Origin of the sequence: Pandoraea anapnoica (genome assembly GCF_902459765.1) — a bacterium.
Lineage (GTDB): Bacteria > Pseudomonadota > Gammaproteobacteria > Burkholderiales > Burkholderiaceae > Pandoraea > Pandoraea anapnoica.
Genome location: NZ_CABPSP010000012.1, coordinates 1 through 57,671, shown reverse-complemented (window position 1 = coordinate 57,671; position 57,671 = coordinate 1). Strand labels below are relative to the sequence as shown.

The 57,671-nt window shown below is 62.4% G+C and carries 47 protein-coding genes and 4 tRNA genes (1 of these 51 running past the window's edge); 26 read left to right on the top strand and 25 right to left on the bottom strand.

Annotated features, from left to right (window positions below):
* Positions 1 to 400, bottom strand: the start of a protein-coding gene (locus tag PAN31117_RS18885; RefSeq protein ID WP_150739562.1) for a LysR family transcriptional regulator. Its footprint begins 521 nt before the window's first position; 400 of the gene's 921 nt are visible here — the first part of the coding sequence; it begins with the start codon at positions 398 to 400; its stop codon lies beyond the left edge, outside the window.
* A gap of 140 nt (positions 401 to 540) precedes the next feature.
* Between PAN31117_RS18885 and PAN31117_RS18880 the strand changes: the two genes are divergently transcribed.
* Entirely contained in the window at positions 541 to 1,557 is a 1,017-nt protein-coding gene (locus PAN31117_RS18880; protein WP_150739561.1) for a zinc-binding alcohol dehydrogenase family protein, read from the top strand.
* Between the two features lie 150 nt (positions 1,558 to 1,707).
* Here the strand turns inward: PAN31117_RS18880 and PAN31117_RS18875 are convergent, their stop codons facing one another.
* From PAN31117_RS18875 to hrpA, 4 genes are all read right to left on the bottom strand, one after another.
* On the bottom strand, positions 1,708 to 2,547 hold the full coding sequence (locus tag PAN31117_RS18875) for a competence/damage-inducible protein A (RefSeq protein WP_150739560.1): 840 nt from the start codon (positions 2,545 to 2,547) through the stop codon (positions 1,708 to 1,710).
* 105 nt (positions 2,548 to 2,652) lie between these two features.
* Positions 2,653 to 3,579: an EI24 domain-containing protein gene (locus tag PAN31117_RS18870; protein WP_150739559.1), complete on the bottom strand. Its 927-nt coding sequence runs from the start codon at positions 3,577 to 3,579 to the stop codon at positions 2,653 to 2,655.
* A 76-nt stretch (positions 3,580 to 3,655) separates the two neighbouring features.
* Complete coding sequence (locus tag PAN31117_RS18865; RefSeq protein WP_150739558.1) at positions 3,656 to 4,651, bottom strand: YVTN family beta-propeller repeat protein; 996 nt, start codon at positions 4,649 to 4,651, stop codon at positions 3,656 to 3,658.
* Between the two features lie 217 nt (positions 4,652 to 4,868).
* A complete protein-coding gene (gene hrpA / locus PAN31117_RS18860; protein WP_150739557.1) occupies positions 4,869 to 8,978 on the bottom strand; it encodes an ATP-dependent RNA helicase HrpA in 4,110 nt (1,369 codons plus the stop codon).
* Between the two features lie 44 nt (positions 8,979 to 9,022).
* Here hrpA and argA point away from each other — a divergent pair, with 44 nt between their 5' ends.
* Positions 9,023 to 10,372, top strand: coding sequence for an amino-acid N-acetyltransferase (gene argA, locus PAN31117_RS18855; RefSeq protein WP_150739556.1), 1,350 nt, complete (start codon positions 9,023 to 9,025; stop codon positions 10,370 to 10,372).
* A gap of 192 nt (positions 10,373 to 10,564) precedes the next feature.
* On the top strand, positions 10,565 to 10,840 hold the full coding sequence (locus tag PAN31117_RS18850; RefSeq protein ID WP_039398907.1) for an oxidative damage protection protein: 276 nt from the start codon (positions 10,565 to 10,567) through the stop codon (positions 10,838 to 10,840).
* A gap of 222 nt (positions 10,841 to 11,062) precedes the next feature.
* Here the strand turns inward: PAN31117_RS18850 and PAN31117_RS18845 are convergent, their stop codons facing one another.
* On the bottom strand, positions 11,063 to 12,136 hold the full coding sequence (locus tag PAN31117_RS18845; RefSeq protein WP_150739555.1) for a serine endopeptidase: 1,074 nt from the start codon (positions 12,134 to 12,136) through the stop codon (positions 11,063 to 11,065).
* Between the two features lie 15 nt (positions 12,137 to 12,151).
* Positions 12,152 to 12,844: a ribose-5-phosphate isomerase RpiA gene (gene rpiA / locus PAN31117_RS18840; RefSeq protein WP_150739554.1), complete on the bottom strand. Its 693-nt coding sequence runs from the start codon at positions 12,842 to 12,844 to the stop codon at positions 12,152 to 12,154.
* A 166-nt stretch (positions 12,845 to 13,010) separates the two neighbouring features.
* Here rpiA and tal point away from each other — a divergent pair, with 166 nt between their 5' ends.
* On the top strand, positions 13,011 to 13,961 hold the full coding sequence (gene tal, locus PAN31117_RS18835) for a transaldolase (RefSeq protein ID WP_150739553.1): 951 nt from the start codon (positions 13,011 to 13,013) through the stop codon (positions 13,959 to 13,961).
* 56 nt (positions 13,962 to 14,017) lie between these two features.
* On the opposite strand, the gene PAN31117_RS18830 is transcribed toward tal, so the two are convergent.
* Positions 14,018 to 16,801, bottom strand: coding sequence for a deaminase domain-containing protein (locus PAN31117_RS18830; RefSeq protein ID WP_150739552.1), 2,784 nt, complete (start codon positions 16,799 to 16,801; stop codon positions 14,018 to 14,020).
* Between the two features lie 934 nt (positions 16,802 to 17,735).
* On the opposite strand from PAN31117_RS18830, the gene PAN31117_RS18825 reads away from it, so the two are divergent.
* The gene (locus tag PAN31117_RS18825) at positions 17,736 to 20,951 is read left to right on the top strand and encodes a coiled-coil domain-containing protein (protein WP_150739551.1); all 3,216 of its coding nucleotides are present in this window, start codon (positions 17,736 to 17,738) and stop codon (positions 20,949 to 20,951) included.
* Positions 20,952 to 21,017: 66 nt separating this feature from the next.
* Here the strand turns inward: PAN31117_RS18825 and rlmB are convergent, their stop codons facing one another.
* On the bottom strand, positions 21,018 to 21,788 hold the full coding sequence (gene rlmB / locus PAN31117_RS18820; RefSeq protein ID WP_039398917.1) for a 23S rRNA (guanosine(2251)-2'-O)-methyltransferase RlmB: 771 nt from the start codon (positions 21,786 to 21,788) through the stop codon (positions 21,018 to 21,020).
* 263 nt (positions 21,789 to 22,051) lie between these two features.
* A complete protein-coding gene (rnr, locus tag PAN31117_RS18815) occupies positions 22,052 to 24,649 on the bottom strand; it encodes a ribonuclease R (RefSeq protein WP_150739550.1) in 2,598 nt (865 codons plus the stop codon).
* 280 nt (positions 24,650 to 24,929) lie between these two features.
* Between rnr and PAN31117_RS18810 the strand changes: the two genes are divergently transcribed.
* A tRNA-Leu gene (locus PAN31117_RS18810) sits at positions 24,930 to 25,014 on the top strand.
* A 226-nt stretch (positions 25,015 to 25,240) separates the two neighbouring features.
* Here the strand turns inward: PAN31117_RS18810 and PAN31117_RS18805 are convergent.
* Positions 25,241 to 26,122, bottom strand: coding sequence for a LysR family transcriptional regulator (locus PAN31117_RS18805; RefSeq protein WP_150739549.1), 882 nt, complete (start codon positions 26,120 to 26,122; stop codon positions 25,241 to 25,243).
* Positions 26,123 to 26,220: 98 nt separating this feature from the next.
* Between PAN31117_RS18805 and PAN31117_RS18800 the strand changes: the two genes are divergently transcribed.
* The 10 genes from PAN31117_RS18800 (at position 26,221) to PAN31117_RS18755 (ending at position 35,441) form a co-directional block, all read left to right on the top strand.
* On the top strand, positions 26,221 to 26,829 hold the full coding sequence (locus PAN31117_RS18800) for a short chain dehydrogenase (protein ID WP_150739548.1): 609 nt from the start codon (positions 26,221 to 26,223) through the stop codon (positions 26,827 to 26,829).
* A gap of 301 nt (positions 26,830 to 27,130) precedes the next feature.
* Positions 27,131 to 28,045: a LysR family transcriptional regulator gene (locus tag PAN31117_RS18795; RefSeq protein ID WP_150577920.1), complete on the top strand. Its 915-nt coding sequence runs from the start codon at positions 27,131 to 27,133 to the stop codon at positions 28,043 to 28,045.
* Positions 28,046 to 28,177: 132 nt separating this feature from the next.
* Positions 28,178 to 28,262, top strand: a tRNA-Leu gene (locus tag PAN31117_RS18790).
* A gap of 452 nt (positions 28,263 to 28,714) precedes the next feature.
* Positions 28,715 to 29,734, top strand: a complete 1,020-nt coding sequence (locus PAN31117_RS18785; protein ID WP_246189168.1) for an AraC family transcriptional regulator — start codon at positions 28,715 to 28,717, stop codon at positions 29,732 to 29,734.
* A 226-nt stretch (positions 29,735 to 29,960) separates the two neighbouring features.
* Positions 29,961 to 30,527 (top strand): carboxymuconolactone decarboxylase family protein, encoded by a 567-nt coding sequence (locus PAN31117_RS18780; protein ID WP_150739547.1) that lies wholly within the window; start codon positions 29,961 to 29,963, stop codon positions 30,525 to 30,527.
* The gene (locus PAN31117_RS18775; protein WP_150739546.1) at positions 30,524 to 31,675 is read left to right on the top strand and encodes an acyl-CoA dehydrogenase family protein; all 1,152 of its coding nucleotides are present in this window, start codon (positions 30,524 to 30,526) and stop codon (positions 31,673 to 31,675) included. Before PAN31117_RS18780 ends, PAN31117_RS18775 begins: the two co-directional genes overlap by 4 nt.
* Positions 31,672 to 32,559: an ABC transporter ATP-binding protein gene (locus PAN31117_RS18770; protein ID WP_150739545.1), complete on the top strand. Its 888-nt coding sequence runs from the start codon at positions 31,672 to 31,674 to the stop codon at positions 32,557 to 32,559. The genes PAN31117_RS18775 and PAN31117_RS18770 overlap by 4 nt, the downstream gene beginning before the upstream one ends.
* A 27-nt stretch (positions 32,560 to 32,586) precedes the next feature.
* Positions 32,587 to 33,771, top strand: coding sequence for an ABC transporter substrate-binding protein (locus PAN31117_RS18765; RefSeq protein ID WP_150577768.1), 1,185 nt, complete (start codon positions 32,587 to 32,589; stop codon positions 33,769 to 33,771).
* Between the two features lie 88 nt (positions 33,772 to 33,859).
* Positions 33,860 to 34,630 (top strand): ABC transporter permease, encoded by a 771-nt coding sequence (locus tag PAN31117_RS18760; protein ID WP_246189174.1) that lies wholly within the window; start codon positions 33,860 to 33,862, stop codon positions 34,628 to 34,630.
* 139 nt (positions 34,631 to 34,769) lie between these two features.
* Positions 34,770 to 35,441 carry a 16S rRNA pseudouridine(516) synthase gene (locus tag PAN31117_RS18755; RefSeq protein WP_150739544.1) on the top strand — a complete coding sequence of 224 codons (672 nt, stop codon included), beginning with the start codon at positions 34,770 to 34,772 and terminating at the stop codon, positions 35,439 to 35,441.
* A 124-nt stretch (positions 35,442 to 35,565) separates the two neighbouring features.
* On the opposite strand, the gene PAN31117_RS18750 is transcribed toward PAN31117_RS18755, so the two are convergent.
* The 6 genes from PAN31117_RS18750 to PAN31117_RS18725 form a co-directional block, all read right to left on the bottom strand.
* Positions 35,566 to 36,438 carry a 23S rRNA (adenine(2030)-N(6))-methyltransferase RlmJ gene (locus tag PAN31117_RS18750; protein ID WP_150577766.1) on the bottom strand — a complete coding sequence of 291 codons (873 nt, stop codon included), beginning with the start codon at positions 36,436 to 36,438 and terminating at the stop codon, positions 35,566 to 35,568.
* Positions 36,438 to 37,100: a DNA-3-methyladenine glycosylase I gene (locus PAN31117_RS18745; RefSeq protein WP_150739543.1), complete on the bottom strand. Its 663-nt coding sequence runs from the start codon at positions 37,098 to 37,100 to the stop codon at positions 36,438 to 36,440. Before PAN31117_RS18745 ends, PAN31117_RS18750 begins: the two co-directional genes overlap by 1 nt.
* 180 nt (positions 37,101 to 37,280) lie before the next feature.
* A complete protein-coding gene (locus PAN31117_RS18740) occupies positions 37,281 to 38,042 on the bottom strand; it encodes an SDR family NAD(P)-dependent oxidoreductase (RefSeq protein WP_150739542.1) in 762 nt (253 codons plus the stop codon).
* A 173-nt stretch (positions 38,043 to 38,215) separates the two neighbouring features.
* A complete protein-coding gene (locus tag PAN31117_RS18735) occupies positions 38,216 to 39,076 on the bottom strand; it encodes a fumarylacetoacetate hydrolase family protein (RefSeq protein ID WP_150739541.1) in 861 nt (286 codons plus the stop codon).
* 19 nt (positions 39,077 to 39,095) lie between these two features.
* Positions 39,096 to 39,851: an SDR family oxidoreductase gene (locus PAN31117_RS18730; protein ID WP_150739540.1), complete on the bottom strand. Its 756-nt coding sequence runs from the start codon at positions 39,849 to 39,851 to the stop codon at positions 39,096 to 39,098.
* Between the two features lie 61 nt (positions 39,852 to 39,912).
* Positions 39,913 to 40,668 carry a FadR/GntR family transcriptional regulator gene (locus PAN31117_RS18725; protein WP_150739539.1) on the bottom strand — a complete coding sequence of 252 codons (756 nt, stop codon included), beginning with the start codon at positions 40,666 to 40,668 and terminating at the stop codon, positions 39,913 to 39,915.
* Positions 40,669 to 41,046: 378 nt separating this feature from the next.
* On the opposite strand from PAN31117_RS18725, the gene PAN31117_RS18720 reads away from it, so the two are divergent.
* Positions 41,047 to 42,129: a calcium:cation antiporter gene (locus PAN31117_RS18720; RefSeq protein ID WP_150739538.1), complete on the top strand. Its 1,083-nt coding sequence runs from the start codon at positions 41,047 to 41,049 to the stop codon at positions 42,127 to 42,129.
* Positions 42,130 to 42,196: 67 nt separating this feature from the next.
* On the opposite strand, the gene PAN31117_RS18715 is transcribed toward PAN31117_RS18720, so the two are convergent.
* Both PAN31117_RS18715 and PAN31117_RS18710 read right to left on the bottom strand, forming a co-directional pair.
* Entirely contained in the window at positions 42,197 to 42,430 is a 234-nt protein-coding gene (locus tag PAN31117_RS18715; protein WP_150739537.1) for a hypothetical protein, read from the bottom strand.
* A 27-nt stretch (positions 42,431 to 42,457) separates the two neighbouring features.
* Complete coding sequence (locus tag PAN31117_RS18710) at positions 42,458 to 42,712, bottom strand: hypothetical protein (protein ID WP_150739536.1); 255 nt, start codon at positions 42,710 to 42,712, stop codon at positions 42,458 to 42,460.
* 124 nt (positions 42,713 to 42,836) lie between these two features.
* Here PAN31117_RS18710 and PAN31117_RS18705 point away from each other — a divergent pair, with 124 nt between their 5' ends.
* Together PAN31117_RS18705 and xth are read left to right on the top strand one after the other, a co-directional pair.
* Complete coding sequence (locus PAN31117_RS18705) at positions 42,837 to 43,550, top strand: riboflavin synthase subunit alpha (protein WP_150659162.1); 714 nt, start codon at positions 42,837 to 42,839, stop codon at positions 43,548 to 43,550.
* A gap of 52 nt (positions 43,551 to 43,602) precedes the next feature.
* Positions 43,603 to 44,382 (top strand): exodeoxyribonuclease III, encoded by a 780-nt coding sequence (gene xth, locus PAN31117_RS18700; RefSeq protein ID WP_150739535.1) that lies wholly within the window; start codon positions 43,603 to 43,605, stop codon positions 44,380 to 44,382.
* Positions 44,383 to 44,487: 105 nt separating this feature from the next.
* Here xth and PAN31117_RS18695 read toward each other — a convergent pair whose 3' ends face one another.
* The 6 genes from PAN31117_RS18695 to glnA form a co-directional block, all read right to left on the bottom strand.
* Positions 44,488 to 45,471: a flagellar brake protein gene (locus tag PAN31117_RS18695; RefSeq protein WP_150739534.1), complete on the bottom strand. Its 984-nt coding sequence runs from the start codon at positions 45,469 to 45,471 to the stop codon at positions 44,488 to 44,490.
* Positions 45,472 to 45,671: 200 nt separating this feature from the next.
* Complete coding sequence (locus PAN31117_RS18690) at positions 45,672 to 48,539, bottom strand: pentapeptide repeat-containing protein (protein WP_174991027.1); 2,868 nt, start codon at positions 48,537 to 48,539, stop codon at positions 45,672 to 45,674.
* Between the two features lie 129 nt (positions 48,540 to 48,668).
* Positions 48,669 to 49,559 (bottom strand): dTDP-4-dehydrorhamnose reductase, encoded by an 891-nt coding sequence (gene rfbD, locus PAN31117_RS18685; protein WP_150739532.1) that lies wholly within the window; start codon positions 49,557 to 49,559, stop codon positions 48,669 to 48,671.
* A 55-nt stretch (positions 49,560 to 49,614) separates the two neighbouring features.
* Complete coding sequence (gene ntrC / locus PAN31117_RS18680; RefSeq protein ID WP_150739531.1) at positions 49,615 to 51,183, bottom strand: nitrogen regulation protein NR(I); 1,569 nt, start codon at positions 51,181 to 51,183, stop codon at positions 49,615 to 49,617.
* A gap of 62 nt (positions 51,184 to 51,245) precedes the next feature.
* Positions 51,246 to 52,343: a nitrogen regulation protein NR(II) gene (glnL, locus tag PAN31117_RS18675; RefSeq protein ID WP_370855775.1), complete on the bottom strand. Its 1,098-nt coding sequence runs from the start codon at positions 52,341 to 52,343 to the stop codon at positions 51,246 to 51,248.
* A 301-nt stretch (positions 52,344 to 52,644) separates the two neighbouring features.
* Positions 52,645 to 54,060 carry a type I glutamate--ammonia ligase gene (glnA, locus tag PAN31117_RS18670; RefSeq protein WP_150739530.1) on the bottom strand — a complete coding sequence of 472 codons (1,416 nt, stop codon included), beginning with the start codon at positions 54,058 to 54,060 and terminating at the stop codon, positions 52,645 to 52,647.
* Positions 54,061 to 54,531: 471 nt separating this feature from the next.
* Here glnA and PAN31117_RS18665 point away from each other — a divergent pair, with 471 nt between their 5' ends.
* The 7 genes from PAN31117_RS18665 (at position 54,532) to PAN31117_RS18635 (ending at position 57,671) form a co-directional block, all read left to right on the top strand.
* Complete coding sequence (locus PAN31117_RS18665) at positions 54,532 to 54,999, top strand: rhodanese-like domain-containing protein (protein WP_150739529.1); 468 nt, start codon at positions 54,532 to 54,534, stop codon at positions 54,997 to 54,999.
* Positions 55,000 to 55,105: 106 nt separating this feature from the next.
* Positions 55,106 to 55,723: a LysE family translocator gene (locus PAN31117_RS18660; protein WP_150739528.1), complete on the top strand. Its 618-nt coding sequence runs from the start codon at positions 55,106 to 55,108 to the stop codon at positions 55,721 to 55,723.
* Positions 55,724 to 56,005: 282 nt separating this feature from the next.
* Positions 56,006 to 56,350, top strand: a complete 345-nt coding sequence (locus PAN31117_RS18655) for a DUF4148 domain-containing protein (RefSeq protein WP_174991026.1) — start codon at positions 56,006 to 56,008, stop codon at positions 56,348 to 56,350.
* 397 nt (positions 56,351 to 56,747) lie between these two features.
* On the top strand, positions 56,748 to 56,987 hold the full coding sequence (locus PAN31117_RS18650; RefSeq protein ID WP_039398969.1) for a hypothetical protein: 240 nt from the start codon (positions 56,748 to 56,750) through the stop codon (positions 56,985 to 56,987).
* A 216-nt stretch (positions 56,988 to 57,203) separates the two neighbouring features.
* Positions 57,204 to 57,389 carry a hypothetical protein gene (locus tag PAN31117_RS18645; protein WP_039398971.1) on the top strand — a complete coding sequence of 62 codons (186 nt, stop codon included), beginning with the start codon at positions 57,204 to 57,206 and terminating at the stop codon, positions 57,387 to 57,389.
* A 72-nt stretch (positions 57,390 to 57,461) separates the two neighbouring features.
* Positions 57,462 to 57,537: transfer RNA gene (locus tag PAN31117_RS18640), tRNA-Lys, on the top strand.
* A 58-nt stretch (positions 57,538 to 57,595) separates the two neighbouring features.
* Positions 57,596 to 57,671: transfer RNA gene (locus PAN31117_RS18635), tRNA-Lys, on the top strand.

Genomic DNA, 57,671 nt, shown 5'->3' with positions numbered 1-57,671 from the left:
CGACGACACGGTCCGTCAATCGAAAATCCAGCGAAATGCCGGGATAGCGGGCAAGAAACTCGGGCAACGCGGGCGAAATATGCTGACGCGCAAACGACGAAGAACACGACACCCGTAACAGGCCCTGCGGCGCGGCGAATCCCTGCCCGACGCTCGCCAGCGCCTGCGCCTCCGCCGCGAGCAACGTCTGCGCCTGCGCGAGGAATACCTCCCCCTCCTGCGTCAACGCCACGCGCCGTGTCGTACGGTGCAACAGCCGGGCACCCAGCACGCCTTCGAGTTGCACAAGCCGTGTGCTGGCCGTCGCCGGTGACAGCCCCCGCTCGCGCCCCGCCGCCGACACATTCCCTAGCGCGGCGACCCGAACGAACAACGCTACGGTATCGAGGTCCAATGCCATTTGATGGATTTTCCAAAAAATCTTTTCCGCATTATCCGAATTATCAAAGCAATCGACTAGCCGTAGTCTCTCGCTATCGCATCCGGTGCGTCGCCAAATCACCCCACGCAGGCGTCGCATCCCACTTTCAGGAGAAAACGATGAAAGCCATTGCACTGACCCGATATCTGCCGATCGACGACCCGAAGTCGCTTGAAGACGTTGAACTGCCCACGCCGACCCCGTCCGGGCGCGATCTGCTGATCAAGGTCGAAGCCATTTCCGTGAATCCGGTCGACACCAAGGTGCGCGCCCCAAAGGACAAGGTCGAAGCGAGTCCACGCGTGCTGGGCTGGGACGCCGCAGGCACGGTCGCGGCCGTCGGCCCCGACGTCACGCTCTTCAAGGTCGGCGATCCCGTGTACTACGCTGGCAGCATCACGCGCCCCGGTGCGAACAGCGAGTTTCATCTGGTGGACGAACGGATCACAGGCCATATGCCCGCCTCGCTCGACTTCGCGAACGCCGCTGCCCTGCCGCTCACGACGATCACCGCTTGGGAAGCCCTGTTCGACCGCCTCGGTGTCGCACCCGACGGCAGCGACGAAGGTAAGTCGATCCTGATCGTTGGTGGCGCCGGTGGCGTGGGTTCCATCGCGATTCAGCTCGCGCGACGTCTGGCCAAGCTCAACGTCGTCGCCACGGCCTCGCGCCCGGAGTCGGACGACTGGTGCCGTCAGCTCGGCGCGCAACACGTCATCGACCACTATCAGGACATGCCGACTCAGCTCAAAGCGATCGGCCTGACGCAAGTCGACTTCGTACTGTGCCTGAACGACACCGATACGCACTTCCCGGCGATGGCCGAAGCCGTCGCACCGCAAGGCAAGATCTGCTCGATCGTGGAGAACGCCGGGCCGCTGGAAATCGGCCTGCTCAAGAGCAAGAGCGCCACGTTCGTCTGGGAGTTCATGTTCACGCGCGCCATGTACGAGACGCCGGACATGATTGCGCAGCACAAGCTGCTGACCGAAGTCGCCCGTCTGGTGGACTCGGGCACGCTGCGCACAACGGTCGGCCAGGTCATCGGTCCGATCAACGCCACGAACCTGCGGCGCGCCCACGCGCAACTCGAAGGCGGACGCACCATCGGCAAGCTGGTACTAGCCGGGTTCTGACGCGAGCGCCGGGCGTCATGCCACGCGGCGGACCACTCCCGTCAGGACACCGCGCAAACGAAAACGGCGCTTGCCCGCGAAGGCAAGCGCCGTTTTGGCGTTTATCGGGCGTTTGTCAGACGTCCATCAGACACCCTCAGCGCACCGCCATCACTTGGCGGACGGCACCGTGCCCTCCGGCAACGCCACCGCCTCGGCGGGGTGGATGAACTCGCCACCGAGCGCCTTCACACCGGCGATCAGACGCTCGAAAGCTGCGCCGACCAGCGACGGGTCGCCCTTCACGCCGAGATCGATGTGGCGACGCGCATAGATCGCGCCGCGCTCGGCGTCGCCCACGCTCGGCAGGCTGAACACCTTGATGCCGTCGTACTCGGCCTCAATGGCTTCCATGAGCGGCGTGAGCGTCGATTCGGCCAGTCCGAAGACCAGCACCGAGCGTTCGGTGTGTTTCGTCAGGTGATGCAGATCAGCGTAATACGTGTCGAGCGCCCATGCCATCATCGGCCACGCCATCACCGGGAAACCGGGCATGAAGTGGTGTTGCTCGACGGAGAACCCCGGAATCTTGTTGTACGGATTGGGCAGTATGCGCGCGCCAACCGGAAATTCGCCCATCTTCAGACGATGACGATTGTCGGCCTGCGTCATGTCGGCGCGGCCGTCCGGGCTCGTGTCGGCGATGCGCTCCATGATCAACGCCTCGGCTTCCGGCGTGAGCACCAGCGGCACGTTGAGCGCCGCCGCCGCGCATTGGCGCGTGTGATCGTCCGGCGTGGCGCCGATGCCGCCCGTCACGAAGACGATATCGTCGCTCGCGAACGTACGGCGCAGCGTGGCGGTAATACGCGCCGGATCGTCGCCCACATACTCTGCCCAGCCGAGCTGCATGCCGCGCTCGGCGAGCAATTCGATGAACTTGGGCAGATGCTTGTCGTGACGGCGTCCCGAGAGAATCTCGTCGCCGATGATGATGATGCCGACCGCCATGATGCTTCCTTTTCTCTTGTCGTCAGACCGTGGGGGCCCCGGGTGCCCCGGGTGATAGTGCGGCGCTGCCCGGCGGCAGCGCGCAGTGTGACGATTGTGCCACTTTCAGGGAGAACCGTTCGGCGAGCCCGACGACTCGGACGGCCCCTGCGGCAGCGGCGGCAGATCCTCGCTCTCCGGCTGCGGTGAACCCGCCTCGGGCAGCACGGTCGCGGCGAAGGTCGGTTCCCGATGCGCGTCCTCAGCGCGCATGCGCGACAGTGCGCGCAGGCAATAGTGGGCAAACCACAGCGCGGAGAACACGAAGATCACTACATAGAGCCAGATCGCGAGCAGCGCAATGACCGGGAACAGCACGATCATGACGACGGACGACACCCACAGCAGGGTCGGCAGCGAGCCGAGCAGCCCTGTCGCCACGCCGATCACGAGCAACGGCAGACGCTTCTCGCGCACCAGCCGACGGCGCTCCTCCGGACTCGCGTGATACGCCAGCGCGTCGTACGTCATCACGCGGTACGTCAGCCAGCCCCACAGCAATGGCGGCACGATGGCGAAGAATGGCGGTACGAGCCACAGCGGCAGCGTAACGAGGGCCGCAATCAGGAAGACGAGCGTCGCGCCGAGCGATTGCCCGAGGCTGCCCCAGAACGAGCCGCCCTGACGCGCCTCAAGATGAATGAAATGCCGCCGCGAGAGATGACGCAGCACCGCGGGCATCGACCATCCGGCAATGAGCAGCAGTGCGGTGACGACAATCAGCGGGACGAGCAGCGCAACGAGAATGAACGGCGCGAGCGCCATGCGCACGCTGTCGACGCCGAAATAGCCAAAGAAGCGGTAAATCCACTGCGTGAATTCCCACTGTTCGAGCCAGACGCGAAGGAAATCGGTGAACGGTTCCCATCCGAACCAGATCACGGCGCCCCAGAGAAGACCGGAGACGATGAAGGGCATTGCGGTGAGCCACAGCATGCGGGGATGCAGCAGGCTCACGAGCGCGCGGCCAAGCGCGCGAAGTATATCGTTCATGCAGTTGCGGTACGAACCGGTCCGGGTGTCTGAGCGACGCCCGGACGGTCAGGCCTTGGAAAGTAAGGTCTTGATGTTACAGCACCGGCGCGCGGTCGTAGAAATAGATCCCGTGGGGCGAGCGTCCGACCGGAATGGTGTTGATCAGCTTGCGCGACGCCAGATCGATGATGCCGACCTTGCGCGCCCAGCGGAACGTCACCCAAAGCTGCTTCTTGTCGGCGGTCAGTTCCATATCGTCCGGCCCCGGCAGCAGCCCGGTGATGTTGCCGACGTTGGTCAGCGAGTCCTGATCGATGATGCTGATCGTGCTCGACACGCGGTTCGAGATCAGCACGTGCTTTCCGTCGGCGAGCGACCGGAAGTTGTGCGCGCCCTTGCCCGTCGGAATCGTCTTCACGACCTTCTGGTTGCGCCAGTCAACCACCGCAGCGTAGTCCGCACCGGTCATGCCCACGAGCAGGTACTTGTCGTTCGGCGTGAGCCACACACCGGCCGGGCTATCGCCGACCTTCATCTTCCAGATCACCTTCTGGGTCGCCAGATCGATGGCGGCGACTTCGTTCGATTCCTGCAACGAGATGAAGACGAGCTTGCTGTCCTGCGTGAACACCAGGTGGCTCGGCATCTTCTTGATGGGAATACGCTGCGCCACGCTCAGGTTCTTGCCGTCGAAGCGATAGACGTCCACCCGGTCCAGACGCAGCGCGTTCGCCACGAACCACTTCTTGTCCGGCGAAAAGCCGATCTGGTACGGATCTTCGATGTTCTCGATCTTGCGCTGAATCTGCCCCGTCTTCGGGTCGAGGAAGACGAGATTGTTGCCGACCGAGTTGGCAACGATGAGCGACTGGTTGTCCGGCGTGGCCATCAGGTGATGCGGCTCTTTGCCGACCGGGAACGTCTGAATGACCTTCTGCGTGGCCTTGTCGATCAGGCTGACGCTTGCGTCGGCCGAATTGAGCACAACCACGACGTTGTCGGGCGTCGGCGTTGCAGCCCGCACGGGACCGGCCAGCGCCGCCAGACCGAAGGAAGCCGCCAGACTGGCAGCGATCAGAAGTTTGCGCATTACGGAGTCTCTCGAAAATCGCTCGGAAAAGTCCCGCTATTGTAGGCCGGGAACGCCCTGCCGACCCGCATCCTGCGGACTTTTTTGATCAGGCGAAACACAATTCCAACACTTCATGACACAACGCAAACTACCGCAAACTGTCGCGAAGATTGGATACAAAAATGGCGTCCGGCAAAACTGCCGGACGCCATCGAATGCCCTCGTCACACAGCCCTCAGCGCTGCAACGCTTCCCAGACCTTGTGCAGACGTTTGACCGACACCGGCATGGGCGTGCGCAACTCCTGCGCGAAGAGCGACACCCGCAGCTCTTCGAGCAGCCAGCGAAACTCATCGAGCCGCGCGTCGTGCGAGTCCCGGCGTTGCGAGGTCGCCCGCTGCCAGTTCTGAAGCAGCGGCCCGAGTTCGCTCATGGCACGGGCGTCGCGCGTCGGATCGGCCTTGAGCTTGTCGATGCGCCCGGCCATCGCCTTCAGATAACGCGGGAAGTGCGCCAACTGCGCATATGGCGTGTCGATGAGAAAACGCTTCCCGATCAGACGTTGCAACTGCGCCGTCATATCGGCGTGCGCCTGCGCGAACGGCTTGGCCTGCGTCAGCTTCTTCTGGAGCGCGGCGTACTCCGTGAGGATCTGTCCAGCGAGCCGGGCAATTTCCTGCGCGAGCAACGTCAGACGGCCCCGCCCTTCGTCCTTACGCGCGACGAACGACGCGTTATCTCCCGGCCACGGCAGTTGCAGGCAGGCCCGCTCCAGCGACAGATCAACGATCTGGTCGCGCAGTTCTTCCTGCGTCCCCAGCCCCATGTACTGCATCGCCATCTGCTGCAAGCCGGGGATGTTCTTCTCGAGATACTTCACCTGCTCACGCAACTGAATGGCGAAGAGACGTCGCAGCCCGGCGCGATGCTGGCGTTGCGCCTCGTCCGGATCGTCGAACACTTCGAGATCGCAATGGTCGCCACGGTCGACCAGCGCCGGGTAGCCGAACAGCGTCTGCCCGCCCCGACGAATTTCCAGCATCTCCGGCAACTCGCCGAAGCTCCAGGTCGTGAGATTGTCGTAGCGGCCGGGTTCGACGGCGGCGGCCGGGGCAGCGCCTTGCACCGGCGACTTGCCACCCGACTTGCCTGCCTTGCCCGCTTCGGACGCCTGTCCGCCCTTCGACGACCCGCCCGCTTGCGGCTCGGCGGCAACGTTGCCCGTGGGCGTCGCGCCACTATTGGCTGCGATTTGCTGGAACGTGCGTTGGGCCTGCTGGCCGAGTTCGGCCCGCAGTTGCGCCAGATTGCGTCCCATGCCGAGCTGACGGCCGTGCTCGTCGATCACCTTGAAGTTCATCGACAAGTGTGCCGGAAGCATTTCGAGCTTGAAGTCGCTCGACTTGAGCATGACGCCGGTCAGCTCACGCGCGTCGGCCATCAGAGCATCGAGCAACGCGCCCTGACCGAACGTCGCCCGGTCGAGGAAGCCCGTCGCGTACTCCGGCAGCGGCACGAAGTGGCGACGCAACTTCTGCGGCAGCGACTTCATCAGCAGATGCGCCTTCTCCTTGAGCATGCCGGGCACGAGCCACTCGCAGCGGCGCGCGTCGACCTGATTGAGCGCATAGAGCGGTACGGCGAGCGTCACGCCGTCGCGCGGCGAGCCTGGCTCGAAGTGGTACGTCAGCGCCATCTCGACGCCCGCGATGACCGTCTTCTTCGGGAACAGGTCGGTGGTAACCCCCGCCGCCTCGTGACGCATGAGATCGTCGCGAATGAGGTAGAGCAGCTTGGGGGAGCCCTTGGCCGTCTCCCGATACCAATGCTCGAAACTCGCGCCGTCGTACAAATCGGCGGGCACGTGAGCGTCGTAGAACGCGTAGATCAGTTCGTCGTCGACGAGCACGTCCTGACGGCGCGATTTATGTTCGAGCTGTTCGATGTCCGCAATGAGCTTGCGGTTGTGAGCGAAGAACGGGAGTTTCGTCTCCCATTCGCCTTCCACCAACGCGCTTCGCAGGAAGATTTCCCGCGCGCGACGCGGATCGCGCGGACCGAAGTTCATGCGTCGACGTGCGTAGATCGTCAGGCCATACAACGTGCCACGCTCATAAGCGGTGACTTGCGCGGGCTTCTTCTCCCAGTGCGCGTCGGACAGCGACGTCTTCACCAGATGCTTGCCCACGCGTTCGATCCACTCGGGCTCGATGCGGGCAATGCAACGCGCGTAAAGACGACTGGTCTCCACCAGTTCGCCTGCCATCACCCAGCGCCCGGCCTTCTTCACGAGCGACGAGCCCGGCCAGATGTGAAACTTGATGCCGTGCGCGCCGAGGAAATGCGGATCGTCGTCGGCCTTGCAGCCGATGTTGCCGAGCAGACCCGCAAGCAACGCCAGATGCACCTGCTCATAGGTCGCTTCCGATTCATTCAGACGCCAGCCCTGCTCGCGCACCACGGTGAGCAACTGGCTATGCACGTCGCGCCATTCGCGCAGACGCAACTGCGACAGGAAGTTCTCCCGGCAGGCTTGCGCCAGCAGCCGGTTAGACTTCTTGTGCGCAATCGCCTCTTCGAACCACTTCCAGATCTTGATCCACGACAGGAACTCGGACTTTTCGTCGGCGAACTTCTTGTGCGCGTTGTCGGCGGCGTCCTGCGCTTCGATGGGGCGCTCGCGTGGGTCCTGTACCGCCAGACCGCTGGCGATGATCAGCACCTCGCGCAGCGACTGCTGGTCGCGCGCGGCAAGAATCATGCGCCCCACGCGCGGGTCGAGCGGCAGACGCGCCAGTTCGCGCCCAAGCGGCGTCAACTGGTTGGTGTCGTCGACGGCGCCCAGTTCGTTCAGCAGTTGGTAGCCGTCGGCGACGGCGCGTCCCGGCGGCGGTTCGATGAACGGGAATTCCTCGACCTTGGCCAGGCGCAGCGACTGCATGCGCAGAATGACTGCAGCCAGCGACGAGCGCAGGATTTCCGGGTCGGTAAAGCGCGCGCGCGACTGGAAGTCGGCTTCGTCGTAGAGACGGATGCAAATGCCGTCGGCGACACGACCGCATCGCCCTGCCCGCTGGTTGGCCGCCGCCTGCGAGATCGACTCGATCTGCAGTTGCTCGACCTTGTTGCGGTACGAGTAGCGCTTCACGCGCGCCGTACCGGCATCGACCACGTAGCGGATACCGGGCACGGTCAGCGACGTTTCCGCAACGTTGGTCGCAAGCACGATGCGTCGCGCATTGGACGGCTTGAACACGCGCTCCTGATCGGTCGCGGACAGACGCGCGAACAGCGGCAGAATCTCGGTGTGCGGCGGATGGTGCTTGCGCAGCGACTCGGCCGCTTCGCGAATTTCGCGCTCACCGGGCAGGAAGACGAGCACGTCGCCCGATCCCTCGCGGCAAAGCTCGTCGACCGCGTCGACGATGCCGTCCATCAGATCGCGCTCCCGGTCCCGCGCGCTCGCGCGGCTGCCCTCGCGGCCTTCGGCATTAGCGATGCGCGCATCGTCCTGAATCGGGCGGTAGCGCACTTCCACCGGATACAGACGTCCACTCACTTCGATGACCGGCGCGGGGCGCAGCGTCTCGCCCTCGCCTGTCCCGAAGTGCCGGGCGAAGCGGTCGGCGTCGATGGTCGCCGAGGTAATGATGACCTTCAGATCCGGGCGACGCGGCAGCAGTTGCTTGAGGTAGCCGAGCAGAAAGTCGATGTTCAGACTGCGCTCGTGCGCCTCGTCGATGATGAGGGTGTCGTACGCACGCAACAGCGGGTCGGTCTGCGTCTCGGCAAGCAGAATACCGTCCGTCATCAATTTGACGGACGCGCCGTTGGAGAGCGTGTCGTTGAACCGGACCTTGAAGCCGACGATTTCGCCCAGCGGCGTGTTCAATTCGTCGGCGATGCGGCGCGCGGTGGCCGATGCGGCAATCCGTCGCGGCTGGGTGTGGCCGATGAGACCGGTGCCGCCTGCCCCCAGACCGCGCCCGAGTTCGAGGCAGATCTTGGGCAGCTGAGTCGTTTTCCCCGAGCCGGTTTCCCCGCTGACGATCACGACCTGATGGTCAGCAATGGCGCGCGCGATCTCCTCGCGTCGGCCGGAGACCGGCAGCGCTTCGGGGAACTGGATCTCAGGCACGCGGTTGGCGGCGGCCTGTCGGGCAGCAAGCCGCTCTGCGTCACGCGCGGCGCGATCTGCGGGCGACAGGCGTGGCCCGGCCGGTTTGCCCGGATTTTTGAGGTTATGGGTTTGCGCGGTGCCCGTTGTTTGGGCACGCGTCTGCCCCGGCGCCGTCACTTTCGGCTTCGGGGGCTTAGATTGTCGATTTCGTTCATCACTTGCCATGGGCGCGCATTATATAATCTGCGCATGTTTGCGCACGTACACCCATGCTGACCGAACCCGACCCCGCCCTGCAAGACGAAGAGACCGCCCATCAAGCCCAGTTCGTGGACTGGTTGCGCTCGGTCGCTCCTTACATCCACGCGTTCCGTGACAAGACCTTTGTGGTCGCCTTTGGCGGCGAACTGGTCGCTGCCGGCGGACTCGACTCCCTGATTCAGGACGTCGCGCTGCTGTGCGCCATGGGCATGCACATCGTGCTGGTGCACGGCTCACGACCCCAGGTCGAAGAGCAGATGCGCCTGCGACATATCGAATCGCACTTCGCTCAGCAGTTGCGCATTACGGATGCCGCCGCGCTCGAAGCGGTGAAGGAAGCTGCTGGCGAACTGCGTCTGGATATCGAGGCATCGATCAGCCAGGGGCTGCCGAACACACCGATGGGCAACGCGCGCATCAGCGTTGTGTCGGGCAACTTCGTGACCGGGCGCCCTGTCGGCATCGTCGACGGTGTGGACTTCCAGCACACGGGCGTGGTCCGCAAGGTTGACGCCGAGTCGATCCGCCTGTCGCTCGCGAACGGCAAGATCGTGCTGCTCTCGCCGCTCGGCTTCTCGCCGACCGGCCAGTCATTCAATCTGACGATGGAAGACGTGGCATCGTCTGCCGCCATCGCATTGCGCGCGGACAAGCTGATCTTCATCACCGAGACGCATGGCGTTCTCAATGAATACAACGAGTTGCAGCGCGAACTGACGTTGGAAGACGCCCAGCGCATGCAGTCTCAGGGCACCATCGACCGCGACTCGGCCTTCTATCTGAAGTACGCCACGCGCGCCTGCCGCGCCGGCGTAGGCCGCGCCCATATCGTGCCGTTCTCGCTCGACGGCAGCATGCTGCTCGAACTCTTCTCGCACGATGGCGTGGGCACGATGATCTCGTATGAGAATCTGGAAAGCCTGCGCGAAGCGACCATCGACGACGTCGGCGGTATTCTGCAACTCATCGAACCGCTGGAATCGGACGGCACGCTGGTCCGCCGCGGTCGCCATCAGCTCGAACGCGACATCGATCACTTCTCGGTCATCGAGCACGATGGACGCCTCTTCGGTTGCGCCGCGCTCTATACGTACCCCTCCGAGCGCATCGGCGAGATGGCCTGCCTGACGGTCGATCCGGAAGCGCAAGGCTCAGGCGACGGCGAACGTCTGCTCAAACATATCGAGCAACGCGCCCGTGCCCGAGGTCTGGAACGCTTGTTCGTGCTCACGACCCGCACGGAACACTGGTTCCTCAAGCGCGGTTTCGTCAAAGCAGGTGTCGACGATCTGCCCGCCGACCGCCGCCGCCTCTACAACTGGCAGCGCCGCTCGCTGGTGCTCATCAAGAAACTGTAATCAGGGCGGGCAGGTCTCGCGTGACGCTCGGTCTCATCCCTTGCATCCCGCGCCCCTGCCCCCATATCCGGTTTTCGGCCGCCGCCGTTGGCCCTCGGGACGTGACTTTTGCGAGTTTGCCCTCGCCCCCTCCCGCCACCAACGCGCTACCCCCATTCACACTACACTCGACGATCACGAAGGAGTTCCCTCATGGCCCGCATGGTTCAATGCATCAAACTCGGCACCGAAGCCGAAGGTCTCGATTTCCCCCCCATGCCCGGTGAACTCGGCAAACGCCTCTGGGAAAGCGTCTCGAAAGAGGCCTGGGCCGGATGGCTCAAGCAACAAACCATGCTCATCAACGAGAACCGACTGAACATGGCCGATCCCCGTGCGCGTCAGTACCTCGTGAAGCAAACCGAGAAGTACTTCTTCGGCGACGGCGCCGATGTCGCACAAGGCTACGTGCCGCCGCCTTCCGAGTGAGCTAAAACCTCCCTCCGGGCAGATCGGCACCCTATTCCGGCGCTCAGACATAGACCCAACTCGCTCCAGAACAGGGCACCGATCCGCCCCTCATACGCCCTCAGTGCTTCTCCTCAGGACGCATGCCGCAACGACAAAGGGCACATGCCGTCACCCAGCATGTGCCCTTTGTTTATTCCGCTGACCACCTCGATGTACGGGTGTCGGCAGCCCACCTCTCGATTACACGGGACTCGCTTGCGACTGCGGATCGGCATTCACACCCGTCGACCGCGCACCACATTGATGGCAGAAATGCGCAAACGCATTTTTCCGCGTCTTGCACGTGCCGCAATGGTCGAACAGACAGATGCCGCAGTGCACGCAATAGTCCCGCGTCGGATCGTCCAGCTTCACCGCCCGCTCACACCCCGGACACACCGACTTCGCCAGTCTTGCCTGCGCCAGATCGTATGACAGCGTTTTGCGACGCTGCTCGTCCGGTAACTGCTCTTCCGCTTTTTGTCGCGCCAGATATCGCTGCAACGACACAATGGCGTACCGGCCAATCAGCACCGTCAGCACAATCCCCACGAGATACCGCACGTAGCCGCCGTAATCGGGCAGGTACGGCACCAACTCGACGAAGAACGCGAACAGCGCAAAGAAGATGAAGCCCCAGACGAACGGCCACCACGTACTCTTGCGCTGACGCACGAACAACCAGCCACCAATCGCCAGCAATGGCAGCGTGAGCGCCAAGCGGATGCCGAAGACCTTGAGTTCCTGCGAGCGCTGGATCGCCGCCAGTTGCTCACCCGCCGTCACGTCGAGTGCAACGCGAGCCGTACGCGCCGTCTGCACGGCACGCTGGGCATCCAACTGCTTCGATTCGAGCGCGTCGACCTGCGTTTGCGCATCGCGCTCCGCCGTCTTGAGTGTGTCGAGGGCACGCGTGCGGGAAACGAGTTCGGCGTCCTGACTGGCCTGCGCCGTCGCAGTTCGCGTCGCCACCCAGTCGTTGAATGACTCACGCGCATTGCGGTACGCAGTGCTGCGCGCCTTGAGCTGCAAACGCGCGGTCTCCAACTGGGCGCCGACGTCTTCCTGTTGCGTCTGCGCCTGCTTGATCGCGGCGTCGGCACGTTCGGCCTGCACCCGATCAACGAAGGAATCGAGTGTCGGCGCGGGTGCTACGCCCGGCAATTTGTCGACGACAAGACCGCCAAGCCCGATGAGGAATGCCGCGAACAACACGGCAATCAGCCACAGGCCACGACGGAACCAGGTTTCAGGGAGACGACGCGATCCAGCCATCCTGCCCTCCCGGGATCAGTTCTTATAGTCGATGGTGCGTACGCCCTCGGACGTACCCATGAGCGTGATATCCGCGCCGCGTTGCGCAAACAGACCGACCGTGACCACGCCGGGAATCTGGTTGATCCTGGTCTCGAACGCCACCGGGTCGAGAATCTGCAACCCATGCACGTCCAGAATAGCGCAACCGTTGTCGGTCATGTACGGACTGCCATCGGCACGCACGCGCGCCTGCGGCTTGCCGCCGAGCGCTTCGAGCGCGCGAGCGACGCTTGCCTGTGCCATCGGGATCACTTCGACCGGCAGCGGGAAGACGCCCAGTACAGCCACTTCCTTCGAGGCATCGACCACGCAGACGAATTCCTTCGCCACCGAGGCGACGATCTTCTCGCGCGTGAGCGCGCCGCCACCGCCCTTGACCATATGGCCGAGCGCATTGATTTCATCCGCACCGTCGACGTACACGGGCAGGCTGTCGATCTGGTTCAGATCGAACACTTCGATGCCGTGCTTGCGCAGACGCTCGGTGCTCGCTTCGGAACTGGAGACCGCGCCGCGATACCGGCCCTTGTGGGCGGCAAGCGCATCGATAAAGCAGTTGGCGGTGGACCCGGTGCCCACGCCGATCACGCTGCCCTCGGGCACGTGTTGGTTCACATAGTCGGCAGCAGCCTGGCCGACCAGGCGTTTGAGTTCGTCCTGGGTCATGGGGAATTCCGGCAAAGTTTGGTAAAGTCGGAAGTTTACCGGAGTCGGACGTGACGCGCCGTTTTTCGCTGTTTTTGATGTGATTCGTCATCCCGGCCCCGTCTTGCTGTTCCGGCCCCGCGCCGGATGTCATGTCACGCAGTGCTTCTCTCGCAAGGCCGCTCTCATGAATCTGCTCGATCAACTCAAGCGTCACACCATCGTCGTTGCCGACACCGGCGACTTTCAGGCGATGGATGCCTACAAGCCGCAAGACGCCACCACCAATCCCTCGCTGATCCTCGGTGCGGTCCAGAAAGACGCCTACCGTCCGATCCTCGCGCGTGTGGTCGGCGAGCATCGTGCCGCATCGACGGACGAGATCATCGACCGTCTGCTGATCGCCTTCGGTAAAGAGATTCTGGATATCGTGCCGGGCCGCGTCTCAACGGAAGTGGACGCCCGCCTGTCGTTCGATACGGCAGGCACCGTGGCTCGCGCCCGCAAGCTCATCGCGATGTACGAAGCCGAAGGCATCGAGCGCGATCGCGTGCTGATCAAGATCGCCTCGACGTGGGAAGGCATTCGCGCCGCCGAAATTCTGGAGCGCGACAAAATTCGCTGCAACATGACGCTGCTGTTCTCGCTGGTGCAGGCCGCCGCGTGCGCTGAGGCCGGGGCCCGGCTGATTTCGCCATTCGTCGGACGCATTTACGACTGGTACAAGAAGTCGGCCGGTGCGAACTGGGACGAAGCGGCGAACGCCGGTGTCAACGATCCGGGTGTTCGTTCGGTATCGGCCATCTATCGCTACTACAAGCACTTTGGCCACGACACGGAAGTGATGGGCGCGAGCTTCCGCTCCACCGGCCAGATTCTGGCGCTCTCCGGCTGCGATCTGCTGACGATCAGCCCTGCCCTGCTGGAACAACTGCGCACGACCGAAGGCGAGGTCAAACGTCAACTCGATGTGAAGGACGCGCGCTCGGCCGACATCGCACGCGTCAAAACGGACGAACCGTCGTTCCGCTTCGCCCTCAACGACGATGCGATGGCCACCGAAAAACTCGCGGAAGGCATTCGCGCGTTTGCGGCCGATGCAATCAAGCTCGAAGGGCTGATCGACGCAGCACGCTAAGGTCCGGCGGGCCACGGCCGACAAACGACCGCGGCCCGCCATCGCGACAGTGCGCGTTATTGAGCAGGCATGGCAGGACGTCCCGATGACTTGTCTTTGCTGCCGGGTTGTGGGTTGCGCAAATTCGCAAATCTTTGCTCAATTTCGCTGGTCGTTGGTGCCCCTCTTAGCGCATCCAGCCTTTCCTGAAACGCCAAGTCTGCCGGAGTTGCCCTCAAGGCTGCCAACCGGACATTCATACTCCAGACGTCTCTTTCGAGATTAGCGGTGGCCTCGTTTTTGAAATAGTTCCTCGTAAACTCCTCGGCAGCTCGCTTCGTTTGTTGCTTCGCCGAATGTCGGGCGTAGGCTACGGCGTCGCTTCGAACCTGCGCCGCTACTTGCTGCTTCGCCGCTTTGCTTGCTTCGGTATAAGCCTGAAGCGACGCCGCTCTCACAGCGTCCAACGCCATTTGCTTTGCCTCACGTTGGGCGGCGTATTTCGCCGCGCTGCTCGACGCTTGTTCGGCCTGAGATTTGGCGGCTGTGGCCGCTTCGCTTCGGGCCGCTTGCGCCGCATCCTCGACTTGTTGCCGAACCTGCTGTTTAGCCAGGGAGGTTTTCACGCTTTGCACCGCCTGACTTGCCGATGTCGTTAAGTTTTCCGACGCGGTGGCGCTTGCTCCGGAAAGCACCGTCCGATACTCCTTGCGTGCCTCCCGGACCTGCGCATCGAACACGTCCTGAAGCGCTTTCTGAGTTGCGGAAGGATTACGCTGTTGGAACTCGGCGTAGGCTGCGGTTCGCCGCGCGATGATCTCGTCAACGGCGGCTTTACGACTGCCGATAATCGCTCTGCCGTACGATGGCCCCAGATCTTCGATCAGGGTTGTCGCGATGTGTGACGGTGGCGCAGTGTCGGGCATAACCTTGTGCCACTCCTCGTTCAAGGTGTCGTGAATCATCTCGCGGAACTCTCGCTGCTCCGCGATCGTTATCGTGGGCATGGCCTCTCGCAGTCGATTAGCCAGTCGCTGGTTGTCTGCAGCGTCGAGTGCGGACAAGGAAAGCACTTCGCGTGCCTGGACGAGGACCTCCTTGAGCGTGACATGGTTGAACTCAAGACATTCCGCGGGCTGAATCTGAATGAACAGACGCGCTGCCAATGTCAGCGTCCGGCGCAAGCTGACATAGTGCGGTAACTCCCTGATGCCCGGAACCAGTGCTTCGTCTTTGAGCCACGCGACCAGCGAGTCTCGCCCATCGCGCGGAGCATGTGGGGCGCGCAGCAGCTCTACGTAGAAGCAGCGTGCCGAGCCGCTCGGCTTGCTTAGCATGACTTCCAGCAGCGTGTCGCGAGACACCCCGGCTTCCTTGAGTTCATGCAAGAGACTCGCCCATGCTCGGGCAAGCATGGGATGGGTGGCCACACGTCTTCCGAGCATTGACACGTAAGCGCGACCTTCCGGGGATAGCAGCGCATCGGTGACGTTGTCAGAGCGCACCACTTCCGTACGCGTCAAAACCCCTAACAAGCGCAGGTAGTAACCGTTGCCGAAGATCCCCAATTGCGCAGTGTTCGTGTAGCTGCCATTGGCCTCAAGAAGACAATCCGTCAATGCACCCAGCATTTCCGGTGTCGGCAGGCGACGGCCGATCTTGTACATCTGCGCAAAATTCCCCGTAATGAGATGCCCGTGAAGTTCGTTGACCGAGGCACTGAATTCCTGCAGGGCGCGTACTGCCGGATTCCGGCTGTTTGCGGTCGTGACGCCATAATCACGGTGATAGACGACGCTGACCGGCTGCTTCGTTTGCGTTTGCAGTCTCCCCAGCGCACCGGCGCACGAATCGCAGGTATCGAGCATCGTGTTGACATGGATGCTCCCCGTAACGGGATGCTCGCGCGCCTCGTAAGCAATGACCGCCGCGAGAATCTGCTCAGCGTCGAATCGGCGGTCGATGTTCGTGTTGCACTCGGGGTCCAGCACCGGCAAGTTCATCTGCACACCGGATCGACGCGATGCGTTTGGGGCCTCACGGGTGTACTTTGCCAGACGGCGCTTGGCATCGATAAATGTGAGATGGTCGACGCTGATCTCGTCGTCGTTGCCCATCGAATCGTGTATCGCGAGCTTCAGACCCTCTACTCGAGCGCCGCCGGACAACGAGAAATAGACTTTGCGGCCAGCGGCAGTATCGGCGGCGGCAAATGCAAAGTTGCTTTCGCGCAAACTCGCTTTCAGATCCGCAACCCCCGCCGGGTTCCCGATATTCCACTCGCCATCGGTTTCAAACACCAGGTCCGATCCGAGCACCGTTCGATAAACGGCCAGATCGAATTCGTCGCGCTCGGCGTTGAATACCTCACGGCGCGACATACTAGCCTTGTTGCCTTCGACGAATTTTCGCTGCGCGTGCTCCGAGGTGAAAATCCGGTAGGCATCGTCGGTAACAGCAGATGACGGCCGCGTTTGGCCTGAACGAATTTGTTCGGCCTCAAGCTGGTGAACCACGTTGCAAAAGCTGGTCGTGCGATGGAGTTCGGTGGTATCGGTTTTTACTTGATGCTTGATCTCCCGAAACTGCTCGATCAGACGTTCGTCTTCCGGGACTTGGGGATCCAGCCATTCGAAGGTCACCTGCCCGGAATGGTCGTGCCGCATGCGCGAGGCATGGAAGCGATTCGGCTCCACCTGGACAACCACTGTCGACGTCGTGCCCGGGATCCGGGCCCCAAAAATTTCTTTTTCGAATGGCACGCCTTGCACGATGTCGGAAAGCACGAGCGGCACCAACGAGGGCGCAGGACGCGGCGCGCCCTCTTCTCCCATCGGCCCGGAACTGACGAAACTCGGCATTGGGAGTTCGTTTGAAATCCTTCCTTTGATCGAATCATTGAAAGCCGGTATTGGCGGAAGGCCCCTCGCTTTGGCGTCCTCCGAAGAGAGTGCGGTAACACGAGAGCCAGCGGGATTGACTCTGACGTATTGCTGATTGTGGACAAACAGCCCTATCCGACTCACATGCTTGTCGCCGCTGCCAGTAGCACCCCGCGATGGACCCGGCACTGGCTCCGATGCGGGCGGCGGTGGGGACGCCGGGCTGACGCGAAAACTCGATAACGCCGAAGCGATGTGCGTCTCGGCAGGCGGCTGAAGGAGCTGACGCTCCGCTTTGGGCGGGAGGCCAAAATCGCTGATCTTTCGCGGAGACTTGCAAGTGACCAGCTTCGGCCACTCGGAGGCGCGGGCAGGCGAGACGGCGTCGGTCGGTGGCCGCACGAACTCCCTCGATTCCCGAGGCCCGGGAGATACCCGTGGCGTGTCGCCTTGCGGGGAATTATCGAGCGTGTCGGCTGCCGCCTGATGCGACGAGGGGCCGGCCACTGCGGAAGTTTGATGGATTGTAGGCAAAGTGTCAGCGCCGCTTTTCGGCTCTTTGGTGGAGGTACTTGTGACACTAGAGTCGCGCTGGGCCGAGGCCTTCCATAAATCGCTGTGCGCCTTGGCGTGAGCGGTTCGCAGCCCGGCATCCAATCAATTTTTGAAAGTCACCGGTCGGGGCGAGGCGGACATTTGCGTTGTTCTCAACTCATCAGGCGCCATGGAACTGCCCAGTGCACGGCAGGCGGCTCTCGAACGAAGCTCGAAGCCAATCTGCCGCGGGATGCTAAGCGCCAAGCCATTCATGTGCCCAGGTCCAATCGGAAACACACCTCCAGCGCCCTTGCGCGGACCGGCTTCAGATGAAGTCGAGCAAGCCCCGCCCCGGACTCGCCCGAGCAGCGACTTCATGGCCTCCGGCCACGTGTTGGGCCGCGTGCCCGACTCGACGCGGACCTGGCCGCGTCTTAAGGCAAGCAACTCGCACCCTCGACTCACCGACCTTATGCACACGTGGGAAACACCCACCGCCCCCGATATAGCCACCAGTAACGACGACCTTCCCGAGCGACTGTTCCGTACGCCCTCGTCGATCTCGGTGGTCAGTCTTGTTCCGGCCCCTTTACCCGGGCGCAAGCGTCATGTCTCGGAGAGCGCAGTACCGACCGACAAAAGGCATGCAGCGCGCGCCTTCTTTGCCATCGAGGGACGGTTCGCCACGGTGTCGGAGGAGGACTTACAGCCGAGCGCATTATCCGCAAGCAGTGCGCGACGTTTTGGATTGCCCCCCAAGCCCCATTACCGCCCCCACATCACAGGCGCGGTATCGGCGAGAAATGCCCCCTTGCACAACGGGCAAGGCGAGGCAGCACTCGTTCGCATGGAACTGTCGGATATCGTCGACGGCGTGCCGTATGAGAAATCGGTGGTCGGGGTACAGCTCCCGGACATCGGGCAAATCGTTGTCTGTGCCGATGCAGACGCCTTTTACGTCACGAGTACCATTCCCCCCGACGCCACTCAGGTGCGCCTTCGGCGATTGGACTCGCACGACCGGGACGACCAGCAAAAAATCGACGAATACCTGGCGCATAAGCGTCAGCTCAAGACTGACGCCATGATGAAGAACCCGCCGCTCACGGCACTGAACGTGGCGCGCACGTTCACGCGACGCCCGGGGTCCCCCGACGCCGATGCAGTCCGCAACGCGTTAAACACACTCACATCTCCTGTCGAACTGACGAGCTATGTGGAGAACTGCCGCGCGCAGTTGCGTAGCCGTCAACGCTTTGACGCCTATTTCCACAAACGCGATCTGGATATCTACAGGACCCTGTTGGGGGACGATCTGGTATTCCAGGAGAACGGCCAATGGAACATTTCTCACGATGCGGGCATTGCCGACGTACGCATGCATTTAATGAACGGCAACCTCGCGTTTGCGGTGCTCGGCGCTGAGTCCGGCGTCAATGTTTACTTCGCCACTTCGGACAGCGAACGCCTCGAAGGTTTGCGGCTGCACATTCATGAGGCCATGGGCAACGTCAAGGATGCCGTCGATATTGGCGACATAACTTACATCGATGCGAAACGGCGACTCGCACGGATCGCGACAATCGCCAACGCGCCGGGCCCCTCGCGGGCACGTGTCAATCTGCCCGCCCTAACCCCGCCCGGCGCCCGGCAACCCGAACGATTTCGCGACGCCGAGCAGATTCTCGCGGCGGTCATCGAACACGATATGCGCAAGGACCCGATCATCACCGTCATTCACGTGAATAGTTTTCTCGATACTTGCGACTCTTGCTCAGTGGCCCTGCCCTTACTCTCAGCGATCACCGGCCAAGACATCAGCTTTGTCTATCACCGCGACTACGGTGTCACGAGTCCGATCAGCGAAGATCGTCGAATTCGTATGCTCAAGATGCTGGCCACATCCGCCAACCGCCTGCGCGATGCGCTCATCAACGACGATCACGCGACGCTGAACGAAGTGTCGAAGACACTACTAAAACCGGAGATGCTCGGCGTGATTGCGAGCACACTTCGTATCTCGTCAGTGTCTCCGGCACATCCGAAAATCTACCCCATCGCCAACGCGCTGTACTTGCACTTGCTCGCGTCGCTCATCCGTGAGCAAGCCACATTCGGCAACGATACCGTTGCCATGCTTCGTTCCAACGAAGGCAAGATCTACGTCGCCCTGGTCGGCTATCGGATACGTAACGACTCATACCTGGCGCGCGCCTGGTGCACTTTGATGCGAGAGCTAACGCTTTCGGGCGTCTCGGCCGAAGCGTTGCGAGCGATTCTGCTCGCCAGAGCGAACCGATTCCTTAGCAGCTTCTGGCTGGAGCTGTTGAGCGCACGCTCGACCACGCGTGAGAATCATTTGGATCAGGTGTATCACCTTTTAAAACAAGACGACCTGAACCCGTCGCTCACGCACGCACGCCGCGAGCGTGGCCTTATGGAAGCAATGCGCATTCGGGTGCTGCGTTATCTGAAAATCTCACCTCGGGCTCCCGCCACAGTGGATCGATTCGTTAGCGCCGGGAAATCGATGCCCGAAGTTCTCGAAGCGATCCGAACGGTGATCTCCGAACGTAGCGTGATCGAGTTGGAGCAGGAGCGTCTGCGAAGCGAGCTGCGCGAGGCGATGCCGACGATGACCGTGGGTGAACAGCGCGAATTGAGGAACACGATCACAGCGATGGTTGACGAGGCCTGGCGCGCGGAGATTCCCGGAGAGTCGCCGCCGTCCGATATTGTGCAAAGTGTGCTCGCGAGCGTTGGGCCGGGACTCGGCCGACATCTGGCCGAACTCAGAGGGCCCGCCATTCGCGAAATCATCGATGCGACGATCGAGCGCTACGGAAAGCATTTGTACCGATACCCCGACGCGAATGAGGAACAGATGGCTGCGGCATTCCGTGAGCACCTGAAATCAGCTAGCACCCGATACGCGGCTTTGCTCGCCGACGACGCGACTTGCGACACATCCACTCCCAGTGGTGTACAGCCTGAGATTCAAGCTCAGGTGGGCGTCGAGGCTCGTACCCTCAAAGCGAGGCTGGCCCGCAAAGCCGCGCGAACCGCCGAACTCCAGGCCGCCAAAGCGCGTGCTGAGGCGCAGCGGGCAATGTCTTCCACATCGAATTACGTCAAAGAACAGGCGCTGGCTCGCGTCAAAGAGCAAGCCCGCAACACCGCATTCCAGGCGACGGCAGACGCAACTCGCAGGGTGATGGAGAACGCCAAAAAGGAGGCGCTCATCAAGAGTCAGCGCGACGCCCGGGAGGCTACAGCAAGAATTGCGGCAAACAAAATCCGGGCGGCAACAGCCCGAGTCAAACGAGAGGCCCGCATGCGCGCAGTGGAGGCTGTCAAACAGCTAATCGCCGAAAGGCGGCGGACTAATACCCAAGCCGGGGAGAACCGGAATCGGCCTCTGGATGACAAGTCCTCCGAGACAAATTTTCAGTTCAGGCTTGACGCGTTGCGATACGGCACACTGGGCGCGATCGCACGACTTCCTGTCGAATCCGGTCCCATCGGTGACGCGAAAAAGGCCGATGAGGTCTCTGGGTCGCGCTCAAGAGTGCCGCTGAAGTCGACACAATGACCGCCGTCCCCCGAGGCAAAATCGCCCCCCGGCAGCCTCAATGCCTGCTCAAGGGCGGTGCAACATTTACTTGCCCTTGACCGCGACCTTGCGCTGACGCACGGCCTCATAAAGGCACACGGCGCTTGCCACCGACACGTTCAGGCTTTCGCAGCCGCCAGCCATCGGGATGCTCATGAGTTCGTCGCACGTCTCGCCCACGAGGCGGCGCATGCCCTCGCCTTCCGCGCCCATGACGATCGCCATCGGGCCGGTGAGCTTCGTGCCGTAGATATCGGCCGGCGCGTCGTCGGAGGTGCCGACCACCCAGATGCCGCGCTCCTTGAGGTCGCGCAACGTGCGGGCGAGGTTCGTCACCATGATGTACGGGACCGTCTCAGCCGCACCGCTCGCGACCTTGGCCACGGTGGCGTTCAGACCGACTGCGCGGTCCTTCGGGGCGATCACGGCGTGCGCGCCCGCACCGTCGGCCACCCGCAGGCAAGCGCCGAGGTTGTGCGGATCGGTCACGCCGTCGAGGATCAGCAGCAGCGGATCGCCCGAGATGCCGTCGAGCAGTTCGTCGAGATTGAGGGCCAGCGAGATTTCCTCAGCTTGCGCCACAACGCCCTGGTGCCGCGACGTGCCGGTCATGCCGTCGAGACGTTTGCCGTCCGCCTGAACCAGTTTGATCTTGACGCCCGGGGCGTTCTTGTACGACTCCACGGCCTTGAGGAAATCCGTCATACGACGGTCGCGACGGGTCGGGTCGTAGTAGATCTCTTTGACGCTGGTGGCGTCGTGACGCAGGCGTGCGGTCACGGCATGGAAGCCGAACAGCATTTTCAATTTACTCATTTCATTTCCTCAAAATAGCGTGTGCCGTGGCGTCTGTTGCCGTGACGAGGGATGCTGCCGCTTGCTTCACGCACAACTGTCGTCGCCTAAAGCACGACGGCGGCGGGAGCCACATGGGCCGCCGCCGCCGCAATCCATCGCGGGTACCGGATGCCGGTGATTTCCGGCAAAGGCGCCCATCTTACTGCAAACCGCTCACCGCGCCGTCGTTCGATGCATAGTGCCGTGCGCAGCGCAGGGGCTGTGCACGGCACGCGAATCGATTAACGACGCGGCTTCTTCGTCTGACCACCGGGGCCGCCCTGACCGCCCTGACCGCCCTGCCCACCTTGTCCGCCCTGACCACCTTGTCGCTTTGCCGGTGCCTTGCCGCTACCGCTGTGCTTCGAGGGGGCTCCGCCGCGCTCTGCACGCGCGGCTTTCACCTTCGCGGACTTGGGTTTGGCGGGCCGTTTGCCGGCCGGTGCAGGTTGCACGCCGTTGAGCAGTGCGCCGCCCTTGGGCAGTTGACGGATGGTTGGGCCGGCGCTGGCGGAGCCAGCGATACCGGGCGTGCCGGCGGCGGGCGTCGGCACCGGGGCACCGCCGCGTTCGCTACGGCCGGACGTCTTCGCGAGCGAGCGGGCGTTCGGTTCGCGTACGAGGCGGAAGTCGATCTTGCGGGCGTCCAGATCCACACGGCTCACTTGCACGCGCACGCGGTCGGTGAGTCGATAGCGGATACCGGTGCGTTCGCCGCGCAGTTCGTGGCGGACTTCGTCGAACTGGAAATAATCGCTGCCCAGTTCCGTAACGTGCACGAGGCCTTCGATGAAGAGATCGTCGAGTTGCACGAAGATGCCGAACGACGTGACGGCACTGACCGTTCCGCCGTACTCCTCGCCGAGCTTGTCGCGCATGAAGTAGCACTTGAGCCAAGCTTCGACGTCGCGGGACGCTTCGTCCGCGCGGCGTTCGTTGGCGGAGCAATGCAGGCCGAGTTCGTCCCAGATCGCGTCGCGCTTCTTCGCGCTCGGCGACTTCTTGTTTTTGTCGTCGTCCTTTTGCAGCTTGCGTGCGTGGGGCGAGAGGCCCGTCGTCAGCTCGACACCGGCGGGAATTTCCGGCTCGTACTTCTTGCCCGCGAGAATGGCTTTGATGGCGCGGTGCGTGAGCAGGTCCGGATAGCGACGAATCGGGCTGGTGAAGTGGGTATAGGCCGGATAAGCGAGGCCGAAGTGACCGATGTTGTCCGGGCTGTAGACTGCCTGCTGCATCGAGCGCAGGAGCATCGTCTGGAGCATGGGCGCATCGGGCCGGGACTCGATTTGCGTCATCAGTTCCGAGTAATCGGACGTGGCCGGTTCGTCCCCGCCGCCGAGCGAGAGCCCGAGGGTCTTGAGGAAGGTACGCAGCACCTGAAGGCGTTCGCCCGAAGGTCCGGCGTGAATACGATACAGACCGGGTTGTTTGTGACGCTTGAGGAAGTCGGCTGCACAGACGTTGGCTGTGAGCATGCATTCCTCGATGAGGCGGTGGGCGTCGTTGCGCGTACGCGGGAGGATCTGTTCGATCTTGCCTTGTGCGTTGCAGACGATGTACGTCTCCGTCGAATCGAACTCGATGGCGCCGCGCGACTTACGTGCCTTGGCGAGGACCTTGTAGAGGTCGTACAGGTTCTGCAGGTGGGGCAGTAGCGTTGCGCGGCGTTGCGCTTCGGCGCCCTTCGTATTGCCGAGGACGGCGGCGACTTCCGTGTAGGTCAGGCGCGCGGCGGAGTGGATGACGGCCGGATAGAACTGATAGGCCTTCACTTCGCCGTTCGGTGCGACGAGTGCGTCGCAGACGAGTACGCAGCGGTCGACGTCCGGGTTAAGGGAGCACAGGCCGTTTGAGAGCTTTTCCGGGAGCATCGGGATGACGCGTCGCGGGAAGTAAACGGAGGTGCTGCGCGTGAGGGCATCGGCGTCGAGCGGTCCGCCAGCGGCGACGTAATGCGAGACGTCGGCGATGGCGACGATCAGGCGGTAGCCGTTCGTGCGGCCGACCTTGGCGGGTTCGCAGTACACGGCGTCATCGAAATCGCGGGCGTCTTCGCCGTCGATGGTGACGAGGGGGACGTCGCGCAGGTCGATGCGGTGGCGCAGATCGGGGGCACGGACTTCGTCGGGGAGCGCACCGGCGGCGGCGAGGGCTTCGGCGGAGAACTGGTGGGGCACGCCGTACTTGCGCACGGCGATTTCGATTTCCATGCCGGGGTCGTCGATATCGCCGAGGACTTCCGAGACGCGGCCGATGGGCTGGCTATAACGGCTGGGGTAATCGGTGAGTTCGACGGAGACGACCTGTCCGACCTTCGCTTTGCCTTGGGCGCGGGGAGGGATCAGGATGTCATGGCTGATGCGTTTGTCTTCGGGCGCGACGACCATGACGCCGTTCTCGTTGAGGAGGCGGCCGATGACATGGGTGTTGGCGCGGCTGACGACTTCGACGATATGGCCTTCGGGGCGACCGCGGCGGTCATAGCCGGCGATGCGCAGGAGGACGCGATCGTTATGCATGACCTTCTTCATTTCCTCGGTGGGGAGGAAGAGGTCGTCGCCGTCATCGTCGCGTACGGCGAAGCCGTAGCCATCGCGGTGGCCGATGACACGGCCTGCGATGAAGTTGGACGGGTGGGTCAACTGATAGTAACCGCGGCGGTCGAGACGAATTTGATCGTCGCGTTCCATGGCGGCGAGGCGCTTGAAGAAGCCTTCGCGCTCCTGCTTTTTGATGGCGAGGGCTTCGGCGATATCGTTGGCGGACAGCGCGGAGTCTGCGGTGCGCAGGACACCGAGGATCTCTTCGCGACTCGGGATCGGATAGGGATATTTGCTCAAAGGTCGGTAGCGTTACTGTGCCGGTTGAGTCCGGCCGAGTGGCGCACCATGCGCCCGACGGTCCGTGGGGTTGTAAGGACGCGCGGATAGCGGCGTCTTACAGTCAGGGACAATCATACGGCAAACCTCACGAAAACTGCCACCTGTGCGGAATTTGAGCGTGGGGGTCGAGGTGGGTGAGAGAAAGTAAATTTTTTTACGCGTAAGTGTTGACACTCCCGCGTCGCATCCGCATAATCTCACTTCTTCGCAGCGAGCAAGCAGTAAGCGAGCTGACGGGGCCCAGATGGCGGAATTGGTAGACGCACTAGTTTCAGGTACTAGCGGGTAACACCGTGGAGGTTCGAGTCCTCTTCTGGGCACCAAAAAAAATACAAAAAAGCCGATGATCGAAAGATCATCGGCTTTTTTCATGCTTGCCCAGAAAGCAATGTGCCAGTGCACATTGCGTGGGGACTCGAAAGGCATCGCTTGCAAGCGATGCCGGGGTCGCGGAACGTGACCGAGTCCTCTCGGCGCCGGGGGCGCCGTATGGGAATACAGCGACACTACCGAAGCAAGGCATTATCGACGGTTTTCCTCTCCAGCCCCCTACCCCACCACAACCTCTTTCAGCACATCCCGCAGCCAGATCCCCAGCGGATTCCCTGAGCGTTTGCGGTGCCATCCCAGGGCGGTGGCAAACGTCTCCGGCATCGAATCCAACTGCAGCCGAGTCAACTGAAACGCATCGGCGATGGCTGAAGGCACAAACGCGACCACGTCATTAAATTCAAGAAACGGCTTAAGTGAGGTGTAGCAAGCGAGCGTTGCGACGGGAGGGATCAGTGCGTGATGCGCGGCAAGAAACTGCGAGACTGCATCCTGCGAATAACTTGCACTGTCAGCGAAATCCACCCGAGGAAACATTGCGACATCGGCAACATTACGAAGCCCGCCCACAATCCCGGACCTTTCCCCGACCACGCAACAGTACCGTTCCTCCGCGAGAGCATTCCGCGCTAGCGAATCATCAAAAAACTTAGCAAACCCAACGGCAATATCCGCATCCCCGCGCTCAAGTTGTTCCGCGTGGGTCTCCCGACAAAAATCCATCACACGCACTGAAACCCTCGGCGCCCCCTCCCGGATCTTCGCGATAAACCTCGGCAGTACTGAAAGTTGCGCGTATTCATTCGCAACAATCCCAACACTTCTCTCCAGCGCTGCCGGATCGAAATCCGCCAGCACCACGTCGTCCACATCCGAAAGAATCCGCTCAAACTTCCGCGCAATATCCAACGCGAAGTCCGTAGGCTCAATCCCAGTACTATGCCGAACGAAGATCTCATGCGGCAGCGCCTCTCGAAGCCTTTTCAAATACCCGCTAATCGCCTGCTGCGACAATCCCATTTCTGCGGCAACTCTGGAAGCACTTCTTTCGCGCACCAGCCGCAAGAAAACGCGCATATGTTTGAGATCGATACTGTGCACAACGAGTCCTTGTAACGGATACAACCCGCACTTGATTTACGTGGGTGTCTGCCATTTCTAACATGCCACCTCATCTTCAAAAAACGAGGTAAGCAGAAATGAAAACTGTCATCGTCATAGGCGCCAGCGGCAAAATCGGTCAGGCGGCGATGAAGGGGCTCGCGAATCATCGGGTGATCACGGCCAGCCGTTCTGGCGAGGGTTGCGATTATCGCGTCGACGCGACGGACAAGGCATCGTTGCGTGCTCTGTTCGAATCGGTGGGCAAATTCGATGCGGTGGTGAGTGCCGCGGGGCATTGCGAATATGCGCCGTTCGTGTCGATGACCGATGAGCAATGGGAGGCCACCATTCAAGGCAAGCTAATCGGCCAGATGAACATCGTAAAAGTCGGTCTCGACCATATCGAAGACGGCGGTTCGTTCACCTTGATTTCGGGCATTTTGAACGTCAAGCCGATGCCTCAGGGTATTGCGGACGCCACGACGAGCGGCGCGATCGATACGTTCGTGAAATGTGTCGCGTACGAATTACCGCGTGGCATTCGCATTAACGCCGTCAATCCGACGGTCATCGAAGAAGCCTGGTCGGTTTATGGCGAGATGATGCCGGGTTATCAGCCGGTGCCCGGTGCTCTGGTTGGCAAGGCGTTCGAGCGATGCGTCGACAGCTTCATCACGGGACAGGTCATTTTCGTGGACGCTTAATCCGTCGTCCATTCCGCGTTAAAAAACAAGGGCGATTCCCAGCGGATCGCCCTTTCTGCGTGCCTGAATCCCACTGATCGACGACATACACATCCGCGGTGCTGCAGACCGAAACACCCGAGCCAATGCGTAGTGAGAATGTGTAGCGTTTCCGTCACGACGGCTATGGCGTCGTTCCAGAGCATAGGGAAATCTGTAGAATTTACCTCATAAAAAATTGAATATTGTTCAACGGACACTTAATTCGTTGAGCTTGTCGGGTGTTTTTGGTTTTTGTTGCTTGATACTTGTTGGGAAATACATGCCTGCCTTCACTCGCGGCGAGCTTGCCGATTTGAACGTGTTTGTCACCATCTGCCGCCGGCAGAGTTTCCGGGAGGCCGCCACTGAGTTAGGCGTGACGACCTCTGCCTTGAGTCATGCGATGCGCAATCTTGAGGCGCGTCTGGGCGTGAAGTTATTGAACCGCACGAGTCGTTCCGTGTCGCCGACGGCGGCGGGATCCGCATTGGCGAAGGAATTGGAGCAGGGCCTTGAGCAGATCGCATCGGCGATTGGTGCGTTGGACCGATATCGTGCGTCGCCGGCGGGGCGGTTGCGGCTGAACGTGCCACGCGATGCGGCCCGATTGTTGCTGGACCCTATCCTGCCCCGCTTTGTCGCGTCTTATCCGGACATCGAGCTGGATGTCACGGTGGATGACCGGATGCTGGACATTGTGGCGGAGGGGTTCGATGCGGGGATGCGCTACGGCGACACGGTGCCTGGCGACATGATTGCGACACCGTTGACGCCGGCGCTGAAGTGGATCGTGGTGGGTTCACCGGCGTACATTGCGCGTCATGGCCGACCGAAGGTGCCGCAGGACTTGATGTCACACAATTGCATCCGGATGCGACTGGGTGATAACACGTTGTACAAGTGGGAGTTGGGCAATGGGTCGACGGCGGTGGAATTGGACGTGCCGGGGGCATTGAGCATCAACGAGAGTGACGGCGTAATTGCAGCGGCCGTGGGTGGCTTGGGTTTGGGATATGTGTTGGAGCGCAACGTGGCGGCCGAGTTGGCGAATGGCACGTTGGAGGCGGTGTTAACGGAATGGGCGGTAGATGGACCGCCGTTGTCGATGTATTACCCGAGTCGGCGTCAGACATTGCCGGGGTTACGGCATCTGATCGACATGATTCGTGCGGAGCATATGGGGCGTGCGGCTTGAGGTTTCTGGGGGTGTTGTGGGGGGTGCGTGAAAGTTTTTTGAATTTTTTGGCCCCCAGATATTGACAGTATGTAACGCCCTCGGCATAATCTCATTTCTTCGCAGCGAGCAAGCAGTAAGCGAGCTGACGGGGCCCAGATGGCGGAATTGGTAGACGCACTAGTTTCAGGTACTAGCGGGTAACACCGTGGAGGTTCGAGTCCTCTTCTGGGCACCAAAAAAATACAAAAAAAGCCGATGATCGAAAGATCATCGGCTTTTTTCATGCTTGCCCAGAAAGCAATGTGCCAGTGCACATTGCGTGGGGACTCGAAAGGCATCGCTTGCGAGCGATGCCGGGGTCGCGGAACGTGACCGAGTCCTCTCGGCGCCGGGGGCGCCGTATGGGAATACAGCGACACTACCGAAGCAAGGCCTTATCGAAGGTTTTAGGCAAGGCTTCCGCTCAGCTGGAAGCAAAGCCCTACTGCCGGTTTGCGTTTTCTCTGGCGCATCCAATCCCCAGCCTTCCGCCCGCCCCACCGCCCCAGCCCACCATCCCCATTCCCACCTCAGTAATAAGCATCCAACGAAAAAATAGTTGTCTGCGGGAATGTCGGTGGGGACGATGATTGTTTTGCCGGGGAAGGCATAACGGCGTGGAAGGGCTTGAGGGGGGTGGAGCAAGTTATGTTGCGAGATGCGATGGGGGCGAACGATTCCGACCGGGTCGCTGATTGGTTGTTGGCGGGGTTGGAGTTGAAGAGCACGCTATTCCACGTGGGCGAATACTGTGGTGTTTATCAGGCGTCGACGGGAGGGCATCAGCGGGCGAGCTTCCATGTGGTGTTGGATGGAGGGTGTTATTTGCACGTAGGTGCCGACGGGGGTCGCGAGGCAAGCACGACCGAATTGAGCGCTGGGGATGCTGTGTTCCTGCTTTCGGACGTCCCGCACGCGCTGACGCCATCTCCGATGCCCCCGGCGGACCTGACCGCCAGATTGGGCAAGATGACACCGCTGCCGGCCGAGCCTCACGCAAGCGCGGCGACCACTCAAGCCGCAAAACCCTCCGTCGCCCTCGCCTGCGGCTTTTTCGAGTTCCGCACCGATCTCGACTCGCTGGTACTTGGCTTACTACCGAACCCGATCATTGCGCGTCACGCGAGCGGTCGGCTCGACGGTATGACGCAGGTTTTCGCTTTACTCCAGGCTGAAGCGCGCCGCCCCGGCGAGACGCCCTCTCCACTACTCGCCCGCCTCACCGACCTGCTTTTCTACTACGCATTACGCGAAGCCGTACATGCGCAAGATGTCGCCCCGGGGATGTGGCGTCTGATGCGCCGCGACGCCTTCGGTCGACTGGCGGCGGCGATCATCGAGTCTCCGGGCGAGCGTTGGACGACGGATAGCATGGCGGACTTCGTGAATATGTCGCGCGCGCGGTTCTGCAAGCAATTTGCGGAGGTTGGCGGACAACCACCGGCACACTTCGTGACACTAGTCCGAATGAAGACGGCGGCTGCGTTGCTGCGCGCGGGCGTCTCTCTGCCGGAGGCGGCCGAGCAAGTCGGCTACCAGTCGGAGTCGGCCTTTGCGCAGGCTTTCAAACGCGTGACTGGAATCCAGCCGGGGGCGTGGCGTCGTCAGGTGGCCAGCGCAGGCGCTCAGCCTGTTGCACCCGCCTTGGCCACGTACCCGGTGCACTAACGCCAGCGAAGGGCATCACCGGCAAACACTCGCCCCCATGGCTTTGCGTGCAATGGCTTACCCACCATCTCATCCGGGACAAGCGTATTCTTCGAGACCGCTTCCCCTCCTACCTCGGAATTTTCCGTCCCCCGATGAGACGAATCCGCAGAATTTCCAGACGGGCGCGCATTGAGCAAGCGCCCGGCCTTGCGCACAATGGAGGCTCGACTGTAAGGAGCCCGATATGAGCCGACTGCCATTGCACACTGTTGAGACCGCCCCGGAGGCGAGCCGTCCGTTTTTGGAGAAGTCACTGGCGGCGAATGGTTTCCTGCCGAACCTGGTGGCGTCGCTGGCGAACGCACCGACGGCGCTCGAAACGTATCTGACGGTGGGCGCGATCAACGGCCGCGCGAGCCTGACACTGGCCGAGCGCGAGGTCGTACAGATCACGGCGGCCGGGATTCACGGCTGCGGCTTTTGCGTAGCCGGTCATACGGCTGTGGCGCTGAAGAAGGCGCAACTTCCCGAAGCCCTCGTGAATGAAATCCGCGATCAGGCCAAACTCTCCGATGCCCGCCTCGACGCTGTTGCTAATTTCACGCGCGCCGTGATCGCCACCCGCGGCGCGGTGTCGGATCCCGAATTCACCGCTTTCAAATCAGCGGGATTCGACGATGCCGCAGCCCTCGAAGTGGTGCTTGGCGTCTCGCTCGCCACGCTATGCAACTTCGCGAACAACCTTTCGCAAAACGAACTGAACCCGCAACTGGCGGCTTATCGCTGGGAACCGAAGGTGCAGGCGGCATGAGCACCGTCGCCAGCCAGCGGGGTCTCGCCGCGCGCGCACCAGCACTCGCAACATGGCTCGACGCTCACGCGGAGACGCTCGACACGGACGCCACGCTTTGCGGTGAAGTGGTGCCGCAGCTCGCCAGCGCCGGATTACTGCGCGTTGGCGTGCCGGTTGAGCTGGGCGGCACCGGAGGCACGATCGGCGATGCGATCGACAGCGTTGCCGACGTTGCCGCGCATTCGTTCGCGGCGGCCTTCGTCCTTTGGGGACAACGCACGTTCATCGAGTATTTGCTGCAAAGCCCGAATCAGGCGTTGCGCGATCGTCTGCTGCCTGCCTTGCTCAGCGGCGAACTGGCTGGCGCGACCGGCCTGTCGAATGCGATGAAATACCTGTCGGCTATCGAGCCATTGCAAATCCGGGCGACCGACGTGCCTACCGCATCCTCGTCTGGCGTAGGTGGCGGCGACATATCGTCGTGGCGAGTGAACGGCGGCTTGCCGTGGGTCACGAACCTCCGCAAGCAGGGCTTCGTTGCCGCTGCGGCCGTCGACCACGAGGCGGGCGGTCCGCCGTCGATCTTCGCCATCGCGCACAACGCGCCGGGCGTGCATCGCAGCGACGATCTCGATCTGATCGGTCTGCGCGGCACCAACACCGCCGCACTTCAGATGACCGACACGCCGCTGAGCGATGACGACCGTATCACCGACAACGCGCCGGCGTGGCTCGTGCGCGTGCGCCCGGCCTTCTTGGGGCTGCAATGCGGCATGTCGCTGGGCCTTGCGCAGCGTAGCCTCGACGCCACAAACGAAGGCGGCCCGGCAGCCCGTGCTGCGGTGGCGGACGACGTGGCCGCGCTGACCGATCAGCTCGCGTCCCTCACGACGCGCCTGAAATCGGGCGTCCTGCAAGGCGAATTTGTCGACACGCCAGCGAGCCTGTTCAAACTGCGCATCTCGCTCGCGGAACTTGTTCACGACGCCGCCACGCTGGAAGTGCAGACTGGGGGCGGACGCGGTTATCTGCGCGGACTCTCGGGCGTCGCCCGACGTCAGCGCGAGGCCGCTTTCGTGCCTATCGTGACGCCGAGTCTCGTGCAACTGAAGAACCAACTGGCGGCGCAACGCGCACAGCAACTCAAGACCGGAACGGTTACATGACCCAACCCACGGCGACGCAACGCGCGCGCGCATCCGCACCCGAGCACGCACATTTCGCCGCAGCGCGCGAGGACACCTCGCGCGCATCGCCATTCCTGACGCTTCGCAACATCGGCGTGTCCTACGGCGAACGGGCAATCCTTCGCGGCGTCGACCTCTCGGTCGCGCCGGGCGAACTCGTCTCCGTTCTTGGCCCGAGCGGCTCAGGCAAATCCACGCTCTTGCGCATTGCCGCCGGGCTGCTTGCACCGAGCGACGGCACCGTCGATGTGGATGGCACACCGCTCACGGGCCCGCGCCCCGATGTGGCCCTCGCCTTTCAGGACCCCTGTCTGCTGCCCTGGCTGTCGGTGGAGCGCAACGTGGCGTTTGGCCTGACGTTCGCGCGCCAGCCCGCACTCTCGCGTGAGGCGCGGCGCACGCGCATCGACGCCGCGCTGACCGAAGTCGGCTTGTCCCATGCGCATCATCTGCATCCTCGCCAGCTTTCCGGCGGCATGGCGCAGCGGGTGGCACTCGCGCGCTGTCTCGCGCGTCAGCCGCGCGCGCTGCTCCTCGACGAGCCGTTTGGCGCACTTGACGAAGTCACACGTGCCGACATGCAGCGCCTGCTGGTGACCGTGGTGCGCGACACCGGGGCGGCGACGGTCCTTGTCACGCACGATATCGACGAGGCCTTGCTCGTCTCCGACCGGATCGTGTTGCTCAGCAATCAGGGGCGCACGCTCGCGCAATGGCAAATCGACGTGCCCTCGCCGCGCGAAGCCCAGGTGCAGGCGCTCGGTGCGTTGCGCATCGAAATTCTGCAAGCGCTGCAACTTGCGATGTCCCGCGATACGACATCCGCTCACGCAGCACTTCACACCACACCTCACACACGTTAAGCACCCACCTTCGGGGATTCTCAAACCATGTGCCAAATTTCCCGCCGCGAATGGCTCAAGCTCGCTTCGATGATGACCGTCGCAGGGGCGGCCCCGTTGCTCGCCTCGGCCGCCGCGCGTGCCGCCGCCGAGCCGGACGCACCGTTGCGTATCGGCTATCTGCCGATTACCGACGCCACGCCGCTGCTCGTCGCGCATAACAACGGCTACTTCGAACAAGCTGGCATCAAGGCGGAAAAGCCGACGTTGTTGCGCAGTTGGGCACAACTGATCGAAGCGTTTCTATCGGGACAGGTCAACGTCGTTCACCTGCTCTCGCCAATGACGGTCTGGGCGCGGTACGGCAGTCAGGCGCAGGCCAAGGTCGTGGCATGGAATCACGTCAACGGCAGCGCAATTACTGTGGCCAACGACATCAACAAGATTGGCGATCTGGGCGGCAAAACTTTTGCTGTGCCGTTCTGGTACTCGATTCATAACGTGGTGCTGCAAGGATTACTTGCCGCGAACGGCTTGACGCCCGTGCTCAAGAAGAGCGGAGCACCCGCCGCCAACGAGGTCAATCTGATCGTGATGGCGCCGTCGGACATGCCGCCCGCCCTCGCCGCAAAACAGATCGCGGGCTATATCGTCGCCGAGCCGTTCAATGCGGCGGCTGAGAACCTCAAGGTCGGCAAAGTGCTGCGATTTACCGGAGACGTCTGGAAGAACCACGCGTGCTGTGTCGTGACGATGCACGAGCGTGACCTGACCTCGCGCCCGGAATGGTCGCAGAAGGTCGTCGACGCTATCGTCAAAGCGCAGGCCTGGACGCGCGAGCACCCCGCAGATGCGGCTCGCCTGCTGTCCAAGGAAGGTCAGAACCGCTACACGCCGCACCCGTTCCAGGTGTTGCAGCGCGTGCTGGCGCCGGACGCTTCCGAGCAGGGCCGCTATCTCGCCGACAAGGCCATCGTGCATGCCGACTGGCACGAGAAGCGTATCGACTTCCAGCCTTACCCCTATCCGAGCTACACGGAGGCGCTTGTGCGTCACATGCAGAAGACGCAGGTCGAAGGGAATGCTCAGTTCCTCGCAAAGCTCGACCCGTCGTTTGTCGCACGCGATCTCGTCGACGACCGCTTCGTGAAAAAGAGCATTGCCGCCGCCGGTGGCATGAAGGCCTTCGGTCTGCCGGACGGTTTCACCCGTCAGGAGGTGATCGTTGTCTGATCTCGCGTCCAGCCGCGTGCAGCAGCCGGTCGGGGCGGTGGACGCTGCCTCCGGCACCGCAAACCCCTCCCCATCGAACTTAGGCACGGTGACGCCCCGCCCTGCGCGCCGCGCGTGGCTCGGCCTGGCGGGGCTCGCAGGCATCGTGCTGATCTGGTGGCTGGGAATTTCGCTATTCACGACGCCCGGCTCTCTCGCGTCGCAGTTCTCACCTGCGGCCGCCCTGAACGCGCTGCCCGACCTGATCCGAGACGAGCAGCTTGGCCTGCACATCCTCGCCAGCTTGCGACGTATTGCGGTCGGGCTAGCGTGGGCCGTTGTGCTGGGCGTACCGCTGGGCTTTCTGATCGGGCGCGTGCGCTGGCTGGACAAGGCACTCACGCCATCGTTGCAGTTCCTGCGTATGGTGTCGCCGCTGTCGTGGATGCCGATTGCCGTCATGTCGCTCGGCGTGGGCGACCCTGCCGTGTATTTTCTGCTGGCCTTCGCCGCCCTGTGGCCACTGGTGATGAGCACGGCCGCAGGCGTGACACATATCGATCGGCGCTGGGTACAACTCGGCGAAAGTCTGGCGGCGACCCGCTGGGAAATGCTCTGGCACGTCTATGTGCCCGGCATCGCAGCGCATGTTCTCACGGGCGTGCGGCTGGCCATCGGCATCTTGTGGATCGTACTGGTGCCCGCAGAAATGTTGGGCGTGAATGCAGGTCTGGGGTATCTCATTCTCGATACGCGCGACCGCCTGGCCTACTCGGAACTGACGGCGGTGATTCTGGTGATCGGTGTGCTTGGCTTCGTGCTCGATTGGGCGGCACGCTTCATCTACCGGCGCTTCAGCGGCGCGATGCAAGACGAGTAAGCACGGTAAGCACGAACGGGCCCAACGGGCATATACGCGGACAGGCCGTTACAATAGCTGCCTGAATCCAGATGCCTGACGGAGACGCATCATCGAGCTAGATCGTTTACTGCAATCGCAGGGCTTCGGCAGTCGCAAGATGTGCCGCAAGCTCATTCAATCCGGTGCTTTCGCCATCGACGGCGTTGTGCACGACAATTTCCGTGAGTCGGTGGACCCGAAAGGCCTTCAGTTCACGCTGGACGGCGAGTTCTGGGACTACCGCGAGCATGTCTACATTCTGCTCAATAAGCCTGAAGGTTTCGAGTGCTCCACGAGCCCGACGCATCACGAGGGCGTGCATTCGCTGTTGCCGCTCCCGCTCGCCGTGCGTGGCGTGCAACCGGCCGGCCGTCTCGATCAGGACACCACCGGCATGCTGCTGCTCTCCGACGACGGCCCCTTCCTGCACGCCATGATGTCGCCACGCCGCCACGTACCCAAACGGTATGTCGCGACGACAAAGCACCCCGTAACGGAAGAAATGTTGCAGGCGCTGCGCGACGGCGTGCTGTTGCGCGACGAGACCGAGCCGCTCGCTGCAACGGATGTCATGAGCCCTTCCTCCCACGAAATCGCACTCACGATCACGCAAGGGAAATACCATCAGGTCAAGCGGATGGTGGCTGCCGCAGGCAATCGCGTGGAAGGTTTGGTGAGAACAGCCATTGGCGGCTTGCCGATGGGCACTCTGGAACTCGGTGAATGGCGTTATCTGTCGCCGGACGAATTGCTGTCGTTACCGTACGAGATTCCGCTGTCCGCCAAGTGATCGGATTCGGGGATGCGAAACATCCCCTCATCACGCCCAATCATAAAAACGAAACGCCCAACGCCAGTATTCATACCAGCGTTGGGCGTTTCCGTTCGGGTTCGCCGATATTCGCGCGATCGCCTCAGCTCTGCTTACCTTCCAACAGGAACTGCGCGCCCTTGTCCTGACCGAGCGCCTTGACGAGATACGGCATCGTCGTCTTGAGCGTGTCTTGCAGCATGTACGGCGGGTTCACGATAAACATGCCGCTGCCGTGCAGGCCCATCCCCCCCGGCACTGGATTGCAGACCGTCAGTGCAACGTGCAACCAGTTCTTGATCGGCTTCTCGTCGATCGTCAGCCGCTTCATACGCTCCGGCAATTGCGCAGCTTCGCGACGTTGCACGAGCGGATACCACACGGCGTACATGCCGGTCGGGAAGCGGTCGAGCCCTTCCTGCACCGTCTGCGTGGTGCGCGTGTAATCGCGCTTGTCCTCATAGGACGGGTCGATGAGCGTGAACCCCCGGCGCGGTGCCGGCGGCAGAATCGTCTTGAGGCCAGCGAAACCGTCGGCACCGAAAATCATCGTGCGACGTGCGACCGCACGCCCCTGCGCTTCGAAGTTCTCGCGCAGCACTTCCTGTTCGGTCGGATGCGCCTCGAACAACCGCAGACGGTCGCGATCCCCCAGCAGTTGCAGCGCAAAATACGGCGAGCCGGGGTAGTAGCTCAGCTTGCCATCTGGATTGAACTCACGGACCAGCGCAACGTAATCCGCCAGTGCGGGCGGCAGATCGTTACGCGTCCACAGACGGCCGATACCCGTCTCGTACTCGCCCGTCTTGTCGGCCCACTTGCCGTCGAGCGCATAGCCGCCCGCGCCGGCGTGCGTGTCGATATACCAGAACGCCGTGTCTTTCTGGCGCATGTAATCGATGCATTCAACGGCGATGAAGTGTTTCAGTACGTCGGCATGGTTGCCGGCGTGGAAGGCGTGGCGATAGCTAAACATTAGGCAGATCCTGATTCGTCAGGCGCGATTGTAGCCGACGACGCCCCTGCCCGGCGTTTCCGGGCCGATGCGCCGCTGTTTTTGGCCTCGTTGACCGCAAGCGTCTTCACCGCTTTATGACGCGGGCACGCAACCAGATGGTCGTTCACCATCCCGGCGGCCTGCATGAACGAATAGCAGATGGTGGATCCCACGAACGTGAATCCTGCCTTCTTCAGCGCACGACTCATGGCGTCAGACACGGCGGACGTTGCCGGGACTTCGCTAAGAGACGTCCAGCGGTTTTGCAACGTCTCACCGCCCACGAACTGCCAGACGAAGTCGGCGAAACGCGTCCCCGATGCCTCCATCGCCAGATACGCCCTGGCCCCTTTGATAACACCATTGACCTTCAGGCGATTGCGCACGATGCCGGGATCGGCCATCAGCCGTGCTTCGTCCTCCGGTCCGTACTTCGCAATACGCGCCGGGTCGAAATTGTCAAAAGCCTTGCGATAGGTATCGCGCTTCTTGAGGATCGTGGACCACGACAACCCGGCCTGCGCCCCTTCGAGCATCAGCAATTCGAACAACTCGCGGGAGTCGCGCAGCGGCACACCCCATTCCTGATCGTGATACTGACGATATTGCTCGAAGCCTTCACTCCACGGACAGCGTTCCATTTGCCCCTCGATAGTTGTTCTCGCGCCTCCGTGTGACCGAGGCATGCGGACGAATGGGGCAAGTGTGCCAGCAATTACCGAAGAAGCGAACCCGCAACCGCTTATTCCGCGCGAAATTGGGCCACGAGGCAATGCCGATGCGGAACTTTCCGAGTCTCCGACATCGGCCACCCCTGCGTGTTACAGCATCAGCTGCCCCCCATTGACCTCGATGATCTGGCCGGTCACATAGCTCGCCAGCGTCTCCGAAGCGAGATACAGGAACGCCCCCGAACACTCGTCGGGCTCGCCAAGGCGTCCCATGGGAATGCTCTGACGAAAGGCGTCGATCTGCGCCTGCGTGCTGAACTGTTCGTGGAACGGCGTCATGATCACGCCCGGCGAGACGGCATTCACACGAATACGGTCGGGCATCAACTCTTTGGCCATACCTCGCGTGAGCGTGCTCACGAAGCCTTTCGCCGCTGCGTAAATCAGCGCGCCGGGGCCACCGCCGTGACGCGCCGCAATCGACGTCACGTTGATGATCGCACCGCCGCCCTGCTTGCGCATTGCGGGCACCACAGCGCGCGAGAATGCGACGACGGAGCGTGCATTGACGTTGAGGACGTCGTCGAAATAGGCGTCCGTCACTTCCGTGAACGGCGTACGTTTGACGAGACTGCCCGCGTTATTGATCAGTACGTCGATACGGCCAAAGCCGTCGAGCACGTGTGCGACTGCAGCATCGATGGCACCGGTGTCCTGCACGTCGGCCGCGACCGTCATGGCTTTCACGCCATGCGCGCGCACCGCTCCCGCCACTGCCTCCGCCTTGTCGGCCGAGCGGTTGTAGTGCACCGCCACGTGTGCGCCCTGCGCGGCGAACGCCGTCGCCGCTGCCGCACCGATGCCGGTACTCGCGCCCGTGATCAGCACGAACTTGCCTTTCAAATCTTGCATGATGAATCGCTCCGAAGAATGTCGTCGATGGGCTGCGCCTGACGTGGCAAAGCCGCGCGCGGCAGCACGATCGGTGCGCCCGGCGTCGTTCGCGATGTCAGCGGGAGGCAACTCGCGCCGCCGTCCGTGCCTATCAACTTACTGGATGGATGTGAAAAGCATCGGACACGCGCTCAGTCGAGCAAGCGTGCGTCGTACGCGTGCACTTGCTGCGTCTGCTCGCCCAGCCCGTCGATGCCCAGTCGCATGACGTCGCCCGGCTTCAGGAAGACCGGCGGCTTCTGACCGAGGCCCACGCCCGGGGGCGTGCCCGTCGTCACGAGATCGCCCGGCTTGAGCGTAGTGAACTGGCTGAGGTAATGCACCAGATAGGCCACGCTGAAAATCATGGTCGACGTATTACCCGTCTGGCGGCGAACACCGTTGAGATCGAGCCACAGGCCGAGTTGCTGCGGGTCGCGGATTTCGTCGGTCGTCACCAGCCACGGGCCCACCGGACCGAAGGTGTCGAAACCCTTGCCCTTGTCCCATGTGCCGCCGCGCTCGATCTGGTATTCGCGCTCGGAGACATCGTTGACCACGCAATACCCGGCGACATAATCGAGCGCACGCTCCAGCGGCACGTAACGCGCTGTCGTGCCGATCACGAAACCCAGCTCGACTTCCCAGTCGCCCTTGACCGAGTCCTTGGGCAGCACCACGGGGTCGTTCGGTCCCGTCAGGCAGTTGTCCCACTTGGTGAAGAGCACCGGCTCCGACGGCACGGCCAGCCCCGACTCCGCCGCGTGATCGCTGTAGTTCAGGCCGACGGCGAGAAACTTACCCAGCCCTGAGAACGGCACGCCCAACCGGCCCGGCGACGCCACCACTGGCAACGCCTTCACATCGAGCGCCCGCAGCGCCGCTAGCCCCTGCGGGCTCAGCGTTTGCGGCGTAATGTCGGCCATCGCGCCGGAGAGATCACGCACCTGGCCGTCCGTATCTAGCAGGCCCGGCTTTTCCTGGCCCTTCGGGCCGTAACGCAGCAGTTTCAAAGCAAATCTCCTTGCGAAATCAGTTGGACCAGCCGCCGTCGATCACGTGGATGGCGCCGGTGGTGAACGAGGATTCGTCGGAACCCAGATAGACGGCGAGCGCCGCAATTTCGTCGGGCGTTCCCACACGCCCCATCGGCTGACGCGCCACGAACTGCTCGCGCACCGCCGTCAGACTCATGCCCGCAGTGTCTGCCTGCGTGGCGATGCGCTGACGCAGCGACGGCGACTCGACCGTGCCCGGGCAGATCGCGTTGCAGCGGATGCCGCGCGCGACGAAATCGGCCGCGACCGACTTCGTCAGCCCGATCACGGCCGCCTTGCTCGTGCCGTAGACACAACGATTGGCCACCCCCTTTACGCTGGACGCCGCCGACGACATGTTGATGATTGCCCCGCCGCCTGCGGCCAGCATCGCGGGCAGGAACGCCCGCGTGGTGCGGTACATGCTCTTCACGTTCAGGTCAAACGAGAAGTCCCACGCAGCTTCGTCGCACTCGAGAATCGAGCCGTGATGCACGAAGCCGGCGCAGTTGAAAAGCACGTCGATCGCGCCGAGTTCATTCGCAAGCGTGGTCACGGCCGCGCCATCGGTCACGTCGAGTGCTCGCCGCGTGAGGTTCGGGTGATCGTTGAGTTGCGCCAGCCCGTCTGCGTTCAGATCGGTGGCAATCACGCGCGCGCCTTCACGCAAATAGGCTTCGACGCACGCGCGTCCAATGCCTTGTGCCGCAGCAGTAATGACGGCGGTTTTGCCCGTCAGTCGGCCAGTCATGAGTGTCTCCTCGTGAGCCTGTGGGTCGTTGGGGATTTACGGAAGTGCCGGGTGAGCCGACTTAGAGGTTCGTGGCAGCGTGCGCGGCTACAGCGGCGTCTTCGTCATTTGCAGTCACGGCGGACGTGGCGGACGCAGCATAGGCGTCGCGCACGCGGCACAGATGCTGGCGCATCGCCTGCGCGGCCCGCTCAGGGTCTCGCGCCTCCAGCGCGTCGAGAATGTGGCGATGATCCTGCAAACTGCGTTCGAGCACGCCATCGACTTGCGACGTCACACGGCGGCTCTTTTTGCCCAGCAGGTAGAGACTGTTCGCGATGCTTTGCAGGAACGGGTTCTCACAGGCGTCGATGATGGTCTCGTGGAAGGCCATATCGGCCGCCGAGAACGTTTCGGGATTGCCCAGCAGCGCCTGTTCGTCATCGACGAGCGCATGCAGACGTGCGATGTCCTCGTCGCTGATGTGCGTGGCCGCCAGCGCGGCGACGCCGGGCTCGATAACCAGACGCGCGTCGAACAGGGATTCCAGCGTGCCAGCGTTAAGCTCGATGACCATCTCCAGCGGTTCGAGCAACTCCCGCATTTCGAGCGAACCGACGAACGTCCCCTCGCCTTGCCGGACGCGCAGCAACCCAAGCAGCGCCAGCCCGCGAATCGCCTCTCTCACGGCCGGGCGTCCGACGCCCAGCATGCTGGCGAGGTCGCGCTCGGGCGGCAGTTGCTGACCGGGCTTGAGCAGCCCGGTGCGAATCATCGTGAGCAAGCGCTGCGCGACCTGCTCCGAGACGGAAACCTGCACGATGGGATCGAATGACATAATGCCGTTCAGTGGTAAGACCAATGAACGGCATGTTGCGCCTGTCACCTATCGCGTGTCAACGCAAAATTTCGCATACCCCATCGACGACATCGCAGGCTTTCGATTTTTGACCAAGTCATCGGAATTTATCGAGAGTTTCCGACTCGGAGTCAAACAGGCGATCGCGCAAGATCGTTTGTTCATGCGGATCTCCGTAAATTTTCATCGCGAGATTGCACTGCGTCGCAAGTCAACGCCTTCTTGTTGTCTGGGTGTCACTTTTCTGCGACCATGATCTGTCGCCCCGAGGTTCTCATCGGGGCAATGTTCCCGCCGTCGCTTGATCTGCCGTACCCCTGGCTGCACCCGTTCCCCGAAATTCTGGAGTCTCCGACGATGTCCTCCTCAAAGACCGCCAAGCTGGGCCACTGGACGATGTACATGCCAATCGTGGCCCTCATTGCCCTCGGCGTTGCCGCGTTTTTGCCGAACGCTGCGGCGCTCACCCTATGTGCAGCCGCGCTCGCCGGGGCCGTGTTCTCGGCCGTGCACCATGCCGAGACCGTCGCCCACAAGGTCGGCGAGCCGTTCGGTACGCTGGTTCTTGCCGTGGCCGTGACCATCATCGAAGTAGCGCTGATCGTCTCCGTCATGCTCTCCAGCGGACCTGACAAAGCGGGGCTGGCACGCGACACCGTGTTTGCCGCCATCATGATCGTCTCGACGGGGATCGTCGGCTTATGCCTGCTGTTCGGCGGGGTGCGTCACCACACGCAGGGCTTTCATGTGGAGGGCGCGAGCGCCGCGCTCGCCGTGCTGTGCGCGCTGTCGGTGCTCACGCTGGTCCTGCCGAACTACACGAATTCCGTGATCGGTCCGGGCCTCACGGCGTCGCAACTGGCGTTCGAAGGCGTGATTTCGCTGGTGCTTTATATGGTGTTTGTGTTCGTGCAGACGGTGAGCCATCGCGATTACTTCCTCGCGAAAGCGCCGAGCGAAGAAGTCCACGTGCCGCCGCCCTCGCGTCGTACGGCAGTGTTGAGTCTCGGCTTGCTGGTCGTGGCGCTGGTGGCCGTGGTGGGACTGGCGAAAAAGCTCTCGCCCGCCGTGGAACAAGCGGTGGCGACGGCAGGGGCGCCGAAGGCAGTGGTGGGGATTGTGATTGCTGCGCTGGTGCTGCTGCCCGAAGGGCTGGCCGCGCTGCGCGCCGCTCGCGCCAACAAGCTCCAGACGAGTCTGAATCTGGCACTCGGTTCAGCACTGGCCAGTATCGGCCTGACAATTCCGACGGTGGCTGCGGTGTCGCTGTTGCTCGATCAGCAGATCGAACTTGGCCTCGCGCCGAAAGAGACGGTGCTGCTCGCCGTCACGCTGTTGGTCAGCGTGCTCACGCTTGGCACCGGACGCACGACCGTGCTGCAAGGTGCCGTCCACCTGGTGCTGTTCGCGGCGTTCCTGTTCCTGGCGATCGTGCCGTGATGCGTTGATGCGTTCGTGCCTGAAGCGTTGGCGCGTTAGCCCACCAGCGCTTCAGTACTCCAGCCCTTCAAGCCTTGGACGCCTTCTTATCCGCCGTAACGGCGTCATCCTTGACGTCATTGGCGTCAGCCGACTCCATCGCATCCGACGGCGCGCCGAGCAACGCGCCCAGCAACTTGCTGCCCCCGCCACCGCGCTTGCCCTGTGCGCCCACGCCCTTGCCCGTCGGCGGGCCGCGACGCACACCGGCGTCGATCTTCAGGCCGCGACGCTTCTGAATCTCAAATTTAGTCTGTGTCATGGTGTTGTCCGCGTGATGTCCGTTACTTCAAGGATCGATGCCCAGGTCGCCCTCGGCCGCCAGTGTCTTGGCCAGCGCATGCGCGGCTTCCAGCGCGTCGCTTGCCCAGCGGTAGGCGTCGGGCGTGGCGTGGGTGAGCGGCGGATCGAGCGATTCGATGACGTCGTCCACGTCTCGCCATCCTGTAAAGTGCACCACCCCGTAGAACTGTCCTTCCGGCGCGGGCGACGTCTCCGCCCAGTAATAAAAGTCTTCCGCCAGCAGGCAGCCTTCGAAACCCATAGCGATCTGTCGAGATCCCGTGAAAAGGCGGCATCGTAGCACGACGCATGACGAGCGGCATACCGTCGCTACGCAGTAGAATACTGCGGCATAGCAACCCACGACTCTTTATACCGACATCACGATGTTCACCGGAATTGTTCAAGGCACGGCCACACTGTCGTCCATCGAAGATCGCGACGGCATGCGCACGCTCGAACTGGCGTTTCCCGAAGGCTTCTGCGAAGACCTGACCCTCGGCGCCAGCGTCTCGGTCGACGGCTGCTGTCTGACGGTCACGCAACTGCTCTCCCCCACCGCCGCATCGTTCGACGTCATTCTCCAAAGTCTGAACGTGACGACCCTCGGCAGCTTCGGCGCGGGCGCACAAGTCAATGTGGAGCGCGCGGCCAAGGATGGTGCGGAAATCGGCGGCCATCCGCTCTCGGGCCACATCGACTTCTCGACCGAAATCCTCAGTGTGCGTACCTCGGATACAAACCGCGTGCTGCGCATCGCGATTCCCGAAGCGTTCCGCAAGTATGTCTTCGCCAAGGGCTATATCGCGATCAACGGCGCGAGCCTGACGGTCTCGGAAGTGAACCGGCAGGAAGGTTGGTTCGAGGTGTGGCTGATTCCGGAAACGCGCCGCATGACGACATTCGAGGACAAGGGCGCCGGTTCGCGCGTAAATATCGAAATCGAACGTAGCACGCAGGTGGTCGTCGATACGGTCCGCGAAGCGGTGCAGGAAAGCCTCGGCCGCCTGCAACCGGTGCTCGAAGCCTTGCTCAAGGAAAAGGGGCTCTCGCTCGACGACTTTGTCGCGGTGCCGAAGCTGCCCGCCGACAAGGCATAAGACGGCATAAGGGATAAGACCCGAGCCCTGCGCTCACTTTCAAAGGACTTTCATGCAACTCGCCACCTGGAACGTCAACTCGCTCAAGGTCCGTCTGGGACATGTGCAGGACTGGCTGCGCAGCAACCCTGTCGACGTCCTCTGCCTTCAGGAATTGAAGCTCACCGACGAGAACTTTCCAATTACGGAACTTGCCGCGCTCGGCTACACGTCACACTTCACCGGACAGAAGACGTATAACGGCGTTGCGCTGCTGGTCAATCACGCCAAGGTCGGGGAAGCGACCGACCTCGTCAAGAACCTGCCGAATTTTCCCGATGAACAGCAACGGCTGATTACGGCAACCATTGGCGGCGTGCGAGTCGTCTGCGGCTACTTCCCGAACGGCCAGTCGCTCGACTCCGACAAGTTCGTCTACAAGCTCAACTGGCTCGACGCCCTCACCCACTGGCTGTCCGACGAATTGCAGCGTCACCCGAAGCTCGCGCTGCTCGGCGATTACAACATCGCGCCGGAGGACCGCGACGTGCACGATCCGGCGAAATGGGAAGGCTGCAACCTGGTGTCGCCTCAGGAGCGCCAGGCGTTCGCGCGCCTGCAAGGGCTCGGTTTGCGCGACACTTTCCGTATGTTCGAGCAGCCGGAAAAGACGTTCAGTTGGTGGGATTACCGGATGGGCGCGTTCCGACGCAACGCCGGACTGCGCATCGATCACGTGCTCGCCTCCGCCGCACTGGCCGAGTGCTGCACCGGCTGCGAGATCGATCGCGTGCCGCGCACCTGGGAACAGCCGTCTGACCACACGCCGGTCGTCGCCACGTTTAAGGACTGACGCAGCGCTGGCAGCGATGAAAAACGGCACCCGTGGGTGCCGTTTTTCTTAGCGCCGTGACATTACGATGGCGCGTGCCTGCCGCGTCGCAGTTCGCAACGCTCCCTACTGGCCAGCGCGCGGATCCGTGAGACGCGACTCATAGACGAAGCAACGAATCGCGGCCTTGTTGCGCGTCTCCATCTGCATGAACTCGAGACCATAGGCCCACGTGCCGTCCGCCCGTGGCCCTTCCACGCTGCGCACCGCGGCCCTCCCGACAATCGGCACGATATCCGCGCCGATCGGCACCCGGAACTGCACCGCCACGTGAAGGCATCCCTCCGGCAACGGCGCCTTCGCCACGATGCCCGCACCGTCTGCACTGATGTCGCGCACCAGTACGAGCCACTCGGGTGTGTCCTGCGGATCGGCCAGCATGCGCGTAAGTGACGCACGCGACGTCTCGTCGATCGGCGACAGCCGAGCTACGAGTCGTGTGTCGACACGCGGCGTACGACGCACCGGCGTCTCCCGCACTTGCGACGGACGCGACAGCACCACGTAATCGAACGGGCCGTGATGCACGCTATGCACGTCGCACGTGAATTCGTACAGGTTATCGCCCGGGAACGTCCAGAGCGCCAGCCGATCCCCAGCCACCATCGGCATGCGCGAGTCTCCCGCCATGGGAGGCGTGATGATCAGCATGCCGTTGGGTGCCCGGCCGATGAGGCGAGCACGCACGCGCGTCATCTCGGCGTCCGGTGCCACTCGCACCTGAATCCACGCGCCGATCGGCAGTGGAACGGGCAAACCGTGCAAATAGACCGTCGATGCCCCTGCATCGAGCGGCGACGCCGAATTCGCAGCCTCCGTCCGACCGGCGGCCTCGCCCGTTGTCGCGCCCTCGGGCAGCGGCCGGTGAGGCGCAAACATCGTGAAAAGCCAGTCGAGATCGGCTTCGGACGGCAGACGCTCGCCCGCCGCCAGCAACGGTGTGCCGTCAGCGTCGAAGAGTGGCCAGGAGAGTGGGACGTGAGCGTCAAGCTCGCGACGATTGACCGCCACGAACCCCGGGTAGCCTGACGCAATACAAGTCGGGTGCATGATGCCTGGAGGGGGTGTGACACCCCGGAAAGTCTCGGATTAAGGAGGCGCGACGTACTGAATGCGGCGTCATGAAGCTCGGTGAGACGATTCTCGACGTCATGTGACGCATGTCTGATGTAATGCAGCGTAAGGCGCGTACGTATTTTTACCACGAAAGTGCGGTCGCGCTGATGGCGGAATATCAGGCAAAACGCCCCTCAATCCACCGCAACGCCATCCGAGCCGTGCGGGGGTGAAGCACCGGGGTGAGTCGCTTCCGTGATGACGTGAGCAGGAAGTGGAAATCGGATGGCCCAGAACCAAGGGAGCGTCTGACGACAAGCCTCCGCCAGCCCGGGAAGCGCCATGATCTCGGGGCAGGTCAACCATTGCGCCAATCGTTCGGCCAGATGCCCCGACGCGACGGTGTCGTCCGACAGACAGGCCCGTAGCGCTATCGCCTGTGGCAACAAGCGCCACATGGCCTCCCCGGCCGTCGTCTCATTGAGCACCGCGAGCGCGTAGCGGCGGCAGGCAAGGCGCATGGCGTCTGCGCTAGATCTACTCACATCGATCGACGGCAGCGAGAGATACCACTCCGGTTGCGTCGCGAGCCAGGCCAGACCGGCGGCGACGGAAACGAGCCTTACGCGGCGCAACCCGGAGATACCCAACGTTACATCGGTGGCAGGCACCGAGAGCGGATGGTCGCGAAACACTTCGTCGATATCGGCGCGACCCGCAGACTGCAATCGCACATGGGTAGGCGACAGGGACGTGCGAACCGTGGCGTCGAGACGCTCAAGTGGACTCAATTCGGCATGTCGCGACAACCGCGCCGCCGAGGGCGGTTCACTCGATGCACTGGCTTGCGGGCTGACGGCGGGCTGCCCTCCGCCCCCGCACGCGGCGCTGGCTCGCACCTCCCCCGAATCGCCGAGCCAACGGGCGGTCAGCCGGACAAACGCGTCGAGCGGACGCTCCACCGGCCAGAGGCCGGCGAGGCACCCAAACTCCCTCAGCAGCCCCTGAAGATGTCGCATGGTCCCGGGCACATAATCGTCGGAGGACGCGAGGTCGCGCACAACCACCCGCGTGCCCGCCCAGTGCCAGCCGGGGAGCGGGTGGCCCGCGAAGCCCACATCCCCCTCCTTCGGCTGGTTTGCACCCGCCGCACCCCATACGCCCGCCGTCAACGCTTTCGGCAGGCGCGCCGCCACCTCGCCGTCTGTCCGGATCCACACAAGGTAGGCTGGATCCAGAGCATCAATGCCGTCTGCCGACAGCGCGGCGTGCACCTGCTCAGGCAACGTCATGAACCACACCGCGCGCAAGGCCGCCGTGCGCGAATCGCTAACACTGCCCAGCCCCTCCTCCGCCCAATAAAGCGCCTGGCAGATCGCGCCAGCGTAGGACCAGACGGTCTCGGGAGACGCTGTCACACACAGACGGTGCAACGTGGTCATCAGTGCGTCGGTCGCCCACGAAGCCTCATCGTGCGTCAGACGCACGTCACTCAGCGTATCGAGCTTGCGCGCCAGCCATTGCGCGCGCAGCGTCGCGAAACATTCATGGTCCGACAGACCGCCCGCCTCGCCCGGCGCAACCAGCACACGGCCGAGCCAGTCGCTGTGCTGAACGTGCTCAGGCAAGCGATGCAACGGCGGCGCCATCTCGTCAGGGGTATCGGTGACGGCCGATAATGCAGACCGATGACGCAGCGCACTCAACAATTGCAGGAAGATGTCTGCGCGCATCGTCGGTTGGTCCACAGGAAAGGTCATCCAGGACCGCACCACCGGATCCAGTTCGGATGGCGTCAAACGGCGCAGCCAAACCGCATCCAGTTGAAGCCGGGCATCATGCCATTGCGTCGCGCTCAGATCACAGTCGCGCCCCATGCGCACCCGCTTGAGACTGGCACCGCAAAAACGCGCGCTGCGCATATCGCACGACTCGAAGAACGCGCCATTGAGCCGCGCGCCTCGCGCATCCCACGCCACAAGGTCGCACTGTCGAAATTCGGCATCCCGTAAGTCTGCGCCGGACGCCCGCCCGTGGCTCATCGTGACCGAAGTCCATCTCGAACGTCTCGCCCGAGTGCCAATGAGCATCATGCGGCGCGCACTGCCGTTCGTGAAGCATGCCCCGTCCATTCTCGCCCGATGAAAAGACGCGTCATCAAGGCACACCTTCTCGAACGTCACCCCCTGACAACGCGTCTCGCTCAGATTGGCTCCGCTCATCACGGTATGCAGAAATTCTGCGCCACGAAGATCGGCCCCAACCGCGCGGGCACCGCTCAGCACAGCCGCGCGAAAACATGCCTCACGCAAATCCGTCCGTTCGAAGGCGGCATCCACCTGATTCGCGTACGCAAATCCGGCGCGACGCAGCCGCGCACCCGACCAGACCGTTCCGTTGAACTGGCCGCCGCAAAACTGCGCGCCCGGTGCGTGAACGCCTCGCAGGTCACTGTTCGACAGCGACAGATCCGGCAGCGCACCGTCCCGTAAATTAGTCAGCGTCAACGCGGTGCTCAGGATATCGGGTGGCCACTCGCGCAGCGGCAAATCGGCCATTGCCACCGGGTCAAAGGCGACGGCAGCCGCGGAGGACAGCCAATGCCACTGCGGCGCGCGCGCATCGCCGTCGCGAGACGGCGAACACCACCTCACCATGTCTCGCGCGATGTCTGCGGCCCGCGCGCCGTGCAACAGATGCGAATAGCGTGTCTTCCATATCCGTGTCAACGCGGCTTTATCGAAGGGTAAGTCGCCTCGTGCAGCGTCGGCGCTCGCACACAAGCCTTCGAAGCTGCCGCAGCCCCCTCGCCGCGCCGCATCCTGCGCAAGTGCGTGTGTCAGCCATGAGACCAACAATGCGATCGCACGACGCTCAACAAGATCGGCCCGCAGAATCGCACAACGCAGTGCCTCGGCGGGTGCTTCGCTCAAGGATGTCGGATAAGAAGACGGCAAGGCACCGTTGCCGTTTGCGCCGCCCTCGGCGTGTTCCAAGGGGAACGAGGCCGTGGCGACTGCCTGCGTGTGTGCGCCACGAGTGACAGCGAACTGAGACCACATGATGCATCGCTCCTCGGCACACGCTTGGGCGTGCGCACAAAAAGCCACCATGTTGCCGAAAGAACCCGGGGCTGCGCGCTAAGGAATTTCCGAATTAGTCGCGTAGCCCCGAGGGGGACGGTCGTCGCCTCAGGCGAGACAGAGTTTGAGGGCGTCGCGCCAGTCGGGCGCACGAACGCCGAAGTTGCGCGCGAGCTTGTCGTTGTCGAGCACGGAGAAAGCAGGACGTTTGGCCGGCAACGGATAGGCGGATGTCGGAATCGGCACAACGTTCGGACGCTTCTCCGGTGCCGTCAGATCGAGAATCGCTTCGGTGAAACCGTGCCACGTCGTCTGGCCGGCGGCCGTCAGATGGTAGAGACCGCCGCGCTCGCGCCAAAAGTCGGCGTCGATGCCACCCGCATCTGCATTGCCCAACCCTTGCACCAGCATCTGCGACGTAAGTTCCGCAATCGTGCGGCACCAGGTCGGTGCGCCGTGCTGATCGGCGACGATACGCAGTTCGTCGCGCTCGCGGGCCAGACGCTGAACCGTCAGCAGAAAGTTCGCACCGCGCGAGCCGTACACCCAGCTCGTACGCAACACGAGATGGTTGGCGCCGCTGGCGGCAATGGCAGCTTCACCGGCGAGCTTGGTACGGCCGTAAGCGTTTTGCGGATTGGTCGGTTCGTCTTCGCGATACGGCGTGGATGATGTGCCGTCGAATACGTAGTCGGTGGAGTAGTGAACGACGAGCGCACCTAAACGCTTCGCCTCTTCCGCCATGATGCCGGGCACCACGGCATTCACCTGATAGGCCGCCGCCTCTTCCGTCTCAGCGCGGTCGACGGCCGTGTACGCGGCCGGATTGATGATCAGGTCGGGCGCGAAGTCGCGCACGGTCCGCACCACGCTGTCGGTGTCCAGCAAATCCATTTCGCTGCGTACGGGGGCGTGCACATCTCCCATGCCTTGCAGGCAACGTGCCAATTCCCAGCCCACCTGTCCGGTAGCGCCCGTCAACAGGATGCGTCTTGCCATGATACGGCTCCCTTGTCGCGATGTGAGGAAACAAGGGAGCCTACCGGGTTTCGCTTCAGGTTTCCAGCCCGAGCTCCTGGATCTTGCGCGTAATCGTGTTGCGTCCAATCCCCAGACGGCTTGCGGCTTCGACCTTGCGCCCGCGCGTGAAGTCCAGCGCTTCGTTGATCAGCGCAGTCTCGAAGCGACGCGTGAGTTGGTCCATCACGTCCGGCGAGGCCGAACGCAACAATCGCGCGACCTCGCGGCGCAGGATCGGCTCCCAGCTCTCCACGCCCTGTACGCCCGGCACGCCCGCCGCCTCGCCTGCACTACCGCCCATACCGCCAACCGGCACGGACGGCACCGCACCCACGCTGCCGTATCCCGCCGTTCCCTGCGTCGGGTCGACGTTACCTGACGTCGCGGCCCCGCCATGCGCCGCACCGTTCGCGTACGCAGGCATACCGGCCACCACCGCAGCGGGCGCGGTTGTCGTCTGAAACTCAGGCGGCAAATCCTTGATTTCGACGGTCTGCGCCGGCGCCATCACCGTCAGCCAGTTGCTGAGGTTTTCCAACTGACGCACGTTGCCCGGGAACGGAAAGCGCGTCAGATGCGTGAGCGCCGCCTCGCTGATGCGTTTGGTTTCGACACCCAGTTCGCGTGCACTCTTCTGCAGGAAGTGACGCACCAGCAGCGGAATGTCTTCACTACGCTCGCGCAGTGACGGCAAGCGCAATCGGATCACGTTCAGACGGTGATACAGGTCCTCGCGGAACAGCCCCTGACGCACGCGATCTTCCAGATTCTGGTGGGTGGCCGCGATCACCCGGACGTTCGCCTTGATCGGGCTGTGGCCACCGACACGGTAATAGTTGCCGTCGGAGAGCACGCGCAACAGACGCGTCTGCAAATCCAGCGGCATATCGCCGATTTCGTCGAGAAACAGCGTGCCGCTCTCCGCTTGCTCGAAGCGTCCGCGACGCGTTGCCTGTGCCCCGGTGAACGCCCCGCGCTCGTGGCCGAACAGCTCGGATTCGAGCAAATCTTTCGGAATGGCCGCGGTATTGAGTGCAATGAACGGCCCCGAAGCGCGCGGCGAATGTCGATGCAATGCGCGTGCGACCAATTCCTTGCCCGAGCCCGATTCGCCGGTGATGAGCACCGTCGCGCTCGAATGCGACAGACGGCCGATAGCGCGGAACACGTCCTGCATCGCACTCGCCTGTCCGAGAATCTCGGGCTCTTCGGTAACGCGTTCGTCGTCCGTGGCTTCGCGCAGGCTTTCTTCGACGGCGCGAAGAATCAGCTCGACCGCTCGATCCACGTCGAACGGCTTGGCCAGATACTCGAACGCACCGCCCTGAAACGCGGCGACGGCGCTATCCAGGTCCGAGAACGCCGTCATGATGATGACGGGCAGACCGGGATGCCGTTGCTTGACCATTTGCAGCAATTCGAGGCCGGAGCCGCCCGCCATGCGGATGTCCGACACCAGCACTTGCGGCGAATCGTGTTCGAGCGCGGCGCTGGCTTCGCGCGGGCCGGTGAAGCTGCGCACCGGCAGATTGGCTCGCGAGAGTGCTTTCTCCAGCACCCATCGGATGGATTGGTCGTCGTCTACTATCCAGATCGGCTTCATTGTTCACCGTGTAACGTCTATGCCCGGCCGCAGGTGTTACGGCCGACGGCGTGAGGGCCGCATCAGCCCAGGGGCAGCAGGATTCGGAAATCCGTCCGTCCGGGCCGGCTTTCGCATTCGATCAGTCCGTCGTGGCGCTGAATGAACGATTGCGCCAGTGTGAGTCCCAGACCGCTTCCGCCCTCTCGCCCGGAGACGAGCGGATAGAAGATGCGATCTCGAATGTCGGCGGGTATGCCTGGCCCGTTGTCGATCACATGCAATTCCAATGCCAGCTTGTGCAATCGCTTGGCAATCGTGATCTTTCGCGCCACGCGTGTGCGCAATACGATACGTGCATCGCCGCGCGCGATCTGCTCGCGTAGCGCCTCGGCACCGTTGCGCACGATATTGAGTAGCGCCTGAATGAGTTGCTCTTTGTCGCCCCGAAAATCGGGCAGGCTAACGTCGTAGTCCCGCTCGATCGACAGGCCTTGCGGGAATTCGGCAAGTACCACCGAACGCACGCGCTCGCACACTTCGTGGATGTTTACGTCCGTCGCGATATACGGATGGCGATGCGGCTCCAGCAAGCGATCCACCAGCGTCTGAAGCCTGTCGGACTCCTTGATGATCACCTGCGTGTATTCGCGCAATTCGCGCTGATCGAGTTCGAACTCCAGCAACTGTGCCGCACCGCGAATGCCGCCAAGCGGGTTCTTGATTTCGTGCGCCAGGTTGCGGATGAGCTGCTTGTTCATCAACGCCTGATCGATGATCCGCTCTTCGCGCTCGTTCTTGAGCTTCTGCTCGTTCTCGATCAGCTCGACGATCACGAAATCGGGTGCTGCTTCGGGGGCCGCCACAATCGCATGCGTGTGCAACGGCTCCTGCGCGGTGCGTTCCAGCACCAGATCGAGGCGTGTGGTCTGGAAGTGATTCGCGATGAGCTCCGTCATCGTCGACGACAGCACTTCGCCGTTCGTGAATACATCGTTCCACGTCATCTGCGAGAGCGAGCGACGCGAAAGCGCCAGCAACGCTTCGGCAGCGGGGTTTGCGAAGACCACGCGCAACGAGTGTTTTTCCAGCACCAGCAGCACGGTCGGCAACGCTTCCAGCCCGGGCAGAATGCCGGTCGCGGCAAGCTTCGCTTCCCACGGGTCGACCAAGGCATGCACAGCAGACAGGGGCGCGGGGATGCCTGCGGCGTCAGCCGTCAATTCGGCAGCAACATCGGCGGCATCAGCGGAATGCGAAGCCCGCTTTGTCTGCCCTTTCTCACCAGCGCGGACACTTTTCATCAAGGATCTAGGCGTTAGGTTCGTGGCAGGCCGCTAGCACGATGCACTTCGGCGATGCATAGCGCGCGCGCTGCGGATAAAAAAGGGGGACGGCCGCGGCCATCCCCCGTGCTTTTCGAGCATGACGGTCAGCCGCAGGCGTTCCGTCATGCCGGCGCATTGCTGCGCAGCGACCCGATTACAGCGAGTAGTACAGTTCGAACTCGAGCGGGTGCGTGGTCATGGCCACGCGGCGAGCTTCTTCCGTCTTTAGCGCGATGTACGAATCGAGCATGCCGTCGGTGAACACACCGCCACGGGTCAGGAACTCGCGGTCTTCATTCAGGTATTCCAGCGCCTGTTCGAGGCTCGAGCACACGGTCGGGATCTTTGCATCCTCTTCCGGCGGCAGGTCGTACAGGTTCTTGTCGGCAGCTTCGCCCGGGTGGATCTTGTTCTGCACGCCATCCAGACCGGCCATCAGCATGGCCGAGAAGGCCAGGTACGGGTTGGCCATCGGATCCGGGAAGCGCGCTTCGATGCGGCGGCCCTTCGGGTTGGCAACGTACGGAATACGGATCGATGCCGAACGGTTACGAGCCGAGTAGGCCAGCTTCACCGGGGCTTCGAAGTGCGGCACGAGACGCTTGTACGAGTTCGTCGACGGGTTCGTGATCGCGTTCAGGGCACGGGCGTGCTTGATGATGCCGCCGATGTAGTACAGCGCGAATTCCGACAGACCGCCGTAGCCGTTGCCGGCGAACAGGTTCTGACCATCCTTCCAGACCGACTGGTGAATGTGCATGCCCGAACCGTTGTCGCCAACGATCGGCTTCGGCATGAACGTGGCCGTCTTGCCATAGCTGTGCGCCACGTTGTGCACGACATACTTCAGGATCTGCGTCCAGTCGGCGCGCTCGACCAGCGTCGAGAACTTAGTGCCGATTTCGTTCTGACCCTGGCCAGCCACTTCGTGGTGGTGCACTTCAACCGGCACGCCGAGTTGCTCGAGCAGCAGGCACATTTCCGAGCGCATGTCCTGGAACGTGTCGACCGGTGCGACCGGGAAGTAGCCGCCCTTCGTGCCCGGACGATGGCCGGTGTTGCCGCCGTCGAAGTCCTTCGACGAGGACCACGGGGCTTCTTCGGAGTTGATCTTCACGAAGGTGCCCGACATGTCCGTGTTCCACTGGACCGAGTCGAAAATGAAGAATTCCGGCTCCGGACCGAAGAAGGCGGTGTCGCCAAGGCCCGTGCTCTTCAGGTAGGCTTCAGCGCGCTTGGCGATGGAGCGCGGATCGCGGTCGTAGCCCTTGCCGTCGGCCGGTTCGATCACGTCGCAGGTCAGGACCAGCGTGTTTTCTTCGTAGAACGGGTCGATGTAAGCGGTGTTGGCGTCCGGCACCAGCAGCATGTCCGAGGCTTCGATGCCCTTCCAGCCAGCGATCGACGAACCGTCGAAAGCGTGACCGCTCTCGAACTTGTCGGCGTCGAAGTGCGACACGGGCACCGAGACGTGCTGCTCTTTGCCGCGCGTGTCCGTAAAGCGGAAGTCGACGAACTTGACGTCTTCTTCCTTAACCAGGTTCATCACATCTGCCACAGATTTGCTCATGCTATCTCCCGAAAGATTCAATCTGGCGCTGCTGGCGCTCATCGCCCGCGTCGCCGCACCCTCTTAACGAACTCCGTGTTCGGATTCGCCAGTGATAAGCAGGAAGCGTGCCAGCGCATCGCCTCACCGTCGTGCCTCACCCTCGCCCACTGATTTCTAAGGAAATATTCGATGCTGGTTCGTCCAGCGTCGAATTCCCACTCGTGGGCCTCGATTCTCTATCTCGGTGCACGCCGCACCAAAATATCACTAAATTGGTGCATTTTCTGATTATGCACCATTTCAGTGCCAACATGCTGCATCACTGATCCGAAGTTGTGCGTCATATTGCACCGTCGTCGGGCGCGGTGGATTCAGTCCGAAAAATATCCAGACGACTCCCAATGCCGCGCGATGTCACTTAAAGCGCATCTTTGCGTGTGCTGCACGCTAGAATGAAGCACAACCATCGACTAACGAGATCACAGCAATATGACAAGCGCAAAAGCCATTCTCGACCAAGCAACGCAGCGTCGCGCCACGGGCCAGCTCGCCTACGCAGGTGCAGTCACGCCGGAAGAAGCGCTGGCATTGCTCAACGCCGACGCCAACGTTCGTCTGATCGACGTGCGTACGCGCGCTGAACTCGATTGGGTCGGTCGCCCGCAAGTGCCGGACGGGCAGTACGCCAACGTCGAATGGGTGCGCTATCCCGGTGGCGTGCCCAACGAACACTTCCTCGAACAACTGACGTCGCAGGCGACGGACAAGACGACGCCGCTGCTGTTCCTGTGCCGCAGCGCCGCCCGTTCGAAGGCCGCCGCGAAGGTCGCTTACGAAGCCGGCTTCACTCAATCGTTCGACATCCTCGAAGGCTTCGAAGGCGACAAGGACGGCAACGGTCACCGCAAGAATGTGAGCGGCTGGTGCTTCCGCGGCCTGCCCTGGCTCGGCGCGTGACATCGGCACATCGGTCATCACCTAAACGGTGACCGATGGGCAGGGCAGCATGGTGCAGACAACACTTAGATCACTCAGAACGACATCAACGCGAGGAGACGCAGCGATGGACTGGACTCACTTGCTGACTTTCGCGCTCGCCCTGTTCGTGGGTGCGGGCACACCGGGCCCCGGTATTGCGGCCATTGTCGCGCGCGTACTGGGTCGTGGCACGCAAGGCGCGATTGCCTTCACCGCAGGCGTCGCGATTGGTGACGTCGTCTGGCTCACGCTCGCTGTACTGGGTGTGGCTGCACTGGCACATACTTTCTCCGGCGTGTTCCTCGCGATCAAGTACGCCGGCGCGGCTTACCTCCTCTATCTCGCATGGAAGATGTGGCACGCTCCGGCCATTGCGCCGACGGAGCCGCTGGCCGCCGCACCGCGCGAGAAGTCCTGGCGTCTGTTTCTGGGTGGTCTGTCGGTCACGATGGGCAACCCGAAGGTCGTCGTGTTCTATTTCGCACTGCTGCCCAACTTGCTCGATCTCCAACGCGTGACGGCGCTCGGTTACGTCGAAGTCGTCGGCGTCACGTTGACGGTCCTCGCCATCGTGTTCGGCAGCTATATCGCGCTGGCGTCCCGCGCACGGCGACTGCTCAGCTCGGCACGCGCCGTGAAACGTCTTAATCGCGCGACAGGCACCGTGATGGCCGGTGCAGCGGTTGCCATCGCCACACGCTGAACGCATCCGCATCGCCTGCGCATCGCCACATCGGGAACGCCACCTTCGGGTGGCGTTTTTCATTGATGCCGCGCCACCGAGCGCCTCTCATCGAATGAGAACGCACGTCGCATTGTTTCGGTTCTCGTAATGATTCATTCGCTTAATTGCCGTTTTTCTGTGATAGCCGCAGGCATAGACTGGCTTCACCGGTCGCGCACAACGCATACCGCGTCCTACCAACCGCCTCGCGGTACCGATGCATTGCGCGCCCCCGCAACACAGAAGAACAGGAATAACGCCGTGAATCGCATTCTCAATCGCAAGATCATCGCAACCGCACTGATCTCGGCCACGATGGCCACCGCAGCAGGTTCCGTTTTCGCACAATCGCATCTGTCGAGCGATGCTTACCCCGACGGCTCGCCGTTCGGATGGGTGCCGCAAACGTCTCAGCTCACCCGCGCACAGGTGCGCGAGGAACTGGTCGACGCGCGCGCCAAAGGCCTGATCCCGCAGAACGACTACGACTACCCTGCGTTCAACACGATGACCAACGCCAATGTGCCGGGCAAAACGCGCGCACAGGTCTACGACGAACTCGTGCGTGCGCGCCAGAACGGCGAGATGAAGTACTCGAATCCGTAAGCTACCGAACCGGCCCTCGTCATGCTGCCATCCTCGGGCAGCGTGACTGACGCACGCAGGCCGAATGGCATCTTCAGCCTGCGTTGCGTCACCTTATAGCCTCGCTTTATGACCTTTTAGTCCCGCCGACAGGCGCGCGCCCCCGCCCAACGACGCTTTGCCGGGCTATCTGTGGTGCGTCGGTCCAGTGCTTCCCCTCTGGCCCGACAGTCACGCACGGGTTCCCACGGGCGCATCTCCTGTCGCCATGCGTTCCCCGTAATCGCATGGGACTTTCGCCCGCGCTCCCGCCCTGGAGCGCGGGCTTTTTTCATGGCGGCGTTGGTGGACAGGGGCGGACTGCGCAGGCTGCGTGCTACCATGCAGCCGTTTCAATTTGCATAGACAGGATCATCCGGTGAGTGACATCCAACTAGATATCGAGTGGACCGAGCGCGCAGCGAAGAAGGCCGAACGGCTCGTTCCCAAGGACACCCCGCTCGGGTTGCCGCCGCTCGAATGCCTGCCGCAGGAAGGTGACGTGATGTTCCTCGGCAAGGGCGACAAGAAGCAACCGTTCGTTGTGGTGGAGCGTCAGTACCACCACGAAGGCGAAGACGCCTGGACGATCATCCTGATCCTTGATCTTCCGGAATAACGACGACGTCCCCTGAGGGGCATGCATGAGGTTCGAAGCATCGGCAGCCAAAACGCCTGCCGCTGATTCGGACGGATCGCTGACCTGTCCGGAAAGCACGGCGCGGCCACTGGGGAAACCCCGGTTGTCGCGCCGCTTTGCTTGAGGGAAGCCGTTTTCTATACTTGAGACGCGACTTACCTCGTGCATCGCCTGGTGACGACAGGGAGATCCAACATGATCGCGCCCCATCTTTCCAATGCCCAACTGGTCTGCATGTTTGCGATTGCGGTATTCGGCGCGATCGTTGTCGGCGCAATGCCGTGCAAAGGGACCGTTCGAATGTGCTGGCGATCGCTGCTCGTGGTCGTGGGCGCAGTGCTTGCAGTGCTGGCGTTCGAGATGGTTCCGCTTCTCGCCTGAGACCTTTTTTGCGGATTTTCACCATCAAGGGTTGACCCCATGCGGAAGAGCCGATATTATCTCGGTCTCGTTGGGGCGTTAGCTCAGTTGGTAGAGCAGCGGACTCTTAATCCGTAGGTCGAGTGTTCGAGTCACTCACGCCCCACCAACGAATTTTTTAAGAAAGGCTGCGATGCCGTGCAGCCTTTTTTATTCCCGGTAGTATCGGGGCGTTAGCTCAGTTGGTAGAGCAGCGGACTCTTAATCCGTAGGTCGAGTGTTCGAGTCACTCACGCCCCACCA

What these genes read in the sequence shown, in the direction of transcription:
- rfbD (WP_150739532.1), bottom strand. Translation starts at nt 49,559, where the DNA reads ATGGCAAGACGCATCCTGTTGACGGGCGCTACCGGACAGGTGGGCTGG.
- PAN31117_RS18715 (WP_150739537.1), bottom strand. Translation starts at nt 42,430, where the DNA reads ATGACACAGACTAAATTTGAGATTCAGAAGCGTCGCGGCCTGAAGATC.
- PAN31117_RS18710 (WP_150739536.1), bottom strand. Translation starts at nt 42,712, where the DNA reads ATGGGTTTCGAAGGCTGCCTGCTGGCGGAAGACTTTTATTACTGGGCG.
- PAN31117_RS18755 (WP_150739544.1), top strand. Translation starts at nt 34,770, where the DNA reads ATGTGCCGCAAGCTCATTCAATCCGGTGCTTTCGCCATCGACGGCGTT.
- PAN31117_RS18665 (WP_150739529.1), top strand. Translation starts at nt 54,532, where the DNA reads ATGACAAGCGCAAAAGCCATTCTCGACCAAGCAACGCAGCGTCGCGCC.
- PAN31117_RS18770 (WP_150739545.1), top strand. Translation starts at nt 31,672, where the DNA reads ATGACCCAACCCACGGCGACGCAACGCGCGCGCGCATCCGCACCCGAG.
- PAN31117_RS18740 (WP_150739542.1), bottom strand. Translation starts at nt 38,042, where the DNA reads ATGCAAGATTTGAAAGGCAAGTTCGTGCTGATCACGGGCGCGAGTACC.
- PAN31117_RS18795 (WP_150577920.1), top strand. Translation starts at nt 27,131, where the DNA reads ATGCCTGCCTTCACTCGCGGCGAGCTTGCCGATTTGAACGTGTTTGTC.
- PAN31117_RS18750 (WP_150577766.1), bottom strand. Translation starts at nt 36,438, where the DNA reads ATGTTTAGCTATCGCCACGCCTTCCACGCCGGCAACCATGCCGACGTA.
- ntrC (WP_150739531.1), bottom strand. Translation starts at nt 51,183, where the DNA reads ATGAAGCCGATCTGGATAGTAGACGACGACCAATCCATCCGATGGGTG.
- rpiA (WP_150739554.1), bottom strand. Translation starts at nt 12,844, where the DNA reads ATGACCCAGGACGAACTCAAACGCCTGGTCGGCCAGGCTGCTGCCGAC.
- PAN31117_RS18830 (WP_150739552.1), bottom strand. Translation starts at nt 16,801, where the DNA reads ATGCCGAGTTTCGTCAGTTCCGGGCCGATGGGAGAAGAGGGCGCGCCG.
- PAN31117_RS18865 (WP_150739558.1), bottom strand. Translation starts at nt 4,651, where the DNA reads ATGCGCAAACTTCTGATCGCTGCCAGTCTGGCGGCTTCCTTCGGTCTG.
- PAN31117_RS18690 (WP_174991027.1), bottom strand. Translation starts at nt 48,539, where the DNA reads ATGTGGTCTCAGTTCGCTGTCACTCGTGGCGCACACACGCAGGCAGTC.
- PAN31117_RS18845 (WP_150739555.1), bottom strand. Translation starts at nt 12,136, where the DNA reads ATGGCTGGATCGCGTCGTCTCCCTGAAACCTGGTTCCGTCGTGGCCTG.
- PAN31117_RS18765 (WP_150577768.1), top strand. Translation starts at nt 32,587, where the DNA reads ATGTGCCAAATTTCCCGCCGCGAATGGCTCAAGCTCGCTTCGATGATG.
- PAN31117_RS18730 (WP_150739540.1), bottom strand. Translation starts at nt 39,851, where the DNA reads ATGACTGGCCGACTGACGGGCAAAACCGCCGTCATTACTGCTGCGGCA.
- PAN31117_RS18725 (WP_150739539.1), bottom strand. Translation starts at nt 40,668, where the DNA reads ATGTCATTCGATCCCATCGTGCAGGTTTCCGTCTCGGAGCAGGTCGCG.
- PAN31117_RS18775 (WP_150739546.1), top strand. Translation starts at nt 30,524, where the DNA reads ATGAGCACCGTCGCCAGCCAGCGGGGTCTCGCCGCGCGCGCACCAGCA.
- PAN31117_RS18800 (WP_150739548.1), top strand. Translation starts at nt 26,221, where the DNA reads ATGAAAACTGTCATCGTCATAGGCGCCAGCGGCAAAATCGGTCAGGCG.
- PAN31117_RS18825 (WP_150739551.1), top strand. Translation starts at nt 17,736, where the DNA reads ATGGCCTCCGGCCACGTGTTGGGCCGCGTGCCCGACTCGACGCGGACC.
- hrpA (WP_150739557.1), bottom strand. Translation starts at nt 8,978, where the DNA reads ATGGCAAGTGATGAACGAAATCGACAATCTAAGCCCCCGAAGCCGAAA.
- PAN31117_RS18745 (WP_150739543.1), bottom strand. Translation starts at nt 37,100, where the DNA reads ATGGAACGCTGTCCGTGGAGTGAAGGCTTCGAGCAATATCGTCAGTAT.
- PAN31117_RS18780 (WP_150739547.1), top strand. Translation starts at nt 29,961, where the DNA reads ATGAGCCGACTGCCATTGCACACTGTTGAGACCGCCCCGGAGGCGAGC.
- PAN31117_RS18785 (WP_246189168.1), top strand. Translation starts at nt 28,715, where the DNA reads ATGTTGCGAGATGCGATGGGGGCGAACGATTCCGACCGGGTCGCTGAT.
- PAN31117_RS18645 (WP_039398971.1), top strand. Translation starts at nt 57,204, where the DNA reads ATGATCGCGCCCCATCTTTCCAATGCCCAACTGGTCTGCATGTTTGCG.
- PAN31117_RS18880 (WP_150739561.1), top strand. Translation starts at nt 541, where the DNA reads ATGAAAGCCATTGCACTGACCCGATATCTGCCGATCGACGACCCGAAG.
- argA (WP_150739556.1), top strand. Translation starts at nt 9,023, where the DNA reads ATGCTGACCGAACCCGACCCCGCCCTGCAAGACGAAGAGACCGCCCAT.
- PAN31117_RS18875 (WP_150739560.1), bottom strand. Translation starts at nt 2,547, where the DNA reads ATGGCGGTCGGCATCATCATCATCGGCGACGAGATTCTCTCGGGACGC.
- PAN31117_RS18720 (WP_150739538.1), top strand. Translation starts at nt 41,047, where the DNA reads ATGTCCTCCTCAAAGACCGCCAAGCTGGGCCACTGGACGATGTACATG.
- PAN31117_RS18705 (WP_150659162.1), top strand. Translation starts at nt 42,837, where the DNA reads ATGTTCACCGGAATTGTTCAAGGCACGGCCACACTGTCGTCCATCGAA.
- PAN31117_RS18870 (WP_150739559.1), bottom strand. Translation starts at nt 3,579, where the DNA reads ATGAACGATATACTTCGCGCGCTTGGCCGCGCGCTCGTGAGCCTGCTG.
- PAN31117_RS18850 (WP_039398907.1), top strand. Translation starts at nt 10,565, where the DNA reads ATGGCCCGCATGGTTCAATGCATCAAACTCGGCACCGAAGCCGAAGGT.
- glnA (WP_150739530.1), bottom strand. Translation starts at nt 54,060, where the DNA reads ATGAGCAAATCTGTGGCAGATGTGATGAACCTGGTTAAGGAAGAAGAC.
- PAN31117_RS18660 (WP_150739528.1), top strand. Translation starts at nt 55,106, where the DNA reads ATGGACTGGACTCACTTGCTGACTTTCGCGCTCGCCCTGTTCGTGGGT.
- rlmB (WP_039398917.1), bottom strand. Translation starts at nt 21,788, where the DNA reads ATGAGTAAATTGAAAATGCTGTTCGGCTTCCATGCCGTGACCGCACGC.
- tal (WP_150739553.1), top strand. Translation starts at nt 13,011, where the DNA reads ATGAATCTGCTCGATCAACTCAAGCGTCACACCATCGTCGTTGCCGAC.
- PAN31117_RS18695 (WP_150739534.1), bottom strand. Translation starts at nt 45,471, where the DNA reads ATGCACCCGACTTGTATTGCGTCAGGCTACCCGGGGTTCGTGGCGGTC.
- xth (WP_150739535.1), top strand. Translation starts at nt 43,603, where the DNA reads ATGCAACTCGCCACCTGGAACGTCAACTCGCTCAAGGTCCGTCTGGGA.